General features: G+C 55.4%; 51 protein-coding genes and 1 riboswitch (1 of these 52 running past the window's edge). Of the genes, 40 read left to right on the forward strand and 11 right to left on the reverse strand.

Features of this window, described 5'->3' with window-relative positions; genetic code table 11:
• Positions 1–377 precede the first annotated feature (377 nt).
• Both BR41_RS17150 and BR41_RS17155 read left to right on the forward strand, forming a co-directional pair.
• Positions 378–1,097: a pseudouridine synthase gene (locus BR41_RS17150; RefSeq protein ID WP_035059480.1), complete on the forward strand. Its 720-nt coding sequence runs from the start codon at positions 378–380 to the stop codon at positions 1,095–1,097.
• A gap of 4 nt (positions 1,098–1,101) precedes the next feature.
• Complete coding sequence (locus tag BR41_RS17155; protein ID WP_035059482.1) at positions 1,102–2,160, forward strand: patatin-like phospholipase family protein; 1,059 nt, start codon at positions 1,102–1,104, stop codon at positions 2,158–2,160.
• A 416-nt stretch (positions 2,161–2,576) separates the two neighbouring features.
• On the opposite strand, the gene BR41_RS17160 is transcribed toward BR41_RS17155, so the two are convergent.
• From BR41_RS17160 to BR41_RS17185, 6 genes are all read right to left on the reverse strand, one after another.
• Positions 2,577–3,152 carry a PqiC family protein gene (locus tag BR41_RS17160; RefSeq protein ID WP_169741327.1) on the reverse strand — a complete coding sequence of 192 codons (576 nt, stop codon included), beginning with the start codon at positions 3,150–3,152 and terminating at the stop codon, positions 2,577–2,579.
• The gene (locus BR41_RS17165; protein WP_084187347.1) at positions 3,152–4,873 is read right to left on the reverse strand and encodes a PqiB family protein; all 1,722 of its coding nucleotides are present in this window, start codon (positions 4,871–4,873) and stop codon (positions 3,152–3,154) included. Before BR41_RS17165 ends, BR41_RS17160 begins: the two co-directional genes overlap by 1 nt.
• On the reverse strand, positions 4,785–5,468 hold the full coding sequence (locus BR41_RS17170) for a paraquat-inducible protein A (RefSeq protein ID WP_211251792.1): 684 nt from the start codon (positions 5,466–5,468) through the stop codon (positions 4,785–4,787). Before BR41_RS17170 ends, BR41_RS17165 begins: the two co-directional genes overlap by 89 nt.
• A complete protein-coding gene (locus tag BR41_RS17175) occupies positions 5,465–6,151 on the reverse strand; it encodes a paraquat-inducible protein A (protein ID WP_051711244.1) in 687 nt (228 codons plus the stop codon). Before BR41_RS17175 ends, BR41_RS17170 begins: the two co-directional genes overlap by 4 nt.
• A 140-nt stretch (positions 6,152–6,291) precedes the next feature.
• A complete protein-coding gene (locus BR41_RS17180) occupies positions 6,292–6,960 on the reverse strand; it encodes a thiol:disulfide interchange protein DsbA/DsbL (RefSeq protein ID WP_035059488.1) in 669 nt (222 codons plus the stop codon).
• 143 nt (positions 6,961–7,103) lie between these two features.
• The gene (locus BR41_RS17185) at positions 7,104–7,829 is read right to left on the reverse strand and encodes an SPOR domain-containing protein (RefSeq protein ID WP_211251793.1); all 726 of its coding nucleotides are present in this window, start codon (positions 7,827–7,829) and stop codon (positions 7,104–7,106) included.
• A gap of 256 nt (positions 7,830–8,085) precedes the next feature.
• Here BR41_RS17185 and BR41_RS17190 point away from each other — a divergent pair, with 256 nt between their 5' ends.
• The 7 genes from BR41_RS17190 to BR41_RS17220 all read left to right on the forward strand — a co-directional run bounded on the left by BR41_RS17190 (position 8,086) and on the right by BR41_RS17220 (position 14,053).
• Entirely contained in the window at positions 8,086–8,616 is a 531-nt protein-coding gene (locus BR41_RS17190) for an iron transporter (RefSeq protein ID WP_035059490.1), read from the forward strand.
• Between the two features lie 95 nt (positions 8,617–8,711).
• Positions 8,712–9,056, forward strand: a complete 345-nt coding sequence (locus tag BR41_RS17195) for a cupredoxin domain-containing protein (RefSeq protein ID WP_084187348.1) — start codon at positions 8,712–8,714, stop codon at positions 9,054–9,056.
• Between the two features lie 26 nt (positions 9,057–9,082).
• Positions 9,083–9,901, forward strand: coding sequence for an FTR1 family iron permease (locus BR41_RS17200; RefSeq protein WP_035059494.1), 819 nt, complete (start codon positions 9,083–9,085; stop codon positions 9,899–9,901).
• Between the two features lie 36 nt (positions 9,902–9,937).
• The gene (locus BR41_RS17205) at positions 9,938–11,302 is read left to right on the forward strand and encodes a 4Fe-4S binding protein (protein ID WP_035059496.1); all 1,365 of its coding nucleotides are present in this window, start codon (positions 9,938–9,940) and stop codon (positions 11,300–11,302) included.
• Positions 11,303–11,495: 193 nt separating this feature from the next.
• Positions 11,496–12,884 carry an argininosuccinate lyase gene (argH, locus tag BR41_RS17210; RefSeq protein WP_035059498.1) on the forward strand — a complete coding sequence of 463 codons (1,389 nt, stop codon included), beginning with the start codon at positions 11,496–11,498 and terminating at the stop codon, positions 12,882–12,884.
• Between the two features lie 107 nt (positions 12,885–12,991).
• Positions 12,992–13,462, forward strand: a complete 471-nt coding sequence (locus BR41_RS17215; RefSeq protein ID WP_245615965.1) for a GNAT family N-acetyltransferase — start codon at positions 12,992–12,994, stop codon at positions 13,460–13,462.
• Between the two features lie 120 nt (positions 13,463–13,582).
• On the forward strand, positions 13,583–14,053 hold the full coding sequence (locus BR41_RS17220; RefSeq protein ID WP_035059500.1) for a hypothetical protein: 471 nt from the start codon (positions 13,583–13,585) through the stop codon (positions 14,051–14,053).
• 170 nt (positions 14,054–14,223) lie between these two features.
• Here BR41_RS17220 and BR41_RS17225 read toward each other — a convergent pair whose 3' ends face one another.
• Positions 14,224–14,688: a DMT family transporter gene (locus BR41_RS17225; protein WP_035059502.1), complete on the reverse strand. Its 465-nt coding sequence runs from the start codon at positions 14,686–14,688 to the stop codon at positions 14,224–14,226.
• A 211-nt stretch (positions 14,689–14,899) separates the two neighbouring features.
• Here BR41_RS17225 and BR41_RS17230 point away from each other — a divergent pair, with 211 nt between their 5' ends.
• On the forward strand, positions 14,900–15,910 hold the full coding sequence (locus BR41_RS17230) for a nucleoid-associated protein (RefSeq protein WP_035059504.1): 1,011 nt from the start codon (positions 14,900–14,902) through the stop codon (positions 15,908–15,910).
• A 113-nt stretch (positions 15,911–16,023) separates the two neighbouring features.
• On the opposite strand, the gene BR41_RS17235 is transcribed toward BR41_RS17230, so the two are convergent.
• Entirely contained in the window at positions 16,024–16,962 is a 939-nt protein-coding gene (locus BR41_RS17235; RefSeq protein WP_051711248.1) for a LysR family transcriptional regulator, read from the reverse strand.
• 126 nt (positions 16,963–17,088) lie between these two features.
• Here BR41_RS17235 and BR41_RS17240 point away from each other — a divergent pair, with 126 nt between their 5' ends.
• Positions 17,089–18,063 (forward strand): NAD-dependent epimerase/dehydratase family protein, encoded by a 975-nt coding sequence (locus BR41_RS17240; RefSeq protein ID WP_035059505.1) that lies wholly within the window; start codon positions 17,089–17,091, stop codon positions 18,061–18,063.
• Between the two features lie 117 nt (positions 18,064–18,180).
• Here the strand turns inward: BR41_RS17240 and BR41_RS17245 are convergent, their stop codons facing one another.
• A complete protein-coding gene (locus BR41_RS17245) occupies positions 18,181–20,154 on the reverse strand; it encodes a peptidase U32 family protein (protein ID WP_035059506.1) in 1,974 nt (657 codons plus the stop codon).
• 153 nt (positions 20,155–20,307) lie between these two features.
• Entirely contained in the window at positions 20,308–22,230 is a 1,923-nt protein-coding gene (gene thiC / locus BR41_RS17250) for a phosphomethylpyrimidine synthase ThiC (RefSeq protein WP_035059507.1), read from the reverse strand.
• Between the two features lie 46 nt (positions 22,231–22,276).
• A riboswitch (TPP riboswitch) is annotated at positions 22,277–22,387 on the reverse strand.
• Between the two features lie 90 nt (positions 22,388–22,477).
• Between thiC and BR41_RS17255 the strand changes: the two genes are divergently transcribed.
• The 28 genes from BR41_RS17255 (at position 22,478) to BR41_RS17390 (ending at position 54,612) form a co-directional block, all read left to right on the forward strand.
• Positions 22,478–23,128, forward strand: coding sequence for a protein-L-isoaspartate O-methyltransferase family protein (locus BR41_RS17255; protein WP_035059508.1), 651 nt, complete (start codon positions 22,478–22,480; stop codon positions 23,126–23,128).
• A 339-nt stretch (positions 23,129–23,467) separates the two neighbouring features.
• Entirely contained in the window at positions 23,468–25,966 is a 2,499-nt protein-coding gene (locus tag BR41_RS17260; protein WP_245615969.1) for an SLBB domain-containing protein, read from the forward strand.
• A gap of 59 nt (positions 25,967–26,025) precedes the next feature.
• Positions 26,026–27,219 carry a GumC family protein gene (locus tag BR41_RS17265; protein ID WP_051711251.1) on the forward strand — a complete coding sequence of 398 codons (1,194 nt, stop codon included), beginning with the start codon at positions 26,026–26,028 and terminating at the stop codon, positions 27,217–27,219.
• Positions 27,216–28,274, forward strand: coding sequence for a dTDP-glucose 4,6-dehydratase (gene rfbB, locus BR41_RS17270; RefSeq protein ID WP_035059510.1), 1,059 nt, complete (start codon positions 27,216–27,218; stop codon positions 28,272–28,274). Before BR41_RS17265 ends, rfbB begins: the two co-directional genes overlap by 4 nt.
• A gap of 1 nt (position 28,275) precedes the next feature.
• Positions 28,276–29,172 carry a dTDP-4-dehydrorhamnose reductase gene (rfbD, locus tag BR41_RS17275; protein WP_035059512.1) on the forward strand — a complete coding sequence of 299 codons (897 nt, stop codon included), beginning with the start codon at positions 28,276–28,278 and terminating at the stop codon, positions 29,170–29,172.
• Between the two features lie 14 nt (positions 29,173–29,186).
• Complete coding sequence (gene rfbA / locus BR41_RS17280; protein ID WP_035059513.1) at positions 29,187–30,071, forward strand: glucose-1-phosphate thymidylyltransferase RfbA; 885 nt, start codon at positions 29,187–29,189, stop codon at positions 30,069–30,071.
• Positions 30,071–30,622, forward strand: coding sequence for a dTDP-4-dehydrorhamnose 3,5-epimerase (rfbC, locus tag BR41_RS17285; protein WP_035059515.1), 552 nt, complete (start codon positions 30,071–30,073; stop codon positions 30,620–30,622). Before rfbA ends, rfbC begins: the two co-directional genes overlap by 1 nt.
• On the forward strand, positions 30,619–31,752 hold the full coding sequence (gene wecB / locus BR41_RS17290) for a non-hydrolyzing UDP-N-acetylglucosamine 2-epimerase (RefSeq protein ID WP_035059517.1): 1,134 nt from the start codon (positions 30,619–30,621) through the stop codon (positions 31,750–31,752). The genes rfbC and wecB overlap by 4 nt, the downstream gene beginning before the upstream one ends.
• Complete coding sequence (wecC, locus tag BR41_RS17295) at positions 31,745–32,983, forward strand: UDP-N-acetyl-D-mannosamine dehydrogenase (protein WP_035059519.1); 1,239 nt, start codon at positions 31,745–31,747, stop codon at positions 32,981–32,983. Before wecB ends, wecC begins: the two co-directional genes overlap by 8 nt.
• A 56-nt stretch (positions 32,984–33,039) precedes the next feature.
• On the forward strand, positions 33,040–34,164 hold the full coding sequence (locus BR41_RS23140; RefSeq protein ID WP_051711253.1) for a glycosyltransferase family protein: 1,125 nt from the start codon (positions 33,040–33,042) through the stop codon (positions 34,162–34,164).
• Positions 34,165–34,226: 62 nt separating this feature from the next.
• Positions 34,227–35,453 carry an MATE family efflux transporter gene (locus BR41_RS17305; RefSeq protein WP_156970772.1) on the forward strand — a complete coding sequence of 409 codons (1,227 nt, stop codon included), beginning with the start codon at positions 34,227–34,229 and terminating at the stop codon, positions 35,451–35,453.
• Positions 35,454–35,493: 40 nt separating this feature from the next.
• Positions 35,494–36,663 carry a DegT/DnrJ/EryC1/StrS family aminotransferase gene (locus tag BR41_RS17310; RefSeq protein WP_035059523.1) on the forward strand — a complete coding sequence of 390 codons (1,170 nt, stop codon included), beginning with the start codon at positions 35,494–35,496 and terminating at the stop codon, positions 36,661–36,663.
• 11 nt (positions 36,664–36,674) lie between these two features.
• Positions 36,675–37,175 (forward strand): acyltransferase, encoded by a 501-nt coding sequence (locus tag BR41_RS17315; RefSeq protein ID WP_035059525.1) that lies wholly within the window; start codon positions 36,675–36,677, stop codon positions 37,173–37,175.
• A gap of 14 nt (positions 37,176–37,189) precedes the next feature.
• Positions 37,190–38,143, forward strand: coding sequence for a Gfo/Idh/MocA family oxidoreductase (locus BR41_RS17320; protein WP_035059527.1), 954 nt, complete (start codon positions 37,190–37,192; stop codon positions 38,141–38,143).
• Complete coding sequence (locus BR41_RS17325) at positions 38,140–39,114, forward strand: dTDP-glucose 4,6-dehydratase (protein WP_035059529.1); 975 nt, start codon at positions 38,140–38,142, stop codon at positions 39,112–39,114. The genes BR41_RS17320 and BR41_RS17325 overlap by 4 nt, the downstream gene beginning before the upstream one ends.
• Entirely contained in the window at positions 39,114–40,208 is a 1,095-nt protein-coding gene (locus BR41_RS17330; protein WP_035059531.1) for a DegT/DnrJ/EryC1/StrS family aminotransferase, read from the forward strand. The genes BR41_RS17325 and BR41_RS17330 overlap by 1 nt, the downstream gene beginning before the upstream one ends.
• A gap of 5 nt (positions 40,209–40,213) precedes the next feature.
• Positions 40,214–40,834 (forward strand): acyltransferase, encoded by a 621-nt coding sequence (locus BR41_RS17335; protein ID WP_211251794.1) that lies wholly within the window; start codon positions 40,214–40,216, stop codon positions 40,832–40,834.
• Entirely contained in the window at positions 40,831–41,442 is a 612-nt protein-coding gene (gene hisH, locus BR41_RS17340; RefSeq protein ID WP_035059533.1) for an imidazole glycerol phosphate synthase subunit HisH, read from the forward strand. The genes BR41_RS17335 and hisH overlap by 4 nt, the downstream gene beginning before the upstream one ends.
• A 3-nt stretch (positions 41,443–41,445) precedes the next feature.
• Positions 41,446–42,213 (forward strand): AglZ/HisF2 family acetamidino modification protein, encoded by a 768-nt coding sequence (locus tag BR41_RS17345; protein ID WP_035059535.1) that lies wholly within the window; start codon positions 41,446–41,448, stop codon positions 42,211–42,213.
• A gap of 6 nt (positions 42,214–42,219) precedes the next feature.
• On the forward strand, positions 42,220–43,353 hold the full coding sequence (locus BR41_RS17350) for an N-acetyl sugar amidotransferase (RefSeq protein WP_035059537.1): 1,134 nt from the start codon (positions 42,220–42,222) through the stop codon (positions 43,351–43,353).
• A gap of 6 nt (positions 43,354–43,359) precedes the next feature.
• Positions 43,360–44,580 (forward strand): O-antigen ligase family protein, encoded by a 1,221-nt coding sequence (locus BR41_RS17355; RefSeq protein WP_156970773.1) that lies wholly within the window; start codon positions 43,360–43,362, stop codon positions 44,578–44,580.
• Between the two features lie 465 nt (positions 44,581–45,045).
• Complete coding sequence (locus BR41_RS17360; protein WP_035059541.1) at positions 45,046–47,196, forward strand: bi-domain-containing oxidoreductase; 2,151 nt, start codon at positions 45,046–45,048, stop codon at positions 47,194–47,196.
• Complete coding sequence (locus BR41_RS17365) at positions 47,193–49,055, forward strand: alginate lyase family protein (protein WP_169741329.1); 1,863 nt, start codon at positions 47,193–47,195, stop codon at positions 49,053–49,055. The genes BR41_RS17360 and BR41_RS17365 overlap by 4 nt, the downstream gene beginning before the upstream one ends.
• Complete coding sequence (locus BR41_RS17370) at positions 49,052–50,275, forward strand: glycosyltransferase family 4 protein (protein WP_035059548.1); 1,224 nt, start codon at positions 49,052–49,054, stop codon at positions 50,273–50,275. The genes BR41_RS17365 and BR41_RS17370 overlap by 4 nt, the downstream gene beginning before the upstream one ends.
• Positions 50,268–50,870 carry a sugar transferase gene (locus tag BR41_RS25595; protein WP_035059550.1) on the forward strand — a complete coding sequence of 201 codons (603 nt, stop codon included), beginning with the start codon at positions 50,268–50,270 and terminating at the stop codon, positions 50,868–50,870. The genes BR41_RS17370 and BR41_RS25595 overlap by 8 nt, the downstream gene beginning before the upstream one ends.
• Positions 50,863–51,498, forward strand: coding sequence for an acetyltransferase (locus BR41_RS25600; protein ID WP_035059552.1), 636 nt, complete (start codon positions 50,863–50,865; stop codon positions 51,496–51,498). The genes BR41_RS25595 and BR41_RS25600 overlap by 8 nt, the downstream gene beginning before the upstream one ends.
• Before the next feature lie 10 nt (positions 51,499–51,508).
• The gene (locus BR41_RS17385; RefSeq protein ID WP_035059554.1) at positions 51,509–52,693 is read left to right on the forward strand and encodes a DegT/DnrJ/EryC1/StrS family aminotransferase; all 1,185 of its coding nucleotides are present in this window, start codon (positions 51,509–51,511) and stop codon (positions 52,691–52,693) included.
• Positions 52,693–54,612 carry a polysaccharide biosynthesis protein gene (locus BR41_RS17390; RefSeq protein WP_051711256.1) on the forward strand — a complete coding sequence of 640 codons (1,920 nt, stop codon included), beginning with the start codon at positions 52,693–52,695 and terminating at the stop codon, positions 54,610–54,612. The genes BR41_RS17385 and BR41_RS17390 overlap by 1 nt, the downstream gene beginning before the upstream one ends.
• 9 nt (positions 54,613–54,621) lie before the next feature.
• Here the strand turns inward: BR41_RS17390 and rng are convergent, their stop codons facing one another.
• Positions 54,622–56,073 (reverse strand): ribonuclease G, encoded by a 1,452-nt coding sequence (gene rng / locus BR41_RS17395; RefSeq protein WP_035059556.1) that lies wholly within the window; start codon positions 56,071–56,073, stop codon positions 54,622–54,624.
• A 236-nt stretch (positions 56,074–56,309) separates the two neighbouring features.
• Here rng and BR41_RS17400 point away from each other — a divergent pair, with 236 nt between their 5' ends.
• Positions 56,310–57,671 carry the 5' portion of a YjbH domain-containing protein gene (locus tag BR41_RS17400; RefSeq protein WP_084187350.1) on the forward strand. The gene runs 720 nt beyond the window's last position, so only the first 1,362 of its 2,082 coding nucleotides appear in the window; the start codon lies at positions 56,310–56,312; its stop codon lies beyond the right edge, outside the window.

Raw genomic sequence — 57,671 nt, forward strand, 5'->3', positions numbered from 1 at the left:
CCTTCGGCACAAGCCGATGTGCTGACGGTGTTCTTCTGTCATAAGGCCATTCGCACCATCGATCTGCGGGTGCAGTTAGACTAGGTTGAGTGTTACCCATGTCTACCGACAAGTGTTACCTATGTCTCCCGGCTGAACACATAGCGATACCCATCAAGCATGGTCACCGGAAGCGATGGGTATCGCTATGCTCAACCCATCCTACGTGCTGATAAGAGCGCGCTTTTGTGGGAGCGAGCTTGCTCGCGATGACCGTGTGTCAATTAACGAAGCAATCGCGAGCAAGCTCGCTCCTACAACGATTTTCTCAGTGCTCTCTGTGGTTCAAGATTCAGGGTTTTAACGGCATCCGCAGCTTTTTCGGTAAAGTCTCGCCCATGAAAAAACTATCGCTAGATCGCATTTTGCAGAATCAGGGCTTTGGCACTCGCAAGGGCTGCCGGGGGCTGGTCGAAGACGGCGACGTCACTATTGCCGGTGAAGTCGTGACCGATTACAAGCGCGAATTCGACCCGACCGGGCTGGAATTCACCGTGTTCGACGAGCCGTGGCTGTATCGCGAGCATGTCTATATCGCGCTCAACAAGCCGGCCAATTTCGAGTGCTCGCGCAAGCCGTCGCACCATCCTGGTGTGCATACGCTGCTGCCGGAGCAATTTACTTGGCGCGATGTGCAGCCGGTAGGACGGCTCGATCACGATACGACCGGCCTGTTGCTGCTGTCCGATCACGGCGCGTTCATCCACGCGCAAAGTCACCCCAAGCATCATCAGCCGAAGGTGTACGTCGCCACCCTGGCGGAGCCGGCCGACCAATCACTGGCCGATGCCTTGCTGGCGGGCGTGAAGCTGGCCGACGAACCGGCACCGCTTGCCGCGCAAGTTGCCAAGCTGATCGATCCGACACATATCGAGATCGTCATCGACCAAGGCAAATACCATCAGGTGAAGCGGATGCTGGCGGCGGCTGGGAATCACTGCGCGGCACTGGCGCGGGTGCAGATCGGTGGTCTGACGCTGGCTGCGCTTGATCTGGCCGAGGGCGAATGGTGCTACCTCGATGAAGAACAGCTCGCCATCCTGAATAGCGAGGCGTGACCGGGTGAGCGATTTGCAGCTTCTCGCCGGCCCGGCGGCGCTGGCGCGCATTCAGCGTGAAGGATTCCATCAAGGGTTGTTCAGTCATGTTGGCGCAGCTGCTGGCGGGCCGAAATGGCTGGTGCAGTCCCGGCTGGATCGCGCGTTGTTCGGCGAATGGCTGGCAGCAAACCCGCCACAACTGACGGCGATTGGCTCATCGATTGGCGCATGGCGCTTGGCTTGTCTGGCGCAGAACGATCCGCTCGCGGCGCTCTGCCGGTTCGAGGATCGCTATCTGGAACAACGTTATCCAAGCAAGCCCACACCAGCCCAAGTCAGCGCGGAATCACGCTTGATCATGACGGCTTTGTTGGGTGAGACGGGGGCTGCCGAAGTCATCGCGCATCCGTGGCTGCACCTGAATATTTACGTGGCCCGTGCGTTGCGTGGCATCGATGCCAGCGGCAGCGCGCGTGATCGTCTGGCGCTGTCTCGCGCTGTGCTCGCCAATCTGCGTGGGCGGCACAAGTTGGGCCGCTATTTCGAGCGCGTGGTGTTTCATGCCGGTCATCCGGCCGCGCTGCAGCGGGATGGCTTTACCACCCACTCAGTGCCCCTGAATGCTGCCAATCTGCCCGAGGTGTTGATGGCCAGTGGCACGATTCCCGGTGTACTGGAAACTGTTACCACGCTTGATGGTGCGGGGTCGGGCGTGTATCTGGATGGTGGATTGATCGATTACCACATGGATTTGCCGCTGGCCGATCCGGCCGGGCTGCTGCTGTTGCCGCATTTCAGCACACGCGTCACGACTGGATGGTTGGACAAGTTCGCACCTTGGCGACGTGCACAGCATCTGGATCACGCGGTGATCATCGCGCCCTCAGCCGAATGGATCGCCCGTCTGCCGAATGGCCGCATCCCGGATCGTAAGGATTTCGCCCGTTACGACGGGCGGGATGATGCGCGGATTGCGGCGTGGAAAAAGGCGCTGGCCGAGGGGGATCGATTGGCGGATGGGTTTAGGGATGCGGCGGTGCAGGGACGGTTGGAAGGGTTGGTGAAGCCGCTAAATTTTTAATGCCTGCTCAAATCTTTAGCACTTTGTTGGAAAAATGGTGCGGCGCAATGCCCTTCCGGGATTGCGCCCTACGAAACAACAGACTTCGCAAACAGTTGTCGCCTTTGTATGCGCAATGGTTGCAATGCGGCTTTTTCCCCCTTCGCGCTAAGCGCCGAGGGAGTGTCGCGAGACCTTAGGAGGTCGTTCTCATCAAAGCGGACCGATCGAGGGTAGCCTGCGGCGTGCGAAGCTTTGCTTCGTTCAGCCAGAGCCGTCCAGCGGGGGGTGCCTTTGGGGTGGAGGGGGCCCAAAGGAATATGTACACCCCGAGACAAAGTCCCTTCCCCGGTCGCGGGACGGACTCCCGCTGTAACGCTTTTAACCGCGCCATCGGCGCATAACTTGTTTTCTTCACAGTAAACGACAAAGCTCGCCTACCGCCCCGCCCACCTGCCAATCTCATCCGCCAGCTTCAACACCACGCGCCGCTGCGCGGCCACCAGCGCCTCATAACTCGCATCCGCACTCACATCGCTTACGGTGGAGCGCCCGCTATGCAGCACCTTGCCGTCGCCATCACGAATCCGCCAGAGCGCTTCCAGCGTGACGCTGCCGCCAAGGGTGGCGTCGAGGCGCTGGATGTCGATGACGACTTGCTGCGGCGCATCGCTGGCGGCGCTCTGGCCGGTGACTGCCACGGGCCGGTTCAGTTTGCGGCCGAGTTCGGCGGCCACCACGGTAGCGATTTCGCTTTTGAGTGGCTGCACCCAGAGCCGCAAGTCCAGCACGCGCAATTCGCCTTCCTTGCGCACCAACAACTGCGGCCGGTCGAGCGCTTCCGGCACGGTGACCGGGCCGACGACAGCTGCTACCGCGCCGGTGATGGTGCCGGCGGCAGCGGTATCCGGTGCTGACAGACTGTAGAAGTGTTCCTGCGGCGTGCTGCAGCCGGCCAGTAGCAAGGCGGCGAGGCCGATGGAAACGAGGACTTGGTGGCGGGTGAGTTGCATCATTCTTCCTTGGCCTTGCCGCGAAGCAGCGCTTCCGGGTGGCGTTCCAGATAGTCGGTCAGTGCGCGCATGGAATCGGCGGCGCGGCTCACGTCTTGCAGGGCGCTGCGCAGGTCGGTTTGCACCGGAGCATCCTGATTCAGCACCTTGCCGGCCGATTGCAGCGTGCGTTGGGCCTCGGCCATGGTGCGCTGGGCTTCGGTCATGGTGGCGGTGACTTGCGGTGCGACTTCGCCGTCCAGCCGTTTGACCAGCGCGTTGGTGCTGTTGATCGCCTGATCGAGATTGCCAATGGCGTGCTTGAGATCGTTGCTGATGTCATCGAACGGGATCTTGTTGATCTTCTGCGCGACCTCGGTGACGGTGTTTTGCAGCTCGCCCAGGCTGCCCTGCATGGTCGGGATCGCCAACGGCGTCACGCTGTGATCGACCGTGGCCTTGGGCGCTTTCGGGAAGAAATCCAGCGCCACGTACAGCTGGCCGGTGAGCAGGTTGCCGGTGCGCAGCTGTGCGCGCAGGCCGCGTGCGACGAGGCTGTCGAGCACGGCGTTGGGGTTGGTGTCCGGCGCGTTGCCCTTGCGGTTGCGGGTCTGGAGGCGTTGTGGATAGATGGCGATGTCGACCGGGAAACGCATGGTTTTGGTATCGGCATCGTATTCAAAATTGACCGAGAGCACTTCGCCGATGACGATGCCGCGGAAATCGATCGGTGCGCCGGGTGTGAGGCCGCGCAGCGATTCCTGGAAATACATCACGAAGCGCTGCTCGCCGGTATCCGGCTGCTTCATTGCTTCGATCTTGTCGCTGGCCAGGCGGAAGGTGGCGTTCTCAGCGGCCTGCTGGGCGTGATCGTTGTCGATGGCGTCCTGGAAGGCGATGCCGCCGACCAGCAGGGTGGTGAGCGATTCGGTCTGCAGGCGCACGCCATTGGCATCCACGCTCACATCGATGCCGCTGGCATGCCAGAAGCGGGTGTCGATATGCACGTAGCGCTGGTACGGGTCGTTGATGAACACCTTGAGCGTGACGCCCTTGCCGTCCGGGTCGAGCTGGTAGGCGGTCACTTGGCCGACGGCGATACGCCGGTAATAGACCGGTGAGCCGATATCCAGCGAGCCGATCTCGCGCGCATGCAGCGTGAACTGCCGGCCCGGCGTGCCTTCGGTGATGATGGGCTGCACTTCCAGCCCCTTGAAACTGCTGCGCTTATTGGTCGATTTGCCGACGTCCATGCCGATGTAAGCACCGGAGATCAGTGTGCCCAGACCGGAAATACCGCCAGCCGCCACGCGGGGCTTCACGACCCAAAAGCGGGTGTCGTCCACCAGCATTTCGGCTGCTTCGGGCGAAAGCTCCGCCGTGGCGATCACACGCTGGCGGTCGGGGGAGAGGCCGATGTGCTTGACCACGCCGATCTCGACATCCTTGTACTTGATCTTGGTCTTGCCGACGTCCAGCCCCTCAGCAGAAAGGAAGGAGATGGTCACGGTCGGGCCATGCGAGAGGATGGCCTTGACCGCGAGCCAGCCGCCGATCAGTGCGGCCACCAGCGGGATGATCCACACCAGTTGCAGTGACCGTTTGCGTTTGGGTTCTGCAACGGCGCGCGGCAACGCGGCGAGGTCGTCGGGATTAGCGGGGGAGGGCGTCGGGGCTGGCACGGGGTTCCCTTGGTTCGGGTGTTGCGGGTTCGGGTGTTGCGGGTTCGGGTGTTGCGTCATTCAGCGGGTCCCAGATCAGGCGGGGGTCGAAACTCATGGCTGAGAGCATCGTCAGCACGACGACGGCGGCAAAGGCGACGGCACCGGGGCCGGCCGTGACAGTGGCGAGCGACTGGATCTGTACCAGCGCGGCCAGAATGGCGACGACGTAGATATCGAGCATCGACCAGCGGCCGACGAATTCGACCAGTCGGTAGAGCTTGAGCCGCTGCAGGGGCTGCCAGCGTGAGCGGCATTGCACCGAGATCAGCAGCAAGGTGAGCGCGATCATTTTCAGCATCGGCACCATGATGCTGGCGAAGAACACTAGCAGCGCGAGCGGCCACGATCCGCTCGACCACAAGAAAACCACGCCGGACAGGATGGTGTCGCGCTGCTCACCAAGGATCGAACCCGTGATCATGATCGGCAGCGCGTTGGCCGGGATATAGAGAATCATCGCCGCGATCAGATAGGCCCAGGTGCGGGCGATGCTGGCGGGTTTGCGCAAATGCAGATGCGCGCCGCAACGCGGGCAGTGGGCACCGTCTCCTTCCAGCCGGGAGAGCAGGCCGCAGCTATGGCAGTTGGCCAGTCGATAGTGGGCGGCAGTCACGGCTTTAATGGCTGTATTCCGATGCGGCGCCACACTTCATCGGCGTGAAACGAGGCGCTCATCGCTGCAAGCGCGATCACCAGCGCCCCGAGCGACCATAGGGCGGTGCCGGGGATCACGCTGGCGAAGTGGGTCAGTTTGACCAAGGCGACCAGCACGCCCAGCAAGAAAACTTCGACCATCCCCCACGGCCGCATCGCGGCGAGGGCGCGCAACAAGCCAATCGAGCCGGCTGGCAGCACGCCACGATTGAGCGGCAACAAAAGGTAAAGCATGGCGGCGAGCATGATGCCGGGGACGCAGATGGTGGTGATCGCGACCACGCCGGCCACGATGGGCAGCCCTTCATGCCAAAGGCTGAGCACGGTGCCGGCGAGGGTGCTGTTGTTGCGGATGCCTTGCAGTTCCAGTGTGACGATGGGGAAGGCGTTGGTAATCAGGAACAGCATCACACCGGTGAGTGCCCAGGCGAGCGAGCGTTGTGCGCCATCGACCCGGTAGCGTAGCAACAGTGCCCGGCAACGTGCGCAACGCTGCACGCTATCGCCGGAGAAGGGCTGCAGGCGTTGCAGCAGATCGCATTCGTGGCAGGCAACCAGCTCCCCTCGCGCTGGCGGGGCAGCCGGACGGCGCTGGGCGAGCATCGGTGCGGGGGCGATGAAACGGTAGCGGATCGTCGACAAGGATCGGCTCGGCGCGCGTGGCTGTTTTGATCTGCGGATAATACGGTGCGCCGAAGGGGCAGTGGCCGTATTTTTGCCATGAAACGAAACAAGGGTCGGCAAAGCCGACCCTTGTTCTATTTCATCCGGGCGGGAGCTACTTACTTCTTCTTGGCAGGCTTGGTGGTTGCCGGCTTGTTGCTGCCGCGTTCCTGCGCCAGAACTTGATCCACCACTTGCAGCACGGTGCCGTCTTCCTTGCCCGTCATCGATGGCGAAGTCGTGTACTTGCCGTTGATGATGAAGGTCGGCACGCCATCGACCTTGTAGTCGCGGCCGGCTTGCGCCAGTTGGCCCAGCTGGGCGTTCATCGAGAACGCCTTGTAGTTGGTCTTGAATTTCTCGACGTCGATGCCTTGCTTCTTCACCCAGTCGTACAAGACGTCTTCACGGCGCAGTTCGATGCCTTCCTTCTGGATGGCGTTGAATACGGCTTGCTGGTACTTGGCGGCGATGCCCATAGCGTTCAGCGCGATGAAGATGCGCGCGTGCGCTTCGATGTCGTTACGGCCTTCCCAGCTCACGTGCATGCGGCGGAAGTTCACATCTTTGGGCAGCTTCTTCGCCCAGTCCTCAACATACGGCTCGACGTTCATGCAATGCGGGCAGCCGTACCAGAAGAACTCGATGACTTCGAGCTTGCCGGGCTGGGCGACCGGCTGCGGGGAAGCCAGTTTCTTGTATTCAACGCCCTCGCGGAATTCGGCGTGGGCCGAGATGGCAAGGAAACCTGCGATCAGGCCGAAAGCGGCCAACCAACGTTTCAACATGGGTGCTCCTGTGGACGAGGCAGTGTTATTTTTTTAACCGGCGTCTAAACCGGTCGGTCAGCAAACTCAATTACTTATGGATTATTTGAGTACTTGGTGTCCAGCGAACTGGGCGAACTGTTGCTTGAACCGCAAATCGTTCATCAGTTCCCTTTGACGACCGTGCTGTCTACGCCATTGCTCTTGAGATCGCCGCGGGTCTTGTCCATCTCGCTCAAGCTGGCAAATGGCCCGATGCGAACGCGGTGCCACAAGCCTTTGCCGGGTACTTCGGCGCTCTGGATCTTCGCTTCCACACCCATCAACGCCAACTTGGCTTTCAGGTTGTCCGCATCTTGCTCGTTCTGGAATGCGCCGACCTGCAGATACGCGCCCTTGGGGGCTTCGACCTTGGCGGGCGGGCTCGCATCCGCCTTCTTCGTGTCTTGTTGCGGTTTGTCGGCCTTGTCGGATTTATCGTTCAGCTCCGGCAGCACTTTATAGAAGTCAAAGCGCTCGACACTGCTGGCCGCGCTTGCCGGCTTACTGGCTGAATTTGCCGTGGCAGCGCTTGTAGTGTCTTTGTCCGCGCCATTGGGGCGGAGGACTTCCGGCGCGGCGTTGACCGCGACGGCCGGCGCGGAGCTTACGGCATCCGGCGGCGTTTCCTGCGTTGTCTTGGCCGCAAACGGATTGCTGCTGCGATTCAGGTAGAGCGCAATGCCGACCGCAACCGCCACGCCAACGAGCACGCCCAGGATCAGGCCAGTCAGCAGCGAACCGCCACCACCATTGCTGCTGCCGGTGGACGCGGTGCGCGATTTTTTCATGTCGCGGGCCATCTTGTAGTTGTCTCCGCCGCCGTTCGCCAAGGTGGGAAACGGGGTCAAGGTGTTTACCGAAGCGGTGATTCCGACCGCCGCAAAAGGCGGTGGATCATCCACGCAATCGGCGGATTATACGGCGTGTCAAGCGATTTGGCGTGGGGCTTGGTGGGGCTTTGCGGGTGGGGCTAGCGCAAGTCTTGTTACAAATCAATGTCAACGAGAACGCTTCTCAATGACGTAGCCAAGAGTAGAATTGCGGCTTACAACGAATTCCTCAGTTTGACCGTAATCAACTCACTACCTTGGGAAAGGATTTTCAATGAAGCGTACCTTGCTTGCCCTGATGTTTGTCACCGCCGGCTTTGCTCAAGCCGCTGAATACCCGATCGGCAAGCCGGCCAAGCAAGCCGGCATGGAGATTGGCGCGGTTTATCTGCAGCCGATCAAGATGGACCCGGAAGGCATGATGCTTGCGGCCGAAAAGTCCGATATTCACCTCGAAGCTGACATCCACGCGCTCAAGGGCAACCCGAACGGCTTTGCTGAAGGCGAGTGGGTGCCGTATCTGCTGGTGAAGTATGAAATCCAGAAGGTCGGCAGCAAGAACGTGATCAAGGGCGATTTCATGGGCATGGTCGCCAGCGATGGCCCGCATTACGGCGATAACGTGAAGCTGGAAGGCCCGGGCAAGTACAAGCTCAAGTACACCATCCTGTCGCCAGCCGAAAATCCGCAGGCACACTTCGGCCGCCACGTGGATAAGGAAACCGGCGTGGGTCCGTGGTTCAAGCCGTTCGATCTCAACTATGAGTTCACCTACGCCGGTACCGGCAAGAAGGGCGGCTACTAAGTCGTGCTGATGGCAACAGGGCTGCTTGCAGCCCTGTGCCCGTTTTGAAGGGAAGGGGCTCGCGCATTCGTCGGCGGGCCGGGAAAAGGTTGGATATGACTCGAAACTCGTTTGCCTTGGGGATGGCCGGTGTGGTCCTCGCGCTCGCTGCCATCGCCCCGGTGGCGCAGGCCGCCGATTTGCCGACGTTCAAGATCACGCTCAAGGATGGCGTCATGACGCCCGCGCGTATCGAAGCGCCGGCCAACACGCGCTTCAAGCTCGAGATCACCAATGCCGGCAAATCGCCGGCTGAGTTCGAAAGCATCTCGCTGCGCAAGGAAAAGGTGCTCGGCCCCGGCGTGACCTCGTTCGTGGTCGTCAATCCGACCAGCCCGGCCGAACACGTACTCTTCGACGACTTCCACCCGCAAGCCAAGGGCCTGCTGGTCATCAAGTAAGGCCTTTCGGGGCAGGGACTGCAGATATGGATCAGGTTCTTTTCATCGTCTGGCGGGAAAGCGTCGAAGCGCTGCTCGTGGTCGGCATTCTTTATGCGTGGCTGAAAGCCAGCCCGGTGGCGGGCAAGCGCGGTTTGCGCTTCCTGTGGGGTGGCGTAGCGGCCGGCTTGGGTCTGGCTGGTTTGCTGGCGCTCGGCTTGCTGGGCGTGGCGCAAGTCCTCTCCGATAATGGCCAGGAGTACTTCCGCGCCGGGATGGCGTTGGTGGCTGCCGCGCTGGTGGTGCAGATGGTCTACTGGATGAAAAAGCACGGCCGCACGCTCAAGCGCGAGCTGGAGTCGGGCATGGCCGAGAATGTCGAGCGCTCCAACTGGTGGGGCTTGTTGGTGCTGGTGATGATCGCGGTGGCGCGGGAAGGGAGCGAAACCGCGGTGTTCCTTTACGGCACCATCGCCAATGCCGAGGCCGGCCAGATGGGCGGCTTCGCCTTGGCTGGCGTGGTCGGGCTGGTGGCGGCGTTCGGCACTTTCTGGTTGCTGCAACTGGGCGGCAAGCTGATTACATGGCGACGCTTCTTCAAGGTGACCGAAGTGTTGCTGCTGTTGCTGGCGGGTTCGCTGCTCGTCAACGGGCTGGAAACGCTGGTGTCGGTCGGCCTGTTGCCCGGCATCGTCGATCCGCTCTGGAATAGCTCGCACCTGCTGGATGACAGTCGCGGTATCGGCAAGCTGTTCGCGGACTTTGCCGGCTATCGCGCCCAGCCTGCCTTGCTGGTACTGCTGGCGTGGCTGCTGTATTGGGTGAGCAGTGTGACCTTGCTGCGCCGCGCTGGTCGGCCGGCGTAATATTCTGCCTTTCTTGTTTCGGAGCCGGGCTTGGCAATGACTGCTTTCGCACTGCGCGTGGCACGCTTCGGCGACTTCCTGCGCGACCACAAGCGCGCACTGCGTAACTTGCAGTGGGTGGTGGTCGCGGTCTACGCCTTCCTGCTGATCGTGCCGGCCTGTCTGCCGCTGCCGACCGAGACCTCGCACATCTTCAACCATATGACGATTACCGCTCAATTTGCCTTCTGGGGCATCTGGTGGCCGTTCGTATTGGTGTCGATGCCGGTGATGGGGCGGGCGTGGTGCGGCTGGTTCTGCCCTGAGGGCATGCTGGCCGAGTGGGCGAGTGAGCGCGGCCTGAACAAGCCGATTCCGAAATGGATGCGCTGGGGCGGCTGGCCCTTTGTCGCGTTCGCGTTGACGACGGTCTACGGCCAGCTCGTCAGCGTCTATCAATACCCGCTCGCCGTGTTGCTGGTGCTGGGCGGCTCGACCATTGGCGCCATGCTGGTGGGTTTCTGGGCCGGCCGCGAGAAGCGCGTGTGGTGCCGTTACCTGTGCCCGGTGAACGGCGTGTTCGGTCTTCTATCCAAGCTTGCACCGTGGCGCTTCAAGGTGCAGGAAGATCAATGGCGCGCGCACCACGGCAAGGTGATCCCGATCAATTGCGCCCCGCTTGTGCCGTTGCGTCATATGAAAGGCGCATCCGATTGCCACATGTGTGGTCGCTGCAGCGGACATCGTGAAGCGATCACCTTGGTTGCGCGTTCGCCGGAAGAAGAAGTCGTCAAGATCGCCAAGGGCAGCGGCTGGGAGACCGCGCTGATCGTGTTCGGCCTGATGGGCCTGGCGGTCGGTGCCTTCCTGTGGTCGGCCAGCCCTTGGCTCGTCGCGGTCAAGCAATCGATCGCCACTTGGTTGATCGATCGCGACATCCTCTGGCCGCTCGACGACTCCGCGCCGTGGTGGTTGCTCACCCACTATCCGCAAGTGAACGACAGTTTCAGCTGGCTCGATGGTGCGATGATCATCAGCTTCATTGCCGTCACCACGGTAGTGGTCGGTGGGGCGCTCTATCTGGCGCTCTGGCTGGCAGATAGAGCGTTGCCCGGCCGCAACGCTTTGAGCCTGCACAAGCTCGCCCAAGGCTTCATCCCCGCTGCGGGCTGTGGCGTTTTCCTCGGTTTGTCCGCCACCACCATCACACTGATCAAGCACGAAGGACTGGGCACCGACTGGGCGAACCCGCTTCGCTTCACGCTGCTGACCTGTGCGCTGCTCTGGTCGCTACGCCTTGTCTGGCGTATGACGGGCCAGCGCAGCCCCAGCGCGCCGCGCCGCCTGAGCGCCATGCTCCTGCTGGCCGTCGGCGTGTCGCCGTTCGTCGCCAGCTGGTTGCTGCTGTTCGTCATCTGGTAAATACCTGATTTAGTTGTTGCGCTGCAGCATGGATAATCTACCCTCCGTTTACGGGGGTAGATTGCAACCTGGGTTTTTCGCCTTCGTTGCAAACGGCGCCTGAAAGCTCGGTGAAACGCTGGCTATGCTGCGGCGCAACCCGTTGACCCGTATAATCGCCCGCTTTGCTATTTAATTTCGCACAGGATTCGCGATGTCTGATTCCGCCAACAAGATGTGGTCGGGCCGCTTCAACGAGCCGGTCTCGGAGCTCGTCAAGCGCTTTACCGCCTCGGTCAATTTCGATAAACGAATGGCAGAAGTGGACATCGAAGGCTCGCTTGCGCATGCCGCGATGCTCAACAAGGTGGGCGTGCTGAGCGCCGCCGACCTCGCCGCCATCCAGCAAGGCATGTCGGAAATCCTGGCCGATATCCGCGCCGGCCAATTCGAGTGGAGCCTTGATCTCGAAGACGTGCACATGAATATCGAGCGCCGCCTGACCGAGAAAATCGGCGATGCCGGCAAGCGTCTGCACACCGGCCGCTCGCGCAATGATCAGGTCGCGACCGACATCCGCCTCTATTTGCGTGGCGCGATCGATATCCTGGTTGCCCTCACGCACGAACTGCAGAAATCGCTGCTCGATCTGGCAGACCAACACGCCGCGACCGTGATGCCGGGCTTTACCCACTTGCAAGTGGCACAGCCGGTCACTTTCGGCCACCACATGCTGGCGTATGTGGAAATGCTCGGCCGTGATGCCGATCGCTTCCTCGATGCCCGAGCCCGGGTCAATCAATTACCGCTCGGCGCTGCAGCGTTGGCCGGTACCACTTACCCGATCGATCGTCTGTACACCGCCGAACTGCTGGGTTTCGACGGCGTGTGCCAGAACTCGCTCGATGCCGTGAGCGATCGCGACTTCGCCATTGAATTCACCGCCGCCGCCGCGTTGACGATGACCCACCTGTCGCGCCTGTCCGAAGAGTTGGTACTGTGGATGAGCCCGCGCTACGGCTTCATCGACATCGCCGACCGCTTCTGTACCGGTTCGTCGATCATGCCGCAGAAGAAAAACCCGGACGTGCCCGAACTGGTACGTGGCAAGACTGGCCGCGTAAATGGTCATCTGGTCGGCCTGCTCACGCTGATGAAGGCCCAGCCGCTGGCGTACAACAAAGACAATCAGGAAGACAAGGAACCGCTGTTCGACACCGTCGATACATTGGGCGATACCCTGCGCATCTATGCCGACATGATGCGCGGCGTAACGGTGAAGCCGGAGGCGATGGAACGCGCGGTCAAGCAAGGGTTCGCGACTGCGACCGATCTTGCCGATTACCTGGTGAAGAAAGGCCTGCCGTTCCGCGATGCGCACGAAGCCGTTGCATTGGCCGTGCGTTATGCCGAAGAAAAGCGCCGCGATTTGTCAGAGTTGCAACTGGTCGAGCTCAAGAGCTTCTCGCCGCTGATCGAGGCCGATGTGGTTGGCGTGCTCACGCTGGAAGGCAGCTTGGCTGCGCGTGATCATGTGGGCGGCACCGCGCCGAACCAGGTGCGCGCCCAGATCGCCCGTTGGCGCGAAGTGCTGGCAGCCTGATCGCCCTCTGCTCTGCAAGACAGGCAGTCCCCGATAGCCCCCTCCTGCGCGAGGGGGTTATTGTTTTTAGATTTGATGAATCGCGGTGCAGCCGCAGGATATGACCGATGAGCAAGGCGGGTATGGAAATCACATGGCGCTGGTTCGAGTTCGACGCGTTTGACCCGCATACGCTCTACGCCTACTTACGCCTGCGCCAGCAGGTGTTCGTGATCGAGCAAGCCTGCATCTACCCGGATATCGATGATCTGGATCAGCCGTCGCTCCATCTGCTCGGGTTCGATGCGGCCGGCACCTTGCAAGCCTGTTTGAGGTTAGTGCCGCCGGGTCTCAAGTATCCTCAGCCCTCCATGGGGCGGGTGGTGATTGCACCTGCCGCACGGGGCACCGGTATCGGGCATCGCTTGGTAGCAGAGGCGCTACGGAAGTCCGATGCGCATTACCCGGGCCTTGGCCACCAGATCGGCGCACAAGCCCATCTGGCCGGGTTCTATGGCCAACATGGATTTACGCAATTGGGCGATGCCTATGACGAAGACGGCATCCTGCATATCGATATGATTCGCCCAGCCGAATAAGCGCTTCGGCGTTTCTTTGAATCGCTTCGTTCACCGTGAATTCAGGTGTTCTCCTGCATATATCGATATGCAGCGCCGTATCGGGTAGGCTGGCGTATCGATTGTCGTTATGCCGTTACCATGCCTGAAACCACCTCCCACCTGATTTGCGCCCCGGAATTCGACGAAATCGGTCACGTGGTCACGATCCACGTGACAACGGGGGACTGGGCCGTGCGTGACGGCGCGCTGGTCACCCTGGCGCTGCCGGATGGCGAAGTCGTGGTTGTCGCGCCGGATACCGGCAGCATCTCATCGCTGTTGATCGAAGTAGGGGAAGAGATCACCAGCGGTGAATTGCTGCTGATGATGGAAATCGAAGAGCAGGAATCCGGCTGGCTACCGCTGGATCTGCCTCCCGCCTGCAGTGCGCTCCCGGTGTTGCAAGCATCGTCGATAGCGAGTGCTGACGTGCTGCAAGTAACCCGGGATGCCGCCAGCCTTGCGGCACGGCTTGGTGTGGATCTGAGCGAGATCATGCCAACCGCCGATGGCGTGATCGACCGGGCAGATGTGGAGCGGTACGTCCGCCAGCGCCTCGCGCGCGACTAAGCCTCACTCAAAAAGCCGCTCTGACTGTGTTACCCGACCTTGCCGTACGCGATGTACTGTCTGCGGTCGGGCGTCGTGCCATAGCGGCTTTTTGAGTGGGGTTTGGTCGATGGCGTAGCCCCGACGCAATGGTGCGGCCGGGGAGTTGCACTGACTTGTCTATCTAGTATTTAGCGCCAGAACTTATCCCCCAAATTCACCAGCGCCACACCCACGGCGACCAGCACCGCGCCGACCAGCCGAGCGTTACCCACTTCCCTCAGCGGCATCCCCAGCCAGCCAAAGCGATCAAACAGCATCGACACCAACACTTGGCCCGCGATGATCAACGACAGCATCGCTGCTACGCCGATGCGCGGCGCCAGGAAGGTAGTGCCGAACACGAAAAACGCGCCCATCGTGCCGCCCGTCAGCATCCACCAGTCTGCACGCGGCAGACCACTCGCGAAGCTGCCCCACTTTTGCCCGGTGCAGAGCGCCACCAGAAACAACACGATGGCACCGCTGGAGAATGACACCAGCGCGGCCAGCAGAGTGCTGCCCCCGATGACCGCCTTCAGCTGATTGTTGATGGCGGCCTGCGCCGGAATGACGAGGCCGATGGAGAAAGCAAGGGCGTAGAAGAAGCTTTGCATAAAGGGCTACCGGAGATTGGGTCGAGGGAGGAAGGGATGGGGCGATCTTGCCCGTCACCGCCCGGAAATGCCATTGGATTGCCGCGGATCAAGATAATGCGTCGATTGATGCTCGAGCAGCGGCATCGTGGGCCATCTCAGGTACGCATCCACACGGCGAAGATGGGACAATAGCGCCCCTCTGTTTCATTCCCCAGTTCGGATCGCCTTTATGGATACGCAACAACACACCATCCGCAACCTCGTTGTCCATCAACTGGTGAAAGAGCCGCACGGCCCGGCATCGATCGCATTGCGGCAAGGCGAAATGCGCGTGACGCCAGCGGCGCAACGGCTGATCGACCATATGTGCATGCGCTATGCCGAACGCACCGGCAAGGGCTATGGCCGGTTCGAGGACGACGAAGACAACTTTCCGATGCCACGTTTCATCCGCCAGCACGTGATCGAGGAATCCATCGACTTCATCACGCTGGCGCAACTGATGATGCAGCATCTGCAAGTACGTGCCGGTGAAGAGCAACTCGCCAGCGGTGGCTACGTGCTGATCGCCCGGGTGGATGACATGAGCCGCGATGTGCTGATCGTGGCACTGGTGACCGAAACCGTTGGCACCGCCATCACTGAAGGGCTGGATATCGTCGACAGCATCCATTTGGACATGGGCAATCTGCGCGTCGCCGGCCGCATTGACCTCGGCGGCTGGCAGCGTGGCGCCGAGCGCTATATCAGCTTCCTCAAGGGGCGTGGTGACGTGGCGCACTACTTCAAGCTCTTCCTCGGCTGCAACGACGTGATCTTGGCGCTCAAGGAAACACAGAAGCTGGTGCAAGGCCTGACGCAATTCGCCGAGCGCCAGCAACTGCCAACCGAAACCCGCGATGCACTGTTCGAGCGCGCGCATGGCTATCTGGATGAAGTCGGTAACGATGGCGAACCGGTCAGTCTGGATGTGCTGGTGCAACGCGCGTGGCCGGATGCACCGGCCGAGTTGCGCAATACCTTGGGCGACCCAGAACGCGAGCTCTCCGGTGGCTTCGTCCCCGATCGCCGCGCCATTCGACCGCTGACACATTTCAAGGCATCGGCCGAGCACTGGAAGATCGAATTCGACCGCAGCAGCTTGCGCTCCGGCCAAGTGATCTACAACCGGGAAAACGGCACGCTGGTGCTGACGGAGATTCCGGATACCCTGCGCCGGGCGTTGTTGGGTGACGATTAGTTAATGACGTTGTACGCCTAGGGCGGGTTAGACGCTTCGCGTCGTAACCCGCCGCATTTGCGATTCTCCACTACATTGTCCGGCGGGTTACGACGCAAGGCGTCTAACCCGCCCTACAAGGTTGCCGTTGGTTTTCCCTCATCGCCGAATTCCGCCAACGCCTCCGCCAGAAAATCAAACACGATGCCAATACGCGGTGTGGCACGCAGCTCCCGGTGAGCCGTGAGCCAGACCGGCAGCGACGGGAGCGGTTGCTCCGGCATGAACTGCACCAGCTCCGGAAACGTCTGCGCCAGATGGCGAATGGCGATGCCGCAACCGAGGCCGGCCCGCACCGCTTGCAGGCCGACGATCTGGTTGTCGCAACGGAACTGGAAGAAATGTCGATCCACGTCGAAACCGGCTGCGCGAAAGCCATCAATCATCTGGCCAGATTGATCCAACCCCACCCAGCGGTGCCGGTGCAGGCTGGCCATCTCCAGCGGCACAGCGATGTTGTCGATGTAATCACGCCGGGCATAAAAGCCCAGCGGCCATTCGGCGATCTTGCGGGCGATCAGCCCGGTTTGCGTCGGCCGCACCATGCGGATGGCAATGTCCGCTTCGCGCTCCAGCAGGTTATCCACGCGATTGGAGGCAACCAGCTCCACCTCGATACCCGGCTGAGCCGCTGCCAGCCGCGCCAAAATTGGCGGCAGGATAAAGGCGGACATCACCTCGCTGGCCGTAATCCGCACCGTGCCGGCAATCGCCTGATCCTGCCCGGCTGCAGCCAGACTTAAGGCTTGTGCCGCGGCTAACATCCGCTTGGCGGGCTCTAGCAGAGTGTTGCCGATCTCGGTCAGCTGCAAACCACGCGCTACCCGTTCGAACAAGGCGGTGCCAACCTGGGCTTCCAGCTCGGCAATCTGGCGCGAAACGGTAGGCTGGCTCAGGCCCAATACGTCGGTCGCACGAGACATCGCGCCTTGATCGGCGACGACGACAAAGGCACGCAACAGGTTCCAATCCAGGCGGCGTGGGTCGAGGCCGCTGAGCGGGGCGGTGGGCATGTCGATAATCCTTAATGTATTCATATGCGCATATCAGCTATGCATCCATGCGTATTGTTGTTGACGCGGCGCGATCCGACAATGGTTTCACCCGCCGCGCATCGCGGTCCTTCTCTGGAGCAAACCATGTCTGCCTTGAAAAATACCGTGATGATCCTGGGCGCTAACGGCCGTATCGGCCGTGCTACCACTGCAGCTTTTGCCCAAGCCGGCTGGCGTGTGATTGCCCAGACCCGCACACCGGCACGCTATGCCTTGCCAGCCGGCGCGGAACCGTTGGTGTGCGACGTGCTCGATACCGCTGCCTTGATCGCTGCAGGGCAAAACGCCGACGTGATCGTCAACGCGATCAACCCGGAATACACGCAGTGGGAAAAGCATCTGCCGCCGATTACCGCCAGCGTGCTGCAACTCGCCAAGTCCACCCGTGCGCTGCTGATGCTGCCGGGCAATGTCTACAACTACGGTCGCGAAATGCCGTCGCAACTGCTGGAGACCACGCCTCAGGTCGCCAATACCAGCAAAGCCAAGCTGCGCATCGCGCTGGAATCGCAGATGCAGGCCGCCGCCGCGCAAGGCGTGAACAGCGTGGTGATCCGCGCCGGTGATTTTCTGGGTGGGGAAGGGGCCGGCACCTGGCTGGACCAGATCATGGCCAAGGGGCTGAAGGGCGGCAGTGTGACCTATATGGGGCCGATGGATGTCGCGCATGCTTGGGCGTATCTGCCTGACCTAGCTGAGGTGTTTGTGAAAGTGGCGGAACGTCGCGACCAACTTAGCGGTTTCAATGCCTTCAACTTCGAAGGACATACGCTGACCGGGCAGCAGTTCCATGCCGCGCTCGAACAAGCCGTCGGTCAGGCATTACGGATCAAGCAAATGCCGTGGTGGCTGTTTCGCCTGATCTCGCCAGTGGTGCCGTTGCTGCGTGCCTTGCTGGAAATGCGTTATCTGTGGAACCGGCCGCATCAATTGGTCGATACCAAGTTGCGTGGTTTGATCGGCAGTACGCCCCGTACCGAGACGGCAGTGGCATTGCGTGAGGCGCTGGCGGCGCAGGGGTTGTTGCCTGCGAAAGTGGCAGCTGCCCAGCCAGTGTGATCCAAGTATGGATTTTGTAGGCGCGTAGGACGGGTTAGCCGCAAGGCGTAACCCGCGAATTCAGCGGGCAAGAGAACCGCCACGCACGGGTCAAACGACCCGGCCGGTGGGGCGGTATTAAACCGGCCGCGTCTTGTGAAACGTAATCGTCTCGACCGGCACGGATGACGGCGGGGCGGATTTGAAAATGTGCGGCTTCATCTTGCCGATTACATGCATCTCGCACGGTTTGCAATCGAACTTGAGCGTGTAGGTTTCCGAGCCGGATTTGAGCGTCATCGGCTCGGCGCGGATCTGGCCCTTCACGCCGATCACGCCTTTGGCCTGTTTTGGGCACAGGTTGTAGGAGAAACGCAGGCAGTGCTTGGTGATCATCACGCTGACTTCGCCCGGCTCTTCGTGCGCCTCATAAGCAGCCGCGATCAACTGCACGCCATGTTTGGTATAGAAAGCGCGCGCAGCGTCGTTGTAGACGTTGGCGAGATAGCTGAGCGAGGTTTCCGGGTAGGCCACCGGCGGTTCGATGGCCTTTTTGCGTTCCGGGCGTGGCCAAGCGGCAACGCGGGCGGCTTCGAGTTGCTCGATGGCATCGCGGCGTAGCGCGTTGATGGTCGAAGCAGGCACGAACCACGGCTGCGAAAGCGCGAGCGACACATCGTTGGCGACGAACATGGTATTGCCCAACTTGGCGAGACTGTCGCGCAAACCGGCTTCGGCTTTGGCGGCATCCTTCGCCGGTTCTAATGCCAGTGCCACGCTGGCGGTAGCAGTACAGCCGTCTTCATCAGTCACGGTGAGCGCGAGGCCATCGGCGGAATCGGCCAGCGACAGCCACGCGCCGATGCGCCGGTCGGACGACTTCTGTCCCAGTGCCTTTTCCCACGCGTGGTCGCGGTTGCGGCTGATCGGCGTGCCGACTTTCAGACCATCCAGCTGTTGCATGACCTCGTTCGGAAACACGCGCCAGATCGCGCCGGCTTCGCTCTTGCTGACCTTCTCGACCGTATTGGCCTGCACGCCAACCACGTCGCGCTTCTTCATGTAATTCAGTCCATCGCCATTGGCGAGCGGCTCGGCGGCATCGATCTCGAACCACTTCGGCCCGACCTTGGTGACGGTGCCGACCGTGACGCCCACGTATTTCGGCGAATCGAATGCGCCGATATCTTCCTTGCGCCCCGTGACGAAGTAATCGGTATGGCCGCGGTGGAAATTTTTGTCGACATCCGGCGTGAAGAAAATGTCCGTGCTGCCGGATGAAGCGCGGGCCAGCTCTGGGCGGCGTTCCAGGATTTCATCCAGCAGCAGGCGGTAATGGGCAGTGATGTTCTTCACATAACCCATGTCCTTGTAGCGGCCTTCGATCTTGAACGAGCGCACGCCGGCATCGATTAGGGCTTCCAGATTGGCGCTCTGATCGTTGTCTTTCATTGACAGCAGATGCTTGTCGAACGCGACCACGCGGCCTTGGGCGTCGGACAGGGTGTAGGGCAGGCGACAGGCTTGCGAGCAATCGCCGCGGTTGGCGCTGCGGCCGGTATCCGCGTGGCTGATGTTGCACTGGCCGGAATACGCCACGCACAACGCGCCGTGAATGAAGAATTCGATGGTGGTATCCAGCGGCACCGCATCGCGCACAGCGCGAATCTGGTCGAGCTTCAACTCCCGCGCCAGCACGATCTGGCTGAACCCGGCATCGGCGAGGAAACGCGCTTTCTCGACGCCACGGATGTCGCATTGCGTGGAGGCGTGTAGCTGGATCGGCGGGATATCAAGCTCCAGCACGCCCATGTCCTGCACGATCAGCGCATCCACGCCGGCATCGTAGAGCTGGTGGATCAGCTTGCGCGCGGGTTCCAGCTCTGCATCGTGCAGGATGGTATTGAGGGTGACGAAGATGCGGCTGTGATAGCGGTGGGCAAAACGCACCAGCTCGGCGATCTCGCTGACCTCGTTACTGGCATTGTGCCGCGCCCCGAAGCTCGGCCCACCGATATACACCGCGTCCGCGCCATGCAGGATCGCTTCGCGACCGATGTCGATGTTCTTGGCAGGGGAGAGGAGTTCAAGCTGGTGGGCGGGCAGGCTCATGGCAGACAACTGGATGTGGCGGTGAGGGGCGGAAGTATAACGGAATCAAGGGCTTGAAGGCCAAACGAAGCGCCGGCCGGATGGGGCGGGATTCTGCAGAAATGACAACGGGCCGCATCAGCGGCCCGTTTGAGTAGAGCGAGGTGCTCGGGATTACTGCTTGTGATACACCTCAGCGCCCTTCTTCACGAACTCGATCGACTTCGCTTCCATGCCCTTGGCCAATGCATCGGCTTCGGCAATGCCTTGTTTCTCGGCGTAGTCGCGCACGTCCTGCGTGATCTTCATCGAGCAGAAATGCGGGCCGCACATCGAGCAGAAATGCGCGACCTTGGCGCCTTGCTGCGGCAGGGTTTCATCATGGAATTCACGGGCGCGATCCGGGTCGAGGCCGAGGTTGAACTGGTCTTCCCAGCGGAATTCGAAGCGGGCTTTGGACAGCGCGTTGTCGCGAATCTGCGCACCGGGGTGGCCCTTGGCGAGATCGGCGGCGTGGGCGGCGAGCTTGTAGGTGATGATGCCTTCCTTCACGTCATCCTTGTTCGGCAGGCCCAAGTGCTCCTTGGGGGTGACGTAGCAAAGCATGGCGGTGCCGTACCAACCGATTTGCGCGGCGCCGATGGCGGAGGTGATGTGGTCGTAGCCGGGGGCGATGTCGGTCGTCAACGGGCCGAGGGTGTAGAACGGCGCTTCGTCGCACCATTCCAGCTGCAGATCCATGTTCTCTTTGATGAGCTGCATCGGCACGTGGCCGGGGCCTTCGATCATCGTCTGTACGTCATGTTTCCAGGCGATTTGCGTCAGTTCGCCCAGTGTCTTGAGTTCGCCCAGCTGCGCTTCGTCATTGGCATCCCATACCGAGCCCGGGCGCAGGCCGTCGCCGAGCGAGAAGCTGACGTCGTAGGCCTTCATGATTTCGCAGATGTCTTCGAAATGCGTATAGAGGAAGTTTTCCTTGTGATGCGCCAGGCACCACTTGGCCATGATCGAGCCGCCACGCGAGACGATGCCAGTCATGCGGTTGGCGGTCATCGGCACATAGCGCAGCAGCACGCCGGCGTGGATGGTGAAGTAATCGACGCCTTGTTCGGCTTGCTCGATCAGCGTGTCGCGGAACAGCTCCCAGGTCAGGTCTTCAGCCTTGCCGTTGACCTTTTCCAGCGCCTGATAGATCGGCACGGTGCCGATCGGGACGGGGGAGTTACGCAGAATCCACTCGCGTGTTTCGTGGATGTTCTTGCCGGTGGAAAGATCCATGATGGTGTCCGCACCCCAGCGGATACCCCAAGTCATCTTGTCCACTTCTTCATTGATCGAAGATGTAACGGCGCTGTTGCCGATGTTGCCGTTGATCTTCACCAGGAAATTGCGGCCGATGATCATCGGCTCGACTTCCGGATGGTTGATGTTGGCGGGGATGATGGCGCGGCCACGGGCGACTTCATCGCGCACGAATTCCGGCGTGATCAGTTGCGGAATGCTGGCGCCGAACGACTGGCCCGGATGCTGGCGCAGCATCATCGCAGCCATCTTCTCGCCCTTCGGGCCCAGCGCCTTGAGGCTTTCCATGTATTGCTCGCGCTGCAGGTTCTCGCGGATGGCGATGTATTCCATCTCTGGCGTGACGATGCCGCGGCGGGCGTAATGCATCTGGCCGACGTTTGCCCCTGCCTTGGCTTTGCGTGGCTGGCGGGTGAGTTCAAAGCGCAGTGGGTCGAGTGATTTGTCGCCCTCGCGCATGCGGCCGTAGTCACTGGTCAGGCCGGAGAGCAGTTCGGTGTCGTTGCGTTCTTCAATCCACTTGGCGCGGATCGGGGAGAGGCCCTTGCGTACATCGATCTTCGCCTGCGGATCGGTGTAGGGCCCGGAACAGTCATACACGTAGATTGGTGGATTCTGCTCACCGCCGAATTCGGTCGGGGTAATGGTCTGCGTGATTTCGCGCATCGGCACGCGGATATCCGGGCGACTGCCTGCTACATAGACCTTGCGGGAATTGGGCAACGGCTGAATCGCTGCTTCATCGACGTGGGCGTCGCTGGCGCGGAATTCGGTCGGCTTGGTGGGGGAATTCATGCGGGCATCTCCAAGAGTGGCGCAGGGATGCGCTGGAAATGCCTGTGGCGAGGCATTTTCGCTTCCCTACGCCGGTGTGAACCGGATCAGGTGCTGAGGGACTCTCTCATCCGGACTGGCGTTAAAACGCATCAATACGGAACCCCTAGCGAAGATGCGTCGAAGGTACTGAACTTATGGGATAATCGCAAGTTGATTTCAGTTGACCAGACGGCCGGAAACCGGGCCGCATTGAGGTGAAGCAAAAATGGATTGGGAACAAGCCCGCTACCTGATGGTTGAACAGCAGATCCGCCCGTGGAACGTGCTCGACAGCCAAGTCCTCGAACGCCTGTTCGCCGTGAAGCGTGAAGATTTCGTGCCGGCCGATAAGAAGGATCTGGCGTTCGTCGATACGCAACTGCCGCTCGGCAATGGCAATTTCATGCTGGAACCGAAGCTGGAAGCCAAGCTGGTGCAGGATGTTGAGTTGAAAGCGACTGATCGCGTACTCGTTGTTGGCGCTGGTACTGGCTACGTTGTAGCGCTGGCTGCCGGTTTGGCCGCACAGGTGATCGGTGTCGAGATCGACCTTGCGCTCAAGCAGGCTGCAGAAGCCAATTTGCTGCGCGCAGGTATCCGCAATGCGCGAATTGACGAAGGCGACGGACTTTCTGCAGCACACTCCGCTGGCCCGTTCGACGCGATCATCGTGACCGGCTCATTGCCCGAAGTATCGGCCGGGCTGAAAGAGCAGCTTGCAGATGGCGGCCGTCTGATCGCTATTGTGGGTGAACTGCCCATCATGACCGCTGTACGGGTAACCCGTGCTGGCGGCAGTTTTGGCGAAACTCGCCTGTTTGAATATAATCTGCCGCGATTGAAGAATGCATCTGCTGAGACGGCTTTTGATTTCTAAGCAGATGGGTATTGGGAATACTTAAAAAAGCGCGCCAGTCTGGCGCGCTTTTTAGTTACTGAGGACAGTTCCAGGCTGGCCGTGTGCTCTGAGAGTCGGTGTATGTGCCGTATAGCTGAATCACGGTTTGTTTAGGGTTTGCGCATGGTGTTTCGCGATGTGTTTCGGTGGTCAGGCCGAGTGTGACAGAGATGTGAAGCTTATCTCGCGAACCGGCCATCCCATTGGAGGGAGGATGAAATCGTGCTAACGTCTGCCGCTGGCCGAGCCCAGTGGCTCGCATACTTATCGAAGACAATATTGTTTCCTACCTATTCCATGATTGCTCGCTTGTTCCGTGTGTTTGCGTGTGTGGCGATTGTCACCGCGACCTCTGCTTATGCAGAAAGTGCTTGTACGTCCGGCTCGGGCGATTGCTCGGCGGCTGCCGGCGGCAGCTCCACCGGTTCTTCGGTCAACAGCGCGTACTCAGCTAATCGCGACTGGACCAGTGGCACCGTTTTGAACGCAGGCCAACCGCAGGGCGCCCAATCTTCCAATCAGTACGCCTACTTGAACCAAGGGGCGTTGCCTGCGTTGCCGGAGCCGACATGCGAGCAATATCTGGCACCGCAGCCCTATCTGCCAGCCGCGCAATTACTGAATAACGGGCAAAATAATGGTCAAGCTGCTCAGTCCGCCACGCAGCAGCTTTCCACGGGGCAATCGACCGGCCGTCAGTCCTCGTCGATAAGCCCGGTTCCAGCGACAGCCCAGCAAACCTACCTACAGTCCAATGCTCGTCCGCTGCCGCCGATTACCGATTTCCAGCGCTATCTGTGCAAAACCACTAACGAATATCTGCCGGTCTACGGCGCAAAAGTGTTCGCGCAACAGCGTCTGCTGGCTCCATTGCCAGCCGGCAGCGTTTCACTTGATTACGTCTTAGGTGTTGGCGATACCTTTGCCCTGCGCATTTGGGGTCAGCTCGATGCCGATTTGCTGCTGATGGTCGATCGTTCGGGCAATGTATTCATTCCCAAGGTTGGTAACGTCCAAGTGGTTGGCGTGCCGTTCGGCGAACTCAAGGTGCGGCTGAATCAGGCGATCTCCAAGGTATTCCGCAATTTTGAACTCGCGGTCACGATGGGCGAACTCAAGGCCGTATCCGTCTTCGTCGTCGGCCAGGTGCAACAGCCCGGCAGCTACACGCTGCCAGCGTTGTCCACGGTGATGACGGCTCTTACAGCAGCCGGTGGACCATCGCTGCAGGGCAGCATGCGCCATATCGAGATCAAGCGTGCAGGCAAGACTGTGCGCGACGTCGATCTCTATGACTTGCTGCTGCGCGGTGACAAGAGCCAGGATTTGCTGCTGCAAGCTGGTGACGTGGTTCACGTGGGCACCGTTGGCCCGCAAGTGGCCATCCATGGCGGTGTCAATGTGCCTTCAGTCTACGAGTTGCGCGGCAAGGAATCCTTGCGAGAGCTGCTGGATTGGGCGGGTGGCTTGAGCTTGAGTGGTCTGGACGGCAAGGCCTCGATCGAGCGCATTGCAGACCAGAAAACGCGCAAGGTCGATGCAATCGAACTGAAAAAGGCGGATAGCTTCGCATTGCACGGTGGCGACGTCGTGCAAGTGTACAAACTGGCCGATCAAGTCGAAAACATGGTGCTGCTGAAGGGTAACGTCTCCCAGCCGTTACGTATGCCGTGGTGGGAAGGCATGCACATCAGCGACCTGATCACCTCGCGTCAACAGCTGGTTGACCCGCAGTTCTGGCAAAGCCGTCAACGGCCATTCCGGCAGAATTCGGCAATGTCGCTAGCCCAAACCTCGGCTCAAAACGGTCGCGAGAAGATTGGTGCGCGCAATACAGAAACAGTGCGTCAGGAATTGCGCACCGAACAGATCGAGATCAACTGGGATTACGCGACCATCGAGCGCACAGACGCTGATTTCCGCACGCATCTGGTGTCCTTCGATCTTGCCAAGGCGCTGGCCAAGGATGCGAGGCAGGATCTGGTATTGCAGCCGGGCGACGTGATCCATATCTTCTCGAAGAGCGACATCCAGGTTCCTGGTGCCAAACAAACCCGTTTTGTGCGCCTGGAAGGCGAAGTGCGTACCCCAGGTATCTACGAAGTCCAACGTGGCGAGACCCTATGTCAGTTGATTGCCCGCATCGGTGGTTTAACTGAGGACGCCTACCTCTATGGCGCGGAGTTCAACCGTGAGTCGGTCAAGGAGTCGCAACGCGATGCGATGGACAAGTTGGCAGACGAACTTGAGCAAGGTGCGCAGCAATTCGCTAGCGCTCAAGCGCAGAATGCCGTCAGCGAAAAAGATGTGCAGGCGGCTCAATTAACGGCTGGCCAGCAAAGCAGTTGGGCCAACAAATTGCGCAATGCCGAAGTCAGCGGCCGGATCGTCTTGGGCCTCGGTCCGGACGCGCGAGAATTGAACGCACTGCCGGACGTCAGTCTGGAAGATGGCGATCGTTTCTTTGTCCCCGGCAAGTCCGCCACGATCAACGTGGTCGGCTCCGTGTTTAACAAGAACGCGAGCTATCTGTATCGAAATGGCGCAAAGGTTGATGATTACGTAGCACTGGCTGGTGGCCCGACCCGTACCGCTGACAAGGGTAGTGTTTATGTAATTCGTGCGGATGGTTCGGTGATCTCCGAGCAGCAATACACCTTCCGTAGCGTTGGTGGAGCTCGAGTTTTGCCGGGCGATACGATTATCGTGCCGGAAAAACTTGATCGAACAACGTTCGTGAAGAACTTGATGGACTGGACGCAGATTCTTGCTAACTTCGGTACCGGTGCCGCAGCCATCAAGGTGTTAGGCCAGTAAGTCTCTCCGATTGACCCAACGGGGCGCTAAAGCGCCCCGCAACACAGCAGCTCGTATTGATGGAAAACCAAGTCATCCCTAGCCCTGCAGAGCAGGAAGTCAGTCTGCTTGATTTGCTGATTGTATTAGTCAAGTACCGCAAATTGCTGATTGGCTTGCCGGCGATCGCTGGTGTTGCTGCGTTGGTGTACAGCCTGCTTGCTACCCCGGTATTTGAGGCGAAAACCTCGATCCTGCCACCACAGCAACAGCAATCGAGTGCTGCGGCCATGCTGTCGCAACTTGGTGGCCTTGCTGGTGCGGCCGGTGGTGCGCTGGGCGTCAAGAGTCCGAATGATCTGTATATCGCGATGATGCAAAGTCGCAATTTGGAGACGCAGCTAGTCGAGCGTTTCAAATTGCGAGAGGCGTACGAATCCAAATCTTTAGAGGGGACGCTCAAGCAGCTTGAGGGCAATAGCAAAATTGCCAGCAGTAAGGATGGCTTGATTACTATCTCAGTTGAAGATACATCGGCGAAGCGCGCGGCAGAGCTGGCGAATGCTTACGTTGATGGACTCCGTCAGTTGACCAAGGAGCTTGCAATCGGCGAAGCGGCGCTACGCCGCCAATTCTTCGAAGGGCAATTGCAAAAAGCAAAAAAAGAACTTGCTGATGCAGAAGTGGCGCTCAAGCAGGTACAAGAAAAAACCGGCTTGCTGCAACTTGAAGCACAGGGCAGGGCAACCATCGAGGCGCTCGCCTCATTGCGTGCCCAAATGGCTGCCAAACAGGTACAGCTTGGTGCCATGCGCCATGCCATGACCAATGATAACCCTGAGTATCAGCGTACTCGTGCCGAATTGGGCGGCTTGCAGCAGCAGTTGGCTGAATTGACCAAGGGGGGCAGTGACGATGATGTCGTGTTGTCTCGATCCCAAGTGCCTGAAGCTGGGCTGGCGTACATCCGTAAGATGCGTGATGTTAAATATTATGAAACCCTATTCGAGCTGGTTTCGAAACAATATGAACTTGCCAAGCTTGATGAGGCACGTGATGGCGCCAACATTCAGGTGCTAGATCCAGCTGTTGAGCCGGAATATAAAGTTAAACCAAGGCGTTCGTTGCTGATTGTCCTCGCGTTGGTGGGCGGTTTCTTCCTTGCGCTACTCGTTTCGTTTGTTCGAGAGGCGTTGCTGCAAATGTGCCGCAACTCAGAGCAACAGGCCCGATTGGAGAAACTGCGCAGCATCTGGAAAGGCCGACTGGCATGATTTTGGTGACCGGTGGTGCCGGGTTTATCGGTGGCAACTTTGTGTTGGATTGGCTGGCGCAATCGAATGAACCTGTCATCAATCTAGACAAGCTGACCTATGCCGGCAATCTCGATACTCTTAAATCGCTCGATGGTGACGCACGTCACATATTCGTGTGTGGAGATATCTGCGATCGAGCATTGCTCATCAAGCTTCTTGCAGAGTACACGCCGCGTGCGGTGATTAACTTTGCCGCGGAATCACACGTTGACCGCTCTATCCATGGTCCGGGTGACTTTATTCAGACCAATGTCTTGGGGACATTCAACTTGCTGGAGGCGGCGCGAGCTTATTGGGTCAAGTTGCCGGCAAATGAGAAGGCTGCATTCCGATTTCTGCATGTTTCTACCGACGAGGTGTATGGCACACTCGAAGAGCAAGATCCGCCGTTTGCAGAGACCAAGGCTTACGAGCCGAACAGCCCATATTCAGCATCGAAAGCTGCTTCCGATCATTTGGTGCGCGCGTGGTATCAAACCTATGGTTTACCGGTGTTGACTACCAACTGCAGCAACAACTACGGTCCATACCACTTTCCGGAAAAGCTGATTCCGTTGGTTATCCTGAAAGCGCTGGATGGCAAACCACTACCGATTTATGGCGATGGACAGCAGGTTCGCGACTGGCTCTATGTGAATGATCATTGCCGCGCGATAAGGTGCGTGCTTGAAGCCGGAAAACTAGGCGAAACATATAATATTGGCGGCCACAACGAAATCGCCAATCTCGATGTGGTTAAGAAGATCTGTGAGTTGCTGGATGCATTGCGGCCGCGCAAAGACGGCGAACCATATTCCAAACAAATTTCCTTTGTGCAAGACCGCCCTGGTCACGACCGACGCTACGCTATCGATGCGCGAAAACTGGAGCAAGAATTGGGCTGGACACCAGCCGAAACATTTGAAACCGGAATTCAAAAAACCGTGGCATGGTACTTGAGCAACCAGGAGTGGGTGCAGAATGTGACCAGTGGCGCCTATCGTGAGTGGATGAACAAGCAATACGGGGCATGATGTGCCGACGATTCTGATTATTGGCAAGAATGGTCAAGTTGGTTTTGAGTTACAGCGCAGCTTGGTCGTGCTTGGCAACGTAATAGCGGTTGATCGTAGTGAATGCGACCTCGTTGATCCGGCTACGATCCAGGCACTGGTTGCACGTGTGCAGCCGGATATCATTGTCAACTCGGCTGCATACACTGCCGTGGACAAGGCGGAGAGTGAACAACTTCTTGCCCATGCTGTTAACGCGATCGCTCCGGGGGTGCTCGGTGAGTGCGCTGAGCAAATTGGCGCGTTGCTAGTGCATTATTCGACTGACTATGTGTTTGACGGGGGCAAGGATGGGCGATATACCGAAGACGACGCGACCAACCCGCAATCTGTCTACGGTAAGACCAAGCGGGATGGCGAGCTGGGTGTCGCCAAGGCAACTCCTAAGCACTTAATCTTTCGTACCAGTTGGGTATTTGGCGCACACGGAGGAAATTTCCTTAAAACCGTGTTGCGGCTCGCTGCCGAGCTAGAGAGGTTGGAAATCGTTGCGGATCAGTGGGGTGCGCCAACTCCTGCAAGTTTGATCGCCGATGCAACCGCGCAGATACTTGGTCAATATTTACGTACAACGGACAGGAACAATTTTCCCTACGGAACATACCATTTGGTTGCTGCTGAGGAAACGACTTGGCATGGATACGCGCAAGTGGTGTTAAACCAAGCGATGGAGGCCGGCAGAGCGCTGAAGGCAGGACCGGCACAGCTTGTGCCAATTTCGGCTGCGGCCTATCCACGCCCTGCTCCGCGTCCTGCCAATTCTCGATTAGCGACTACTAAATTGGAACACACATTTGGGCTTGTGTTGCCGAATTGGCGTATCGGTGTCGCTCATGTATTGGCGCAGCTTACCCAATAAAGGAAGCAATTCTCATGGCAAACAGAAAAGGAATCATCCTCGCGGGAGGGGCTGGAACCCGGCTCTATCCGGCGACGTTTGCTGTATCAAAGCAGCTTTTGCCAATCTACGACAAACCTATGATCTATTACCCGCTCAGCACTCTAATGCTGGCCGGGATTCGCGATATCCTTATCATCTCTACCCCACAAGACACGCCGCGCTTCGAACAATTGCTTGGCGATGGCGGCCAATGGGGAATCCATTTGCAATATATGGTGCAGCCTAGCCCTGATGGTTTGGCGCAAGCTTTTATCCTCGGGGGGGACTTTGTTGCCAATGATGATGTCGCTTTGATATTGGGGGACAATATCTTCCACGGCCACGATTTGGCGAGTTTGCTTGCAAAGGCAACTGCTAAAACTGCTGGCGCCACTGTATTTGCGTATCGTGTCAATGATCCAGAACGCTATGGGGTTGTGGAGTTCGATGCTAATGGACAAGCGCTTAGCTTGGAAGAAAAGCCGACATCTCCCAAATCTAATTATGCGGTAACTGGCTTGTATTTTTACGATAAACGGGTAATAGAAATCGCTAAGTCGATTCAGCCCTCGGCACGTGGCGAACTGGAAATCACCGATGTAAATGCACGATATCTCGCAGACTGCCAACTGGATGTGCAAGTCATGGGGCGTGGTTATGCTTGGCTTGATACAGGTACACATGAATCGATGCTTGAGGCCAGTCAGTTCATCCAGACCATCGAGGCTCGTCAAGGGCTGAAGGTATGCTGCCCGGAAGAAATCGCTTTTCGCGCTGGATATATTGATGCCGAACAACTTGAATTACTCGCAAGGCCGCTGAAGAAAACAAGGTATGGCCAGTATTTGCTTGGCATCATGAATGAGCGATTGTTTTGATGAAAGTCATTTCATCGGCAATCCCAGCCGTCAAGATTATAGAACCGCAAGTGTACTGCGACGACAGGGGTCTTTTCTTCGAGAGCTTTAATCAAAGGAATTTTGAACAAGCAATTGGCCAGACGGTGCAATTTGTTCAAGATAATCATTCTCGCTCAGCTAGACATGTATTGCGGGGTTTGCATTACCAGATCCGGTATCCGCAAGGAAAGCTCGTCCGTGTGGTGGCGGGTGAAGTCTTCGATGTTGCTGTGGACATGCGTAAATCCTCACGAACCTTCGGACAATGGGTGGGCGAGACGCTTTCGGCAGAAAACAAACGACAGCTATGGATCCCAGAGGGGTTTGCCCATGGTTTCCTAGTGATCTCAGAATACGCTGAGGTTCTGTACAAAACTACCGATTATTGGTATCCGGAATTCGAGCGCTGTATTTCTTGGTGCGATCCCGCTATATCCATCGATTGGATGTTGGAGGGCTCACCAATAGTTTCCGAAAAAGATCGACAAGGCTTATCCCTAAAATCGATAAATGTGGACGTATTTGCATGAAGAAAGTTCTCGTGGTCTTTGGTACTCGACCTGAGGCCATTAAAATGGCCCCAGTAGTTGAATCGATGCAAGCCGATGCTCGTTTTGAGGTGAAGGTTTGTGTAACGGCACAGCATCGTCAAATGCTTGATCAGGTGCTTGGACTATTTGATATCCAGCCGGATTTTGATTTGGATTTAATGCAGCCAAAACAGGATTTAACCGATATTACCAGCCGTGTGCTGCTTGGTCTACGGAGTGTTTTTGAAGCGTGGCGGCCTGACATCGTCTTGGTTCATGGTGATACCACAACTACAATGGCAGCAAGTTTGGCCGCATTCTATCAACGTATCGCGGTTGGGCATGTCGAGGCTGGTCTGCGAACCGGTGATATATATTCCCCATGGCCTGAGGAAATGAATCGAAAGATTGCAGGCACCATTGGCACTATTCATTTTGCTCCAACGGAAGCTTCGAAGAATAATTTGCTGAGGGAAGGCATTGTACCCAACAAGGTACATGTTTCCGGTAACACGGTCATTGACGCACTGCTGGAGGTCGATACACGCATTCGACAGAATGCTGCGCTAAATGCTGAGTTGGCTGGTCGTTTTCCATTTCTGGATAAGCAGAAGAGACTGATTCTGGTCACAGGCCACCGGCGGGAGAATTTTGGTGTTGGTTTCGATAACATTTGCACTGCTTTGGCCGAGTTGGCCATGCGGCCGGATGTGCAAATCGTTTACCCGGTTCACCTCAATCCCAATGTGCAAGAGCCAGTCCGCCGTTTCTTGGCCGAATTGCCGAATGTGCATTTGATTGAGCCTCAAGACTATCTCCCCTTTGTTTACTTGATGGGTCGCAGTTACCTGATCCTGACCGATAGCGGCGGCGTACAGGAAGAAGCTCCATCGCTTGGTAAGCCTGTGCTGGTCATGCGAAATACCACCGAGCGCCCAGAGGCAGTGGCTGCCGGTACCGTCAAATTGGTAGGGACAAATCGAGTTCAGATCGTACAAGAAGCTGTGAGATTGCTTGATGATGCGGATACCTATCTTGCTATGTCTCGCGCGCACAACCCTTATGGTGATGGCCTGGCGGCTAAAAGAATCACTGAAATTCTTGCAACTTGGAGTGTAGTAAATGGTTAAGTATCAAACCGTTGCCGTGATCGGCCTAGGCTATATCGGGCTTCCTACTGCTACTGTGCTGGCCAGCCGGGGCGTTAAGGTTATAGGCGTTGATGTGAACAGGCACGCGGTCGATACCATCAACCGTGGCGAGATTCACATAGTCGAGCCTGATCTCGACGGTTTGGTGCGCCATGTGGTTCAAGCTGGCAATCTGCTCGCGACAACCACGCCACTAGCCGCAAATGTATTCATCATCGCGGTTCCAACCCCCTTTAAGGATGGTCATCAACCGGATCTTTCTTATATCGAAGCTGCCGCCCGCGCGATTGCTCCGGTATTGGAGAAGAATAATTTGGTGATTCTGGAGTCGACGTCACCCGTTGGCGCTACTGAGCAGCTGGCTAACTGGTTAGCCGAGGTGCGTCCTGATTTGAGCTTCCCGCATCAAGTCGGCGAAGCTGCCGATATTCAATTGGCCTATTGCCCTGAACGTGTCTTGCCTGGACACGTCTTGCGCGAACTGGTGGAAAACGATCGTATCATCGGCGGTGCAACAAAGCGTGCCGCTGAAATGGCTGCCGAGTTATATGGCCTCTTTGTGCAAGGAGAGTGCCTATTGACGGATTGCCGTACCGCTGAAATGGCCAAGCTAACTGAAAATTCGTTCCGCGATGTCAACATAGCTTTTGCAAATGAGCTTTCAATGATTTGCGACAAGCTTGATATCAATGTTTGGGAGCTGATTAAACTGGCTAACCGCCACCCGCGCGTTAACATTCTGCAACCGGGACCTGGCGTTGGCGGACACTGCATTGCAGTGGATCCATGGTTTATTGTTGATTCCGCCCCTGAGCGAGCTCGCATTATCCGCACTGCACGCGAAGTGAACGATAGCAAGCCACACTTCGTGGTTGACAAGGTTGTGGAGTCGGCTTCTAAGTACAGGGAGCCGGTCATTGCGTGCCTCGGACTCGCCTTCAAAGCGAATATTGATGATTTGCGGGAAAGCCCTGCAGTTGAGATTGTGAGGATCTTGGCCGCTAAGGGGGTGGGACGTATATTGGCTGTTGAGCCCCATGTGTCAGAGCTGCCGAAGCAATTGAGCGGATCGATTGAACTGGTATCGATTGATGAGGCGATTGCCAACGCAAACGTGATTGTAATTCTGGTTGATCATGTGCAGTTCAAAAAAATTGAGTTCTGTCAGGAAGCTTCAATTATCGATACCAGAGGAATGTTGAGCAAATAAAAGAGCCGCGGCCATTTTGCTTGATTCTTTCATGTTGGGTTTTGGATTAAAAAACAATGCTGATGGATGTAATAAATAGGGCTCCGGTTGATCCCGTTGCCAGGCTGATTCAAAAACAGAAAGAATTGGGCGATCGCAAGATTTTACACTTTGGCAGTCTGGCCGGTTGGCCTCATACCGTTGCGAGAGTTAGCCGGGATATGGGCATAGCGGCAGAAAATGTTGTGCATGTATACAAGGATGTTCTAGACCTTGACAGGAAGCTGCCATACGATGCCTCTGTTTTTTCGCATCAGGACGCATTTGCGACGCAAGTAAAGAAAACATTGCGTTTTCTTAAAGAGTGCCCCCAAAAGTATTGCCTTGCACATTACCACAGCACAACGTTGCTGCATCGTGAATATCATTTTTTGTTTGAAGGCCCATATCTAAAGAGCCAAGGTGTACCAATGGTGTTATCCCTCGGAGGTGGGGATGCACGTTTGGATGGCCATGCACTTAGCTTGAATAAATATTATTACAAGCAGCCCAATTTCTGGCATGACCTGCGAATCAAGCTGCGTTGGCTATCCTGGAGTAGGAATATCGCTGTTTGTGCAACCGATCCAGAATTGGCCGTAGTTGCTGAGGATTACTTCGAGAAGGTTGAGATTTTCCGGCAGCCCGTAGAGCTGGCCCGGTTCATGTTTTCACCGCCGGCCGCAGAAAAGAAAGTGCCTCTTTTGCTACATGTGCCAACCAATCCGGAAATAAAGGGCACCAAGCACATCGTAGAAGCAGTTGAGCGCCTAAAAAAGAAAGGCCTGGAATTCGAATTTCAAATGGTTAGGCAACTTACGCAAGAGCAGTTTTTTGACTTGCTGAATACGTGTGATGTTTACGTTGATGAATTGCGCTGTGGCGGGCACGGCATGACAGCAGTAGAGGCGATGGCGATGGGGAAGCCGACCATCTCGTATATTCGCGAAGATTTGCTTTCCCGCTACCCGGCGGATTTACCAATTGTTAACGCGAACCCAGATACGATTGAAGTGGTTCTGGAGCGCCTGATCTTGAATGCTCAGTTACGTGCCGATATCGGCTTTGCCAGCCGGAAGTACGTAGAAAAGTACCATGATGCACATATCGTAATGCGTGATATGTCCGTGCTCTACCTGCATTTGCTAGAGAAGGCCGGTTGAGGGTGCGCGGTTTGTTGCAAAATATTTTGGGTCGGTTACGTACGGATTCAATGAGGTCACTGTTGTCCCTCGTTGCCGGAAACAGTGGAGCTAATCTGGTTTATTTGCTATGCCTGTTGTTTATGGGGGCGTTGCTGGACAAGGAGAACTTCGGCCACTTTCGTGTGGCGTATGCATACATCATGATGGCGGGCAGTATTGCATTGCTAGGGCTCAATGTGTCATTGACCAAGTATTTGCCGACATTTACGCCTTCGCAGAAGAAATCGGCGTTATTGTTCTCGGCTGGAGCGACAATGATTGCTGCGCTACTAGCTGGCGCTATTGTTTTCAAAATGATGCCTGTCTCAGTGTCATCTTACAGCGAGTTGAGTAAGGCGCTTTATATTGTCTCCTATCCTCTAGCCATCTGCGGTGCGGTGTTGTGCAATATGATGCTCGGTGTTCTGCAGGCTGAAAGTCGGCTTTCAGCCTATTCACGCTTTCAATTCCAATGGCGCGCATTTCTGTTTTTGTTTGCTGCGTTAGGCGGTTTGGTTGGTGGCGCCAAATACTCACTAATATTTATGGCGATGTCCTATGTGCTTGTCTTTTTTAGCCTGCGTAGTGTATTCAAACCGACGTTGGAATATGTTGCTCGCTCGATCAGAGCGGACACGGCTGCGCTACCTGTGTTGCTGAAAGGGGCGGTATGGCCTTTGGCGTCGATCTGCGTGTCTACGATTTACGGCAGCGCTGAATTCCTGTACGTGACGCCTGCAGATGTCCATAGCGGAGTTGCGGGTTCGTACTCCTTGGCATCACTGATTTACCAAGGGGGGGCGGCCTTTTTCTTTCCTTTTCAGACTTATGCCGTTTCAATGATCGTCTCGCGAAAGATTGGAAGCCGTGGAGTCTGGAAGCTGCAGGCGGGCTGTCTGGCTTTGGTGACTGGGGTCTCTGCGGCGAGCGTTGCGATAGCTGCCCTTCTGCATCACTTCTATCCTGTAAAATTCGACGCATATTTTGTCGAATTTTCGATATTGGTGGCACTCAAGCTGGCGCTTTGGGGGGGCTACGCGGTTACGGGGGCCGTGTTGTATTACATTGGCAAAGAATTTGAGTCCTTTATGTTGACGGTTATCACGCTCGCGGTACTTTTGATGACGCCGCAACTGCTTAGTTTGTCTGTGAACGTATTGGTCATGGTGAAGCTGCAGTTGCTGACCGGGTTGGTGGTTTTATTCGGATGCTCGTATCTGTTTTACAAAGGTTTTCCTGGTTACATCAAAAATGCCGTTGGCAATTGATGGCTGGATTTGATTTTTTTTCATTAGCGTTGAGGTTGTTATGGTCCCATTTATCGATTTGAACAGTCAATTCAAGCGTATTCAGTCTGATGTAGAAGAACGGGTGCTCGCCGTTCTTCGCAGCGGCCAATATATTCTGGGTCCTGAAGTTGCGGCGTTAGAACAGCAATTGGCAGAGTTTACCGGGGTCAAACACGCCATTTCCTGCGCGTCAGGCACGGATGCGTTGATGATTGCCTTGATGGCTGAAGGAATCGGTCCTGGTGATGCGGTATTCACAACCCCCTTCACTTTCTTTGCAACTGCAGAAGTGATTGCGTTGCTTGGCGCAACTCCGATTTTTGTCGATATTGATCCAGAAACGTTCAATATCGATCCAGCCGCGCTGGATAAGGCAATCACTGCGCTCAAAACAGGTGATACAAGTTGCACCGCGTTACCAAAGTGGTCTGCAGAGAAATTGGCTGTCCTGAAGCCGCGAGGGATTATCGCAGTCGATCTATTTGGGTTGCCGGCAGACTATGGACAGATCAATGCAGTGGCGGAGCGCCATGGCCTCTTTGTCCTTGAAGATGCAGCACAGGGTTATGGCGGCAAGCTGAATGGACTTCGAGCTGGAGCGCTGGCCAAAGTTGCTTGCACCTCATTTTTCCCAGCCAAGCCACTGGGTTGTTACGGCGACGGTGGTGCGCTCTTTACCGATGACGACACGCTCGCAGATTTGTTCCGCTCCATCCGCGTCCACGGGCAAGGCAGTGATCGTTATGAGAATGTCCGGTTAGGGATTACGGGGCGGCTCGATGCCATACAGGCCGCCGTGTTGATTCCAAAACTGGCTATTTTCCAAGACGAGTTGGACGCGAGGCAGCGCGTTGCCGCCACTTATAACAGATTGTTGGCTGCGCTGGATGTCGAATTGATTACACCGACGGTGCCCAACGGCTATTACAGCGCATGGGCCCAATACTCGGTGCTTGCGTCCAATGCAGCCGCTAGACAGGCATTGATGGACAAGCTCAAGGCGGCTGGCATTCCGACCATGATCTACTATCCGAAGCCATTGCACCTGCAGAAGGCATTCGAAAATCTCGGGCATCAACCTGGAGATTTCCCGTTAAGTGAATCGGTCGCTGAACGAATCTTCAGCCTGCCAATGCACCCCTATCTGGATGATGCGACGATCGCTCAAATCGTCTCCGCCTTCAAGTGAGTAAATTCGGTATGAATGCAGATTCTTTTGTCCATGCGAGTGCCAATGTTTCGGCGGATGCCAAGATCGGCGAAGGGAGCAAAATTTGGATCAATGTGCAAGTACGCGAACAAGCCGTTATCGGCCGTAATTGCATTGTTTCCAAAGATGTTTATATCGACCATGGCGTGCAGATTGGCAATAATTGCAAGATTCAAAACAGTGTGTCGGTCTATAGCGGCGTAACGATTGAAGACGATGTCTTTGTCGGCCCCAATGCGGCCTTTACAAACGATAAGGTGCCGCGAGCATTCAATGCCGAGTGGAAAATAACGCCGACACTTGTCAAGGCTGGAGCAAGTATCGGTGCTAATGCCACGATTGTTTGCGGTATAGTCGTAGGCGAATATGCGATGGTTGCGGCTGGCGCAGTAGTGACCAAAGATGTGCCTGCATATGCGATGGTTATGGGTAATCCCGCTCGTGTCGTGGCGACCGTCGACCGGGAAGGCAATGTGGTTTCAAGGAAATAATTAAGGTGGCGATTATGCAGAAGAATCCGGTGAGAATTGGTCTGATTGGGCTTGGAAAAATGGGCCAGAACCACCTGCGGGTGCTTGCCATGCTCAAAAGTGTGGAGTTGGTCTTTATCCACGATGCAAACCTTGAGTCGGCCCGGCGGTTGGGTGAAACATACAGCGTTCCGGTAGCTGAAAACCTGGATCAGGTGCTGGATCAAGTGGATGCCGTGGTTATTGCCACACCTACTGTTACGCATGCGGAATATGTGCGGAAGGTCGCTACTAACGTCAAAAACATATTTGTAGAAAAGCCGTTGGCCGATACCTTGCAAGAGGCGGAGGCATTGCATGCTTTTGTACAACAACACGCGCTGAATGTTCAAGTTGGATTTATCGAGCGATTCAATCCTGCCATTCAACAATTGAAGAAAGTGTTGGATAAGTCAAAGCAGATAATTAGTGTCGATTTTACGCGCACCAATAAATTGTCTGCGCGTATTACCGATGTAGATGTGGTCACTGACCTGATGATCCATGACATTGATCTGGCGCTATATATCAATGGTCCCGTCTGCACGGTGTCTGCCCACGGTGTAAAAGAAGGGCAAATGATCGATTTTGCTTCTGCGTTGCTTACGCACACAAATGGCCGGTTTTCCCGTATTCAAGCGAGCCGCATTACCGAAAAGAAAGTTCGCTCGGTTCAAGCCACTTGTATGGATATGTACGTTGATTGCGAGCTGATGCGTAAAGAGATTGTAATTAATCGGCAGTCGGAAATCCGGCAGCAATCGGGGGAGCCCTATACCATCAGTGCTTTGGAGGAGACCGTGGAGGTGCGGCCGCAGGAAGCTTTGCTGATTGAGCTACAGACGTTTGTGGCCCGTTGCCAAGGCGAAGCTGTCAGCCTACCCGATGCATTGGCTGGCCTAGAAGCAATGCAAATTTGCGATCAGATTCAGAAGGCGGTGCTGCAATGACACAACGCTCGTCTCTCGTCGGTCAAGGAATTCTTGTGACTGGTGGCGCAGGTTTTATCGGTAGTCACTTGGTTGATAAATTACTCGCAATGGGCGCGCGTGAAGTCGTTGTCATCGACAATTTATTTGTCGGCAGTGAAGACAATCTCGTTGAGGCGTACAAGAGCGGCCACGTTACTTTCTATCGCGATGATGCAGAGTTTCAGACCAGTCTGAGTTATATCTTTGCAAATCACCAAATTGATACGGTATTCAACTGCGCAACCAAGGCGCTGAATTATTCCTTCTTAAATCCAGCGAATGCATTCTCAACCAATGTAACAGTGACGCTGAATTTACTGGAATTTCAACGCCTCGGTGCATTCAAGACCCTTTGCCATTTTTCCACTTCAGAAGTATATGGTAGCGCTGTTTATGAACCTATGGATGAAGCGCATCCAAAGAATCCAACTACAACTTATGCTGCAGGCAAGGCTGCGGCGGATCATGCGGTGGAAAGTTATGTTCGCATGTTCGGTGTAGATGCTTTTATCGTCCGGCCATTCAATAACTATGGCCCAAGGCAAAATTACAAGGGTATGCTGGCTGGCATTATCCCGATTACTGCATGGCGTATTTTGAAAGGCATTACACCGGAATTGCATGGTGATGGTCTTCAGAGCCGCGACTTTATTTACGTGTATGACACGGTGGATGCGGTTACAAAGTTGTATAGCGTGCTTCCTGCTGGTGAGTCTGTCAATATTTCAACGGACAACCAGATTTCCATGCGTGATTTGCTGGGCAGGATTTGTCGTGAAATGACTTATGCCGGCGAAATTGTAAATAAACCGGGCCGGAAGTCTGATGTGCTTTGCCATAATGCGAGCAATGAAAAGGTGCATCGCTTGATTGATTACTCACTCACTCCATTTGAAGTGGGTTTGAGGGAAACGCTGGACTGGTATCGCCAACAAATTGGAGTCCAATAATGAGTGCAATTCGCCTGATAAAACCTTACATCAGCTTTGAAGATGTCGAAGCTGAGTTTCGTGATGTCTTTGAAAGTGGCATGTTCACGCGAGGGCAGCACGTTGAGGCACTACGCCAGGAGCTTGCGGCCTACACCGGTGCTAAGCACGCGTTTTTAGTGACGTCGGCGACCACAGCTTTGTGGGTTTGCATGAAGTTGCTGGGTGTTGGGCCTGGCGATGAAGTCATCGTTTCCGATTTTTCTTTTCCGGCTACAGCCAACGTGGTTGAGGATTTGGGCGCTAGACCGGTCTTTGCCGATGTTTCGTTGGATACGTTCAATATGCTGCCTGAAGACTTGGAGAAGAAAATTTCTCCTCGAACTAAGGCCGTGATTTTTGTCGATGCGCTTGGTAATCCGACTGGTCTGACAGAGATTAAATCAATTTGCCAGCGGCACGGCATTCCTTTGGTGGAAGACGCTGCATGTGCAATTGGGAGCGGCGAACATCAACGACGTTGTGGTGCGATCGCAGATCTGACTTGTTTCAGCTTTCACCCGAGAAAGTTACTGACGACCGGGGAAGGAGGGGCAATCACCACCGATCGTGATGAGTGGGCCTACTGGCTCGAAGCCAAGCTCGCCCATGGCGCTCGCGGAATGAAGGGGCCGGGTCTGGATTTTGTTGATTATGGGTATAACTTCCGCCTTTCTGAACTGCAGGCGGTGATGGGGCGCAAACAGCTGGCTAGGCTCGAGCAAATTGTTGATGAGCGGAACGAGATTCGCGTCGCGTATGAGGCCTTGCTCAGGCCCCTCGGCTTCAAGATTCAGAAGTTGGGTGCATCGGTTCGTCATAACGTGCAATCCATGGTGTTCCACGTACCAGAAGGCTGCAATAGAGATGCGCTGGTGGCTGCATTGAAGCTTTGCGACATCGAAACGACGATCGGAACCTATGCGATGAGCGCAACCACTTTTTATGCCGAACGTTATCGCGACATTCAACCGAATTCACAACAACTAAACGATTGCACGATTACCCTTCCGTGTTACCACGGTGTAGATGTGGCGCGTGTCGCTCATGAAATCACTCGGATAACGAAGGCTTGATTGCAATGTCTGTGAAAGACAATGTGCTTCAATTGCTCAAACGCATTTGGGCTTCCGATGCATTTGCTCTTAGCGATAACCAACGCAGCAAGGCATTGCGTGAAGAGTTGTTAAAGCGCGCACTCACACTGGTTATGACTGACGACGAGCGGGCAATGTTCTATGGTCTGCCTGCCGGCTGCCGAATGCGCGAAAATGCCAAGATCATCGCATCAGACAAGTTGTCCTGTGGTGAGTTTGTTTGGATTGGCGAGGGAGTGATCTTGGATGCATCCGGCGGGCTAACTGTGGGGGAGCATACCACGGTGGGTTCTGGTAGCTATATCTGGAGCCATAGCAGTGCCATGGCGAATGTAATGATGGATAATGCATCCGGAAACCCATACATAATTCGTAAGGAAACAAAAATCGGAAATGGCGTCTTTATTGGCGGGCCATCCGTGATTTATCCGGGCGTGACTGTTGGCAATCGTTGCATCATCTTGCCGATGTCAGTGGTCACCAAGGATGTTCCTATGAATAGCATGGTTGGTGGATCTCCAGCACGAGTTATCCGTGACATTGATGAAGTCTATCTCGCGGATTTCATGCAGCAGAATGGCATCGGGGGGGGGCATGAAAAATGATCTACGTGGTGGATTACGGCGTCGGCAATATTGGTTCTGTTCTGAATATGATCAAAAAAGTCGGCGGGCAAGCAAAGGCATCCGGCGACATCTCCGAATTATCGGGAGCTGAGAAAATATTGCTGCCGGGGGTGGGAAGTTTTGACAATGCCATCGGAAAGCTTCAGAACCTTGGCCTCACCCAGTTCCTCAAAGACAAAGCGGCTAGTGGCACACCATTTCTCGGCATTTGTTTGGGGATGCAATTGCTGTCCGACGCTAGTGAGGAAGGTAACTTGCCGGGATTGGGGTTGATTCCAGGCAAGGTAAAGAGATTTACGTTCTCTAATGAAAATGCCAGCCTGAAGATTCCGCATATGGGCTGGAACCGCGTGCGTGCGTGCCAGCAGCATCCACTGATTGAGGGAATAGATGCGTCATACCGCTACTATTTCGTTCATTCTTACCATTTCGAATGTGCCGATCAAACGAATGCGTTGCTTGAATCGTCCTACGGCTATTCTTTCACTTCTGGCGTATATAGGGGCAATGTCATGGGGGTGCAGTTTCATCCCGAGAAGAGCCTCCGTTTTGGCATGCGGCTGATTGAAAATTTTGTGAGAATGTAACCTATGTTGGCGACAAGGCTAATACCCTGTCTTTTGATGGATGATGGTGCCCTCGTTAAAACCGTTCAGTTCAAAAAGAAGACCTATGTGGGAGATCCTGTTAACGCCGTTCGAATATTCAACCAGAAAGAAGTTGATGAGCTGATTCTGATTGATATTTCTGCGACGACGCAAGGGCGCGGAATCGATTTTCCAACCATTCAGAACATCGTTGGCGAATGTTTTATGCCTATATGTTACGGTGGTGGCGTCACTACCGTTGATGAGATGAGGAAATTGTTTGCACTAGGCATTGAGAAAATCTCGATCAGCAGCGCGGCAATTGATAATCCGGCATTGGTTCGCCGTGCTGCTGCGGAGTTTGGCAACCAGGCAGTTGTCATTACGCTGGATGTGAAGAAGAATTTTTTCGGAAAATATACTGTGCGTACTCACGGTGGATCACGTGATACAAAAGTCGACCCGGTCACGATGGCCCGGGAAATGGAAGCTGCAGGGGCCGGAGAAATTCTGCTGTATTCAATTGACAGGGATGGCACTTGGTCGGGGTTTGATTTGACGCTATTGCAAACCGTGTGTGATGCAGTAAGTATTCCTGTAATTGCATGTGGTGGTGCGGGTTCATTGGAGGATGTCAGGGCGGCGAATCAAGACGGACATGCCTCTGCAGTTGCTATTGGAAGTATGGCGGTGTTTCAAGGCAAGGATTTGGGTGTGCTCATCAAATTTCCGAGCCGGGAACAACAAGAAAGCATATTTGAGCAGGGGTAATTAGTAATGGAAAAGCAGATTTGCTCGCGTTGTATTTACGATGAGAGTGTGCCGAATATTTCGTTTGACGAGGCGGGGGTTTGTAGCTATTGCCGTCAAATTGAGCAGCTGGAAGCTGAATATCCGACTGGGGCCGAGGGTGAGGCACGCCTGTTGAAAATGGTTGATGAAATCAAGGCTGCGGGCAAAGGCAAGAGATATGACGCAATCATCGGCGTCAGCGGCGGGTGTGATTCATCTTATTTGTTGCATAAAATGCATGGCTACGGATTGCGCCTGTTGGCTGTGCATTTTGATAACACCTGGAATTCGACGGTAGCGACTGAAAATATTCATAATGTGCTTGATAAACTGGGTATTGATCTCTTTACAATCGTTGTAGATAACAAAGAATACGACGATATCTATCGTTCATTCTTTCGTGCTGGTGTAAAGGACTTGGAAACGCCAACGGATATTGCCCTTGCGACAACGCTATACAAGGCTGCGGAGAAGTTTGGCGTTAAATATATGATCGAAGGGCATAGTTTTCGCACTGAGGGTGTTGCGCCTTTGGGGTGGATTTATATGGATGGGAAATACATAGATTCAGTGCATAAGCAATTCGGGAAAATTCCGCTCAAGACATTTCCTAATTTATGGTTGACAGATTTTTTACGCTGGATGATCTTGGGGCGTATCAAAAAGGTTCGTCCATTGTATTACATGGATTACGACAAAGAAGCAGCAAAGAAAATGCTGGTGGAGCAATACGGTTGGCAGTGGTACGGTGGGCACCATTTGGAAAACAGATTCACGGCATTTTATCATAGTCATTTTCTGCCGGTGCGCTGGAATATCGATTTTCGTATTGCGGGCTATTCGGCTTACTGTCGTAATGGCTGGATGACACGAGAGGATGCATTGAGTTTAATGCAGGAGCCGCCGCATATTGAATCTGATTTGGTTGAGTATGTCAAAAAACGTCTTGGTTATTCCGATGCTGATTTTGAAACAGTCATGAATGTACCCAAAAAGACATATAAGGATTACAAAACATACAAGAAGACGTTCGAGCGACTTCGTCCATTCTTTTGGTTGATGTATAAGCTTGAATTGGTGCCTAAGAGCTTTTATATGAAATATACCGTTCCCCAGTGATTCTCCGTGGCACTTATGGTTCCGATTAACAAGATTCTTTGTTTTGGCATCGGTTTGGCACTTGCCTTTCCGTTGTTTTTTACTGCTAACCTTTCAGTATTCCAAGGTGGGGCCGATTCATATGAGTTCTCTGTCCCGCTTTCGTTTTTCCTGGTTGCTGCTTTGTTTGGCATGGGGGTCGGAAAATTTTGTAAGACGCTACTCTCTTTAACCCCATTGCTATTCACTTTTTGGGTGTTTGGAGTGGCGGTGCTTGCTGTCATCGTTGCTGGAGCAAGGGACGTCTCGCTGCTGGCACTGTATTTGGTGCCGGCTATGGCGGGATTTTTCTTGCCATGGTGCATAGAGCTGAATAGCCAGGATCAGCTGAACGAGATTTTACGTGGCTTTGCGGTTTCCATTGCCATCGCTGCAGGCCTGCATTTATTGTCCTCGTTTGTTTCCTTTGGTGTCTTGGGCGCATTTGCCGTTCGTGGTGAAGATTCGATATTCGGCCTGTTTTCAATTTATCAGAAATTTATTTATTACTCGACTCTGTTGGCGGTTGGTGCATTTCTTCTCATTTCGCTTTTCGAGGGATATGTGAAATGGGTCGCTTGGGTTATAACTGTAGTTGATATTCTCTTGTGCGGAGCAAGAGAGGCTGCCATTCTGCTGTTGTTTCTGATGATCGGACGCGGTTTTTTTCGGCGAAAGGGGCTCTTCCCAAAGTTATACTATGCGCTTTTCTTTGCGGTGCTGTTACCTGCGCTGTTGTTTCTTTTGCTGTACATGATTGGCGATAATGTCTCCGATTTTGTATTCTTGGCGAAGATATCAGACGTTGTCTCTGCATCAAGTACGTCAGAGTTGACTGGCGGTCGCTCGGACGTCATTCGAAACGTAATGGGGGCATTTGATATTGGGCCGTTTTTTTTGTTCGTCGGTAGCGGATTTGCGACGGATTCTGGTGAGTTGGGTACGCCACACAATCAATACATCGAATGGTTTCTAAGGGGGGGGCTGGTATTTCTAATTGGAAATATTTCTATATTATTCCTTGCGGTCAGGAAAGCTTTTTCTTCTGGTGAGTACGCAATAAATATTGCCGGATGGGTGATTTTGGGGGCTTTGCTGATTAGCAATAATATTAATACACCTTTTAGGGCGCCATACTCATCTGTCTTTGTGTGGGTTCTTGTTGGTTGCGTGTGCAAACTACGGATGTCTAAGCCACGTGTATTCTAAGAACTTGCTGGTGCTGATTTTAGTATGCTGAATTTCGCAGTTGCCCGAGTGTCGGCGGTGATGTAGATCGTGCTGTGCATTTGCAAGATTGATAGGCTCGCTTGGTTCTGGCCCCCGAAAGACTTTTGGCTATTCAACAAAGCTGCCCAGTTTCGGGCTCGACTGTTTACAGCTACATGGTTTTTAGAATGTTGGTTCCTTAGGTGGGCGTGTTTTTCATCGGTGGTGGGAACTTTATTTGTCAGTTTATTGTTTTGTAAGAAATTCTTGATGTTTGTGCTGCATGTTATTGAGTATTGCTGAATTAATATTCTCGCTGAGATGTGGTTTGGTTCTTGGTATTGGTGATTGTTTTTCTAGTGTTAGTAATGAAGTGGCTTTTTGTAGCTATCGCATTTCTTTGCTAAAAGACTGTCGACTGATTTTTGGAAAAGCTAGCAATATCCTTAAGTAACCGGAAATAAAATGAAACAGATCCTGCAAAACATGGGGAATGGTCAAACCTCGTTGGTGGAGGCTCCTGCGCCCAAAGTGGCACCAGGGACATTGTTGATTCGTACTACGCATAGCCTGATTTCCGCTGGGACAGAGCGGATGCTGGTTGACTTCGGCAAAGCATCTTTGTTGGACAAGGCCCGCCAGCAGCCAGAAAAAGTGAAAATGGTTCTCGACAAGGTTAAAACGGAAGGCTTGCTGACAACCATCGATGCCGTTAGATCGAAACTAGATCAACCGCTGCCGCTGGGTTATTGCAATGCGGGTGTGGTGCTGGAAGTTGGAGCTGGCGTTGAAGGATTCCGGCCTGGGGATCGTGTTGCCTCGAATGGTCCGCATGCCGATATCGTTCGAGTACCCAAGAATCTGTGCGCTCGAATTCCAGATGGCGTGGCCGGCGATATGGCTAGTTTTACGGCTTTGGCCGCAATTGGTCTGCAAGGCATCCGGTTGGCTGCACCGACTTTGGGTGAGCGCGTGGTGGTAATTGGCTTGGGGTTGATTGGTCTTTTGACGGTGCAGCTGTTGCGGGCACAAGGATGCCAGGTACTCGGAATCGATTTTGACGAGCAAAAACTCGCTTTGGCACGGCATTATGGTGCAGAAGTTTGCAATCCGGCCAAAGGCGAAGATGCCGTGGCGGCGGGGTTGGCCTTTGGCAAGGGACAAGGTGTTGACGCGGTCCTGATCACGGCCTCTACCAAATCTTCTGATCCTGTAACTCAAGCGGCTCGAATGTCCCGCAAGCGTGGCCGGATCATCTTGGTCGGGGTGACCGGCCTTGAGTTGAATCGAAGCGATTTCTATGAGAAAGAGCTGAGTTTTCAGGTCTCATGCTCATACGGTCCAGGCCGATATGACGATGACTATGAACAGCGCGGGCAAGACTACCCGCTCGCCTTCGTGCGTTGGACTGAACAACGTAACTTTCAGGCGATACTTGCGCTTTTACAGCAAGGCAAGTTGGATGTATCTCGGCTAATTGCGCAACGCTTCAGTTTTGAGGATGCGCTGGCAGCTTACGACACGCTAACAAGTGATCGCTCCGCGCTTGGATTGGTTTTGGAATACCCTGCAGTGGATGCTGCTGTTTTGCAGCCCAAGGTTGTGGCTCTTGGGAACGCGCAACCGGCCAACTACGCTACTGCCGAGCCCGTTGTCGGTTTTATCGGCGCAGGTAACTATGCATCTCGAATGCTGATCCCTGCGTTCAAGGCCGCTGGCGCGCAATTGCATACAATCGTATCGAGCGGCGGCGTCAGTGGCGTCCATCACGGTCGCAAGGCCGGCTTTGCGTATGCCGCGACTGACATGGCAGAAGTGTTGTTGCAACCTGGCATCAACACGATTGCGATTGCGACGCGGCATGATGCACATGCCGCACAGGTGGTGCGTGCGCTGGAAGCCGGCAAGCACGTTTTTGTTGAGAAGCCGCTGGCCCTGAGATTGGACGAACTCCAGTCCATTGAGCGGGCCTATCGGTCAGCCCAAACGAATGGCGACTGCATGCAGCTCATGGTGGGATTCAATCGCCGGTTCGCCCCGTTGATTCAGCAAATCTTTCGAGCTCTGCAGCCAATCAAAGCACCGAAATCATTCATCTACACGGTCAACGCTGGTGCGATTCCAGCAGACCATTGGACGCAAGATCGGTCCGTGGGCGGAGGACGTATTTTGGGTGAGGCTTGCCACTTCATAGACCTGCTGCGTTTCCTGGCCGGCAGCGCCATTGAGAAGGCGGACATCCTCACGATGCCGCCAAATCCAGCGCTGGCTGCGAGCGACGACAAGGCAATTATCAGCCTGAAATTCGCTGACGGGTCTATCGGTTGCATCCAATACTTTGCGAATGGCGGCAAGGCCTTCCCGAAGGAACGACTAGAAGTATTCTGCAACGACGGCGTGTTGCAGATGGATAACTTCCTGCGGCTGCGGGCATTCGACTGGCCCGGAGTAAAAAATTCCCGCCTTTGGAAGCAGGACAAAGGACAGCAAGCATGTGCAGTCGCTTTTCTTGATGCTGTTCGCACTGGTACGACAGTGATTCCGTTTGAGGAGCTGCTGGAGGTGTCGCGCGTCTCAGTTGAACTGTCCGAGCAGCAAAAGGCTGTATCCGCGTGATTCGCAGGTTTTGGCGGGCTACCGCATTATTGCCCAAGCTTGGCATAAGCAATGTTGTGCGCGTGTTGCTTTATCGTGCCTTAATGCGTTTCGGTTATTACCGATACCGTCTGCCAGCGGGTAAGCCCTATGCGGGGCCGTTCCTCGAATTTGCAAAGTCAGACCAAGGCATCTCGACGGTTATCGAAAATGACGCGGCGTTACTTCTTGCCGCAGATCAATTGCTGGTAGGCAAACTGAGTTATTTTTCAAGCAGCGCTTACCAGGTTGGTTTTCCGCCAAACTGGTTTTCCGACCCGTTTTCTGATCTAGTTTGCGAAGCCAATGCGATGCACTGGTGCGATATCCAAGAGTTCGCGTTGAACTCCGGGGATATTAAATCAATTTGGGAGCCGTCGCGGTTTGACGGCCTGCTATTGTTGGCTCGTGCTTGGTTGGTCAGTAGGGATGGTCGCTATTCACAAGGCATTGAAGCGTGGATTTCATCATGGGTGGCGGCTAACCCGGCTAATATCGGACCGAATTGGAAGTGTGCCCAAGAAACCGGGTTGCGGCTTATTCAGATGTTGGTCGTGTCAGGGCTGCTGCAAAGGTGGGCTGGCGTTTGTGCTACTCCTGCAATGATCCGTTTTGTGCAAGAGCACGCCGAGCGTATCGAGCCGACGATGCTTTATGCTGTTGCGCAGGACAACAATCACGCGACTTCTGAGGCTGCAGCGCTGTATCTGGCTGGGCTTTGGTTGCAAGAGCGGGGAGTTGCTCCAGCTGCACGTTGGCGAGCACTTGGACGCAAGTGGTTAGAAAACCGCATCAAACGACTTGTCATGCCTGACGGTAGTTTTTCGCAGCATTCAGTTAATTATCATCGGTTGATGCTGGATACCTTGTGCTACGTCGAGTTGGCACGTTCAGAGGCCAGTGACACGGCGTTTTCGCCAGCTTTTCTGGCTCGTTGTCGAGCCGCTACGGAGTGGCTGGCTGATTTTGTAGATCCACTCTCTGGCGATGCCCCTAACTTGGGGGCAAATGACGGCGCTAGGCTCATGCAATTGCATTCCTGCAGTTACCGGGATTTTCGGCCGCATGTGGCATTGGCCGCTAATTTATTTCTGGACGCGCGCTGCTATCCCACGGGAGAGTGGGATGAGCCGTTACACTGGCTAGGTCGTTCGGTGCCATCTCATACCCGAGTACAGCGTCAATCGCATCTGTTTGCTGATGGGGGGTACGTGCGACTACAACGGGGAGTGACTTGGTTACTATTGCGCTTGCCTCGGTATGTCTTTCGGCCATCACAAGCAGATGGGTTGCATCTCGATCTCTGGTCAAGCGGTCGCAATCTGCTTCAGGATGCCGGTAGTTACGCTTATCATGGCGACCCATCTCTGATTGGTTATTTTCCGTCTACTGCTGCTCATAATACAGTCGAGTTTGACGGTCGCGATCAGATGCCAAGGCTGGGTCGTTTCTTGTTTGGCTGTTGGTTGAAATGCCAGAATTTGACATTTGATCCTAGGGCTTTGAAGGTGAGTGCGGCCTATCGTGATGATCGCGGGGCGAGCCACCATCGTTCAATCGAGTTGCTATCAGAACGGTCGCTGGAGGTGATAGATGAGATTCAAGGTTTTTCCAGTACGGCCATATTGCGCTGGCGACTACCCGCCGGAGCATGGCGATTGCAGGGGCGCAGGCTACAGGGTGAATTAGCCTCAATTGAGGTCGTGTCGGACTTGCCGCTGACGCTGGCGCTGGTCAGCGGGATGACATCCTTACATTACCACTCGTTCGAAGAACTACCCGTCCTCCAGATCACGACCAGCGTGCCCGGGGTCGTTATAACCAAGATTCTCATAGCATGAAAGTACTTTACTACCATCAGCATTTCTCGACGCCCGCTGGCGCTACGGGCATACGCTCTTATGAAATGGCCAAACGCCTGATTGCACGCGGCCATCAAGTTCTCATGATTTGTGGCAGTTATGGCGGAGCTCAGACAGGATTGAGCCAACCGTTTGTCGCAGGTATGCGCCGTGGCCTGGTCGATGGGATCGATGTCATCGAGTTCGAGCTCCCCTATTCAAATCGTGACGGTCTATTGAAGCGAACCTGGACTTTTCTGAAGTTTGCCGCGCGCAGCAGTTGGTTTGCGTTGCGAGAGCCTTGCGATCTGGTCTTTGCCACGACCACACCTCTGACTGCGGCTATTCCCGGGATTGTTGCACGTGTTCTTAGAGGCCGGCGTTTTGTATTCGAAGTACGTGATCTCTGGCCAGAATTGCCGCGCGAAATGGGTGTGATCAAGAATCCGGTTGTCTTGACGCTCATGTCCTGGCTGGAATGGTCCGGTTATCATGCCGCGTGCCGGGTTATCGGTTTGTCGCCAGGTATTGTCGAAGGCGTTGTACGGCGTGGCATAGCCCGAGAGCGGGTGGCGATGGTTCCGAATGGCTGTGATATTGATCTGTTCGATACAGATGCCTCCCTGGCTTGGCGCCCTCCAGGGGTTGCGGCAAGCGACCTGATGGCCGTGTTTGCAGGAACACATGGACAAGCGAATGGCCTGGGGGCGGTGCTAGATGCGGCCGCAGTATTGAAAGCCCGCGGACGGCATGACATCAAACTCGTATTGATCGGCCAAGGCAAGCTTAAATCCGCTTTGAAAGAAAGGGCGGCACGGGAAGGGCTGCATAACGTGATCTTTCATGACTCGGTGAATAAACGGCAGCTGAGCGGCCTGATGGCGGCGACCAATGTGGGTATGCAGGTATTGGCAAATATCCCCGCATTCTATTTCGGAACATCCCCGAACAAATTTTTTGACTATCTATCAGCCGGACTGCCAGTGCTGAACAATTACCCCGGCTGGTTAGCTGGCCTATTACAAGAACAAGGTGCCGGCGTCGCAGTGCCGCCTGATGACCCGAATGCCTTTGCCGATGCTTTGATAAGCATGGCGGACAACCGAGAAGCGCTCGCCGCGATGGGCGTGGCGGCCAAGCGTTTAGCCCGCGAACAGTTTGATCGCGCCAGACTGTCTAATCAGTTCGTCGACTGGTTGGAAGGGGCTGTCCGTGCTTAAACGTGTTTTTGACTTTACTGTCGCGCTGGGGGCGCTGTTATTGCTATGGCCCGTGTTATTACTACTGACCATCGCTGTTGCATGCTTTCTCGGGTGGCCTGTTTTCTTTGCCCAAGTCCGTCCCGGTCTCAATGGCCGGCCCTTCAAGATGATGAAGTTCCGGACGATGACCGGGGCGCGGGATCAACATGGATTGCTTTTGCCAGATGATGTGCGACTGACAAGGTTTGGCAGATTTCTGCGCGCCAGTAGCTTGGATGAGCTGCCGGAGTTGTGGAATGTGCTCAAGGGCGAGATGAGTCTCGTCGGTCCGCGTCCGTTGCTGATGGAATATTTGCCGTTGTACTCGCCAGAACAGGCACGTCGGCACCTGGCGAAACCAGGTATAACGGGCTGGGCGCAGATCAATGGCCGAAACGCCATTAGCTGGGAAGACAAGTTTCGGTTGGATGTTTGGTACGTTAACCATTGGTCGTTCTGGTTGGATTTGAAAATCTTGTGCCTGACGGTGAAGAAGGTCTTGGTTCGAGATGGCATTAGTCAGGTTGGTCATGTGACGGCCGAAAAATTCACCGGATCGCATTCGAATGAGTAGATTGATCATTCTTGGCGCGGGCGGACATGGAAAAGTGGTGGCGGATGCTGCCGAACTAGTTGGCCATTGGGAAACTGTCGCATTCCTTGATGACCGTTATCCTGAATTGACCAAGATCATGCATTGGCCAGTGTTGGGTCGACTCGAAGATGTCTTGACCCAAGCCAATTCCAATACCGAGTTCCTCGTGGCTATTGGCAACAACCGCGTGCGGCTAGACTGGTGTCGGCAAATTCTGGTGGCTGGCGCTCGATTGGCCTCCGTCATCCATCCTCGCGCAAACGTTAGCCGCTATGCCCAACTCGGGGCAGGAACGGTCTGCTTTGCTGGTGCAGTTGTCAATATTGCTGCAAAGCTGGGAGTCGGTTGTATCGTTAACAGTAACGGGTGTGTCGAACATGACTGCGTACTTGGCGATGCGGTGCATATCTGTCCTCACAGCGCATTGGCTGGTGGCGTCACGGTGGGGCAGGCCAGCACCGTCGGCATTGGATCCTCTGTGCGGCAGCTGATTGAAATAGGTACAGACGTAGTAATCGGGGCAGGCAGCGTGGTCGTTAGCAACATCGGCTCTGGGCTAACGATTATGGGGGCGCCTGCAGAGCCTCGTAAACCTCAAACAAACTGAAAGTGATCTCATGCTTAACACTAATCTTTCCCCTTGGCCAAGCTATACAGAGGAAGAAGTTTCCGCAGTTGCAGCGGTGTTGCGTTCAAATAAGGTCAATTACTGGACCGGGAATGTATGCCGCGAGTTTGAGCGCGAATTTGCCGAATATCTTGGTTGCAAGCATGCAATTGCATTAGCCAATGGCACACTGGCGCTTGATCTTGCGTTAAAGGCGCTCGGCATAGGTCCTGGCGACGAAGTGATTGTTACGTCACGTACCTTTCTGGCCTCTGCGAGTAGCATTGTTACTGTTGGCGCGACCCCGGTATTTGCAGACGTTGACCTGGATTCACAAAACATTACCGCCGAAACGGTTCAAAAGGTGATTTCGTCACGAACCAAGGCGGTGATGTGTGTGCACTTGGCCGGACGGCCCTGCGAAATGGATCCGATCATGGCGCTGGCACTAGAGCATGGTCTCTACGTGATTGAAGATTGTGCGCAAGCGCACGGCGCCCGTTATAAAGGCCGGCATGTTGGGACTATCGGCCACATTGGTGCGTGGTCCTTTTGCCAAGACAAAATCATGACTACCGGCGGTGAGGGCGGCATGGTTACAACCAATGACGATGCACTATGGAACAAAATGTGGTCATACAAGGATCACGGCAAGTCATGGGATGCAGTCTATATCTGCCAGCATCCGCCGGGTTTTCGTTGGGTCCATGAGTCGTTTGGCACCAACTGGCGGATGCTGGAGATGCAAGGAGCGCTGGGCAGGATTCAGTTGAAGCGGCTGGATGACTGGAAAGCGCGCCGTCAGTATTTGGCTGCGAAAATCGACACCGTTGCTGCTAGTTACCCGCTGATTCGCAAAGTTATGGTGCCGGATTACATCGATCACGCTTGCTACAAGCACTACCTGTTTGTCAAATTAGACAAACTGAAGGGGGGGTGGAGTCGCGACCGTATAATTGATGAGCTGGCCGAGCTCGGCACGCCCTGCTATCAGGGTTCGTGTTCTGAGGTCTATCTCGAGAAAGCGTTCGACGGTACGCCTTGGCGCCCTGGGGAACGCTTGCCAGTCGCTAAGGCGCTCGGCGAAACCAGCCTGATGTTCTTGGTTCACCCTACACTGCGAGATGACGAGATTGAAAAAGTTTGTCGGGCTCTCGACACCGTGTTGCAGCGGGCCAGTCCAGAGGTAGTGTAATGATCAAACAGCTGGCTAACTTGCCTAGGCGTACCAAAAGCCTGCTTATCCTAACGGTGGATTTCTTTCTTCTGCCGTTGGCATTGTGGATATCTATCGCCCTGCGTCTGGATAACTGGCGTTTCCAGTCCGTGCACGCTTGGTGGGTCTATTTTTTGCCTTCACTGATTGCCATTCCGATTTTTGTCAGGATGGGGTTGTACCGGTCCGTGATCCGTTGTTTGGAAGATCGCGGTCTTGCGACGATTGTAATCGCGGTAACTATTGCCGTTGGATTGTTTGCCGGGCTGGTGTCGCTGCTGAGCCTTCCTGTTGTGCCGCGTGGTGCCCTTTTGATCTTCTGGATTCTGGCGATTGTTTGTATCAGCGCTAGCCGTTTCGTAGTCAGAGCTGTGCTAAGAGGCTTGTTGCAGCCGGGTGGTCGTGCGCGATGCAAAGTATTGATCTATGGCGCGGGCAGCGCAGGGCGTCAACTGGTTGTTGCTTTACGTACGGGCCAAGAGTATGTACCAGTGGCATTTGTTGACGATGATCCCCGACAGCAGGGTTTGCTTGTTGCAGGTGTGAAGGTATTTGCTCCAATGGAATTGTCATCGCTCGTGCGTGCACTTAACGTACGCCAAGTGTTATTGGCGATTCCGTCGGCAAGTCGTAACCGACGTGTAGAGATCATTAATCAACTGGAACCCTTGCATGTAGAAGTTCGCGAGGTCCCTGGTATCACCGATCTTGTCGAGGGCGAGGTCAGATTGGCGGATGTGCGTGAGGTAGGGGTCGACGAATTACTCGGGCGTGAGATTGTACCGCCGAATATCAGATTGTTATCTGCCAATATTATTGGGAAATGTGTAATGGTGACTGGCGCCGGTGGGTCAATTGGCTCAGAGCTGTGCCGCCAGATTTTTCGTAATCAGCCGGTACGATTGGTATTGTACGAGCACTCTGAATTTGCCCTTTATAGTATTGAGCACGAGCTGCGCCAGTTTGCTTCAGCGAAGCGGCTTTCTATCGACATTATTCCGGTATTGGGCTCAGTCCAGAATGGTGCGCGGCTCTTTGGGATCATGGTTCGCTACGGTGTGCAGACGGTGTATCACGCCGCCGCTTACAAGCATGTGCCAATTGTAGAATTCAACATGACCGAAGGGCTGCTTAACAATGTGTTTGGCACGCGAGCGACTGCGGATGCAGCAATTCGCGCAAAGGTTGATACCTTTGTACTCATCTCGACGGATAAGGCGGTGCGCCCGACTAACGTGATGGGAGCTAGCAAGCGCATGGCTGAATTGGTGCTTCAGGCCTATGCCCAAGATCCGGCGGTAAAAACTGTTTTTAGTATGGTTCGTTTTGGCAATGTGCTTGGGTCGAGTGGTTCGGTCGTGCCATTATTTCGTAAACAGATCTCGGCCGGGGGCCCTGTGACGGTGACTCATCCAGATATCATTCGCTATTTTATGACGATTCCCGAGGCTGCGCAGCTGGTAATTCAAGCTGGTGCCATGGGCAATAAAGGCGAAGTGTTTGTTCTTGATATGGGCCAACCAGTGAAGATTGTTGACTTGGCTCGCCGCATGATTCACCTCAGCGGATTTAGCGTCAAGGACGAAATCAATCCAGACGGAGATATTGCAATTCAGTTCAGCGGGTTGCGTCCGGGCGAAAAGTTATATGAAGAGCTGTTGATCGGTGACGATGTTAGTGGTACTGATCATCCTCGCATAATGAAAGCCAATGAGCGCTGCATTTCAAAAGAGGAGTTGGACATAGAAGTTGTTCGTTTGGCGCAAGCCTGCGCACTTAATGAGTTTGGCGAGATACATGAGATATTGTCCAAATGCGTGGCAGGATTTTGCCCGGATGAGAACATCCGAGATCACTTACATGAAGTGTTGCAGCATGGGACGATTTTGTTGCACTAATTGCCCTGGTTATACTAAAACCACATCAAACCGCTCCTGCGTATAAGCCGTCTCCACCTGTAAATAAATCGGTTTCCCAATAAAATCTGCCAGTTGCGCCAGGCTGGCGGATTCTTCATCCAGAAACAAATCAATTACATTCTGCGATGCCAATATCCGGTATTCACGTGCATTGAATTGGCGTGCTTCACGCAAGATTTCTCGCAGGATTTCAAAACACACTGTTTCCGCCGTCTTGATTTCGCCGCGTCCTTGGCAAGTCGGACAAGGCTCGCACAGTACGTGGGCGAGCGATTCACGGGTGCGTTTGCGGGTGATTTCGACCAGGCCGAGGCTGGTGAAGTTGCTGATGGTGACCTTGGTGCGGTCTCTCGCCAGCGCTTTCTTTAGCTCATCGAGCACCGCCGTTTTGTGCTCTTCGTTATCCATGTCGATGAAGTCGACGATGATGATGCCGCCCAGGTTACGTAGCCGCAGCTGGCGGGCGATGACTTGGGTGGCTTCCAGATTGGTCTTGAAGATAGTGTCGTCAAAGGAGCGGGTGCCGACGAAGCCACCGGTATTAACGTCGATCGTCGTCATCGCTTCGGTTTGATCGATGATCAGATAGCCACCGAACTTCAGGTTCACGCGACGGGAGAGGGCGCGTTCAATTTCGGCCTCGACGCCATATAGCTCGAACAGCGGCCGCTCGCCAGCATAGTGCTGCACGCGTGGGAGCACGTCCGAGACGAAGGCTTGGGCGAACTCGGTCATCTTGGCGAAGTTTTCGCGCGAATCGACCAGCACCGCGTCGGTGTCCTCGCCGACCATGTCGCGTAGCACACGTAGCTGCAGCGACAGATCCTGGAACAGCAGCGAGGTAGCCGGCATCGTCTGCGACTTGTGCTTGATGTCGCCCCATATACGGTTCAGGTAATCGATATCGGCGCGCAGTTCGTCGTCGGTAGCGTGTTCGGCCGAGGTGCGAATGATATAACCCTGATGCTCCCCGGTCAGTAGCCGCGCCATCCGGTCGCGTAGCTGTTCACGTTCGCCGCCGTCCTCGATGCGTTGTGAGATGCCGATGTGATGTTCTTGTGGCAGAAACACCAGAAAGCGGCCGGCGATGCTGACTTGGGTCGAGAGGCGCGCGCCCTTGGTGCCAATCGGGTCCTTGATCACCTGCACCAGTACCGGCTGCCCTTCGTGCACCAGCTTTTCGATGCGTAGCGTGTCGTTCGGGTGTTGGCGCTGTTCGATGACATCGGCAATGTGCAGGAATGCGGCGCGCTCCAGGCCGATTTCGATGAAGGCGCTTTGCATGCCGGGTAGTACACGCTTCACCACACCCAGATAGATATTGCCCACTAATCCACGTTGAGCGCTGCGTTCGATGTGGATGTCTTGGACAACGCCATCATCAATGGCAGCGACACGGGTTTCTTCGGGGGTGATGTTGACGAGGATTTGTTCTTTCATGCGGATGAGGAGAGCCAATGCAATGGATTTGCGCGACTGAGGGATGCCAACTGCTTACGGTCGCGTTGATCGCCTCAGGGTAGCAGAAGCGTGGCGTCCTGGTAACACCAAGGCGCGTCGAATCGGGAAACGCCAGCATCCTGAGGTTTCACCTGCTAGATTGCAGCTCATTGAAGACGAGCTGAATAAGGGCTGACTCAGGTCGCCGGCTATTCGGCCACACAACAAAGACCGCCATGAAGCCCTCTCTGAAGCGGATTGCCCGCCTGCTCTGCCCGATGTTCTTGACTGCCGCCGGTTTGCTTCACGCTGAACCGTCCTTGATCGGCCAATCCGGATTGATTCATATGCCGGATGCACGCATTGGCCAGCAGGATGATTTGCAGGTGGGCTACGGTTATGTTGACCCTTACTTCACCTTCTGGACCAGCGTGGCGTTTCTGCCTCGCTGGGAGCTATCGGCTCGATACACACGGGTGAGTGGTGTATCTGCGTTGAGCACAAGCTATGGCAGCGAAAAGGACAAGGCGTTCGATAGCAAGCTATTGCTGCTAACAGAAGGGTCATACTGGCCAGCCCTTGCGATTGGATATCAGGATTTTCTCGGTAATCAATTGTTTGAAGCCAAATATCTCGTCGCTAGCAAAAAACTTGGACCGGTTGATCTGACTCTGGGGGCGGGATCGGGGCGGATCAAGGGTGCGTTCGGCGGAGCGCGTTACCGGATTAACGATCAGTGGGCGTTGGTTGGTGAATACAATGCGATCGATACAAGCCGTACGAACATTGATCAGACATCAGATGCTCACTTGCATCGCAAAGGCCCTGCTGCCGGGGTCGAATACCGCTGGGGCTGGCTCGGTGCTCAAGCGAGTTATAGCCGCGATGCCAAATGGGGCCTGAATGCATTCGTCGATGTGCCGCTGAATGCCAGGGAATTCATCCCGAAGATCGATGAGCCAGCTCCTTATATCGATGCCACTCCACGCCCGACCGCAAAGGAATGGCAAACCGATCCGCAGTACCTTGGCCATCTACGCGATGAGCTGGTGCGGGAAAACTTCCGCAATATCGCCATCGAGTATCGCGGCGACACGCTCAAATTGGCGCTGACCAACTCACGTATTTCCGACATGAACCGTGCCGTCGGCCGCGCTGCGCGCGTAGCGACGGCGCTGGCCCCGATTGAGATGCGGCGTATTGAGATCACTTACGGCGTTAACGACACCCCGGTCGTCACCTATGCGTTTGGCGATAGCGACAAGCTGGTCGATTATTTTGGCGGCGTGGTCGGCAAGGATGAATTGGCGCCGACGGTGGAGCGGCATTGGTCCGATCCGAAGCAACAGCCGGCTCCGCCTGAATATGCTTTTTGGTCCGCGCTGGCTGATGCCGGCCGGATGCAATTGCAGGTGGGTGAGGAAGGGGACGTGGTGCGGTTGAAGGCCGAAGATGCCCAAGCGAGCCGCATCCGTGTTGCGCCATACACGCGCTTCTTTTTCAATGATCCGAGCGGTGCGCTCAAATACGAGCTGGGCCTGGTCGCCACGTATTACCAGAAGCTGGCGCAGCAAACCTGGTTGCACGCCGGTGTGGCC

This window comes from Andreprevotia chitinilytica DSM 18519 (assembly GCF_000711875.1).
Taxonomy (GTDB): domain Bacteria; phylum Pseudomonadota; class Gammaproteobacteria; order Burkholderiales; family Chitinibacteraceae; genus Andreprevotia; species Andreprevotia chitinilytica.

Excerpts from the sequence above, each read along its gene's own strand:
- BR41_RS17320 (WP_035059527.1), top strand. The coding sequence starts at position 37,190 with ATGCAGAAGAATCCGGTGAGAATTGGTCTGATTGGGCTTGGAAAAATG.
- BR41_RS17345 (WP_035059535.1), top strand. The coding sequence starts at position 41,446 with ATGTTGGCGACAAGGCTAATACCCTGTCTTTTGATGGATGATGGTGCC.
- rng (WP_035059556.1), bottom strand. The coding sequence starts at position 56,073 with ATGAAAGAACAAATCCTCGTCAACATCACCCCCGAAGAAACCCGTGTC.
- BR41_RS17225 (WP_035059502.1), bottom strand. The coding sequence starts at position 14,688 with ATGCAAAGCTTCTTCTACGCCCTTGCTTTCTCCATCGGCCTCGTCATT.
- BR41_RS17310 (WP_035059523.1), top strand. The coding sequence starts at position 35,494 with ATGGTCCCATTTATCGATTTGAACAGTCAATTCAAGCGTATTCAGTCT.
- BR41_RS17200 (WP_035059494.1), top strand. The coding sequence starts at position 9,083 with ATGGATCAGGTTCTTTTCATCGTCTGGCGGGAAAGCGTCGAAGCGCTG.
- BR41_RS17220 (WP_035059500.1), top strand. The coding sequence starts at position 13,583 with ATGCCTGAAACCACCTCCCACCTGATTTGCGCCCCGGAATTCGACGAA.
- BR41_RS17265 (WP_051711251.1), top strand. The coding sequence starts at position 26,026 with ATGGAAAACCAAGTCATCCCTAGCCCTGCAGAGCAGGAAGTCAGTCTG.
- BR41_RS17215 (WP_245615965.1), top strand. The coding sequence starts at position 12,992 with ATGAGCAAGGCGGGTATGGAAATCACATGGCGCTGGTTCGAGTTCGAC.
- BR41_RS17190 (WP_035059490.1), top strand. The coding sequence starts at position 8,086 with ATGAAGCGTACCTTGCTTGCCCTGATGTTTGTCACCGCCGGCTTTGCT.
- BR41_RS17385 (WP_035059554.1), top strand. The coding sequence starts at position 51,509 with ATGCTTAACACTAATCTTTCCCCTTGGCCAAGCTATACAGAGGAAGAA.
- BR41_RS25600 (WP_035059552.1), top strand. The coding sequence starts at position 50,863 with ATGAGTAGATTGATCATTCTTGGCGCGGGCGGACATGGAAAAGTGGTG.
- hisH (WP_035059533.1), top strand. The coding sequence starts at position 40,831 with ATGATCTACGTGGTGGATTACGGCGTCGGCAATATTGGTTCTGTTCTG.
- BR41_RS17330 (WP_035059531.1), top strand. The coding sequence starts at position 39,114 with ATGAGTGCAATTCGCCTGATAAAACCTTACATCAGCTTTGAAGATGTC.
- BR41_RS17255 (WP_035059508.1), top strand. The coding sequence starts at position 22,478 with ATGGATTGGGAACAAGCCCGCTACCTGATGGTTGAACAGCAGATCCGC.
- BR41_RS17165 (WP_084187347.1), bottom strand. The coding sequence starts at position 4,873 with ATGACGCAACACCCGAACCCGCAACACCCGAACCCGCAACACCCGAAC.
- BR41_RS23140 (WP_051711253.1), top strand. The coding sequence starts at position 33,040 with ATGCTGATGGATGTAATAAATAGGGCTCCGGTTGATCCCGTTGCCAGG.
- BR41_RS17350 (WP_035059537.1), top strand. The coding sequence starts at position 42,220 with ATGGAAAAGCAGATTTGCTCGCGTTGTATTTACGATGAGAGTGTGCCG.
- rfbB (WP_035059510.1), top strand. The coding sequence starts at position 27,216 with ATGATTTTGGTGACCGGTGGTGCCGGGTTTATCGGTGGCAACTTTGTG.
- BR41_RS17325 (WP_035059529.1), top strand. The coding sequence starts at position 38,140 with ATGACACAACGCTCGTCTCTCGTCGGTCAAGGAATTCTTGTGACTGGT.
- argH (WP_035059498.1), top strand. The coding sequence starts at position 11,496 with ATGTCTGATTCCGCCAACAAGATGTGGTCGGGCCGCTTCAACGAGCCG.
- BR41_RS17235 (WP_051711248.1), bottom strand. The coding sequence starts at position 16,962 with ATGCCCACCGCCCCGCTCAGCGGCCTCGACCCACGCCGCCTGGATTGG.
- BR41_RS17335 (WP_211251794.1), top strand. The coding sequence starts at position 40,214 with ATGTCTGTGAAAGACAATGTGCTTCAATTGCTCAAACGCATTTGGGCT.
- wecC (WP_035059519.1), top strand. The coding sequence starts at position 31,745 with ATGGTTAAGTATCAAACCGTTGCCGTGATCGGCCTAGGCTATATCGGG.
- wecB (WP_035059517.1), top strand. The coding sequence starts at position 30,619 with ATGAAGAAAGTTCTCGTGGTCTTTGGTACTCGACCTGAGGCCATTAAA.
- BR41_RS17315 (WP_035059525.1), top strand. The coding sequence starts at position 36,675 with ATGAATGCAGATTCTTTTGTCCATGCGAGTGCCAATGTTTCGGCGGAT.
- BR41_RS17205 (WP_035059496.1), top strand. The coding sequence starts at position 9,938 with ATGACTGCTTTCGCACTGCGCGTGGCACGCTTCGGCGACTTCCTGCGC.
- BR41_RS17195 (WP_084187348.1), top strand. The coding sequence starts at position 8,712 with ATGACTCGAAACTCGTTTGCCTTGGGGATGGCCGGTGTGGTCCTCGCG.
- rfbC (WP_035059515.1), top strand. The coding sequence starts at position 30,071 with ATGAAAGTCATTTCATCGGCAATCCCAGCCGTCAAGATTATAGAACCG.
- BR41_RS17230 (WP_035059504.1), top strand. The coding sequence starts at position 14,900 with ATGGATACGCAACAACACACCATCCGCAACCTCGTTGTCCATCAACTG.
- rfbA (WP_035059513.1), top strand. The coding sequence starts at position 29,187 with ATGGCAAACAGAAAAGGAATCATCCTCGCGGGAGGGGCTGGAACCCGG.
- BR41_RS17240 (WP_035059505.1), top strand. The coding sequence starts at position 17,089 with ATGTCTGCCTTGAAAAATACCGTGATGATCCTGGGCGCTAACGGCCGT.
- BR41_RS17245 (WP_035059506.1), bottom strand. The coding sequence starts at position 20,154 with ATGAGCCTGCCCGCCCACCAGCTTGAACTCCTCTCCCCTGCCAAGAAC.
- BR41_RS17370 (WP_035059548.1), top strand. The coding sequence starts at position 49,052 with ATGAAAGTACTTTACTACCATCAGCATTTCTCGACGCCCGCTGGCGCT.
- BR41_RS17180 (WP_035059488.1), bottom strand. The coding sequence starts at position 6,960 with ATGTTGAAACGTTGGTTGGCCGCTTTCGGCCTGATCGCAGGTTTCCTT.
- BR41_RS17360 (WP_035059541.1), top strand. The coding sequence starts at position 45,046 with ATGAAACAGATCCTGCAAAACATGGGGAATGGTCAAACCTCGTTGGTG.
- thiC (WP_035059507.1), bottom strand. The coding sequence starts at position 22,230 with ATGAATTCCCCCACCAAGCCGACCGAATTCCGCGCCAGCGACGCCCAC.
- BR41_RS17390 (WP_051711256.1), top strand. The coding sequence starts at position 52,693 with ATGATCAAACAGCTGGCTAACTTGCCTAGGCGTACCAAAAGCCTGCTT.
- BR41_RS17160 (WP_169741327.1), bottom strand. The coding sequence starts at position 3,152 with ATGCAACTCACCCGCCACCAAGTCCTCGTTTCCATCGGCCTCGCCGCC.
- BR41_RS17150 (WP_035059480.1), top strand. The coding sequence starts at position 378 with ATGAAAAAACTATCGCTAGATCGCATTTTGCAGAATCAGGGCTTTGGC.